We start from the raw sequence: 55,468 nt of genomic DNA on the forward strand, positions 1-55,468 counted from the left end.
CATCAGGCCAGACGCGGCATCCACCATTTCGGTGTTGCGCCCTCACGCTTCAGGTAGGCGTTCAGAATGGCCTCGTCGGTTTCGCCATTGACCGTGTATTCCGCCGCGTGAATGCCGCCGGAAATGTAGAGAAGATCCAGACCGTAGGAGAGCGCGCCCCTCACATCGGTTGGCATGCCATCGCCCACCGCAATCACTCTGGACAGATCCACCTCGCCCTTGATCTCGCGGGCAGCGGCAAGGGCCGCATCATAGATGGAGGTGTGCGGCTTTCCGGCAATGCGGGTCGATCCGCCGAGCTGCTCGTAATAGGCAGCCACGGCGCCGGAACAGGGAATCATGCGGTGGCCGCGCTCGACGATGAGGTCAGGATTGGCGCAGATCAGCGGCGCGCCCTTGGCTACGAAGCGCGTCAACATGTCATGATAATCTTCCGGAACCTCTTTCTCGTCATCGAAGAAGCCGGTGCATACGATGCCGTCTGCATCCTCCTCGCCGGTTACCTCGACATCGAGGCCGTCAAACAACGGCATATCGCGCTCCGGACCGATCAGGAAAACCTTGGCGGGGCCTTCGGCGATAAGCTTGCGCGTGACATCCCCGGAGGTGACAATGCGGTCATAGGTGCCTTCCGGCACGCCCATCTCACGCAACTGGCTGATAACGCCCGGTGCCGGACGGGGAGAATTGGTGATGAGAACAACCGCAAGCCCCGCCTGACGCGCAGCCGCCAATGCGGCGGCGGCGGCGGGAAACACGTCAACGCCGTTATGCAGAACCCCCCATACATCGGACAGGACAACGTCATAGCCTGTCGTGATTTCGCCAAGGGTAGTGATGCGCTTTGCCATAACAATCCGGTCTGTTCTGAATGCCTTGCCTGCTGACATGGCAAAGCTGAAGGCCAATGGCAAGGAGTTTCAACCTCAGTATCGTCTCAAGCGCACACCTCAGATGCCGCTATAGCGCCAGATCATGCCGAGACCCGCGCAGAGAAGAAGCACCTTCACCATGCCGATCTTCAAGCGCATCAACAGAAATGCCGACAGGGCAAACAGCCCAAGAGCACCGAGATTGACGGAGGCAAAATCCGGCCACCAGAGACCGGCCCCACTCTGCCAGCCCTGAGGAAACAGCGGATAGCGCGTGACCTGAGCAAAAATCACATGCAGGCCGAACCAGAGCGCGAGATTGCCAATGACACCCACCACGGCAGAGGTAATGGCAGACAGGGCTGCCGAAATACGCGCATTATCCTTCAGCCTTTCGATGAAAGGTGCCCCGGCAAAGATCCAGATAAAGCTTGGAACGAAGGTGGCCCAGGCCGTCAGCAATGCGCCGATAATGCCGCCGAGCACCGGATCGAGCCCCGGCACGCCGCGAAAGCCGACGAGATAGCCGACGAAGGAGAGCACCAGCACCAGCGGGCCAGGTGTGGTTTCCGCCAATGCCAGCCCATCCACCATCTCCCCCGGTTTCAGCCAGCCGTAGTTTTCCACCGCCACCTGAGCCACATAGGCCAGCACCGCATAGGCACCGCCGAAGGTGACGAGCGCCATCTTCGAAAAGAAGGCAAACATATCGGCCAGACCTTCTGCGCCGGACAGGAACCAGAGCACCAGAAGCGGCAATTGCCAGACCGCGACCCAGAAAAGCAGGGATACCAGCCCACGTCCGATGGAGGCGTGCCAGCCCGCCGCCTGCTGCGGCATGGAAGGCGGCATGGAGGCTGGAGCGCCTCCAGCACGGCTTTTCCAATAGCCAAGCAAGCCAGCGCCGAGAACCACCAGCGGGAACGGCAGGGCGAAGACGAAAAGCGCCAGAAAGGCGCAAACGGCGAGAATGACCTGAAAGCGCGTTTTCAGCGTTTTTCCCGCAAGCCGCACCATGGCCTGCACGACAATGGCAAGCACGGCCGCCTTCAGCCCGAAGAAAAGGCCGCCAAGCCACTGCGCATCCTGATAGAGCGCATAGGCTGTGGACAGTGCGATGATGACGGCAAGACCGGGCAGTACGAAGAGCAGGCCGGCGACGATGCCGCCGCGCACGCCATACATCATCCAGCCAATATAGGTGGCGAGCTGTTGCGCCTCCGGCCCCGGCAGCAGCATGCAATAGCTCAGCGCATGGAGAAACCGCTTCTCATCCACCCAGGCGCTCTCTTCCACCAGAGCCTTGTGCATCAGCGCGATCTGACCGGCAGGCCCGCCGAAGCTCAGAAAGCCTATTTTTGCGAAAACCCTGAAAAACTCGGCAAATTCGGGCTTTGGCGCAGCGGTGATCGCATCATCTGCCTGCCAGGAGGAGGCGCGAAAAGAATCCGACATTTTTTGCCCCTGCTAGTTCTTGACTCGTCGGCAGCTCGATCTTATCTCTGCGCCGCTAGCACTCGAAAGAGGTGAGTGCTAACAGCAGGGATGCGGGTCTCTTAAAACCCGTCAATGTCATTTGATCGAGGGAATAGACAATGGCAAGCACCAATTTCCGCCCGTTGCACGATCGTGTTGTCGTTCGTCGCGTCGAATCTGAAGAGAAGACCAAGGGTGGCATCATCATTCCTGACACCGCGAAGGAAAAGCCGCAGGAAGGCGAAATCGTCGCCGTCGGTTCCGGCGCTCGCGATGAGTCCGGCAAGGTTGTCGCGCTCGACGTCAAGGTTGGTGATCGTGTTCTGTTCGGCAAGTGGTCCGGTACGGAAGTCAAGCTCAACGGCGAAGACCTTCTGATCATGAAGGAAGCCGACATCATGGGCATCATCGGCTGATTTTCGCCGACTGGCGCATCGGCGCGAAAGTCAGGTTCGATTTTCGTAAAGCACGATGCCGAGGTTCATGAAGTTAGAGCGTCCTTTGTGCAGCCATATGGATGTACGGCGCTCTAAATCGTCCACCACAAGATTGAACGACAGTGAGCTTGCACAGCTCTGAGGAGTTTTAAAAATGGCAGCTAAAGAAGTAAAATTCGGCCGCACCGCACGCGAAAAGATGCTGCGCGGCGTCGACATTCTCGCTGATGCCGTCAAGGTAACGCTCGGCCCGAAGGGTCGTAACGTTGTTATCGACAAGTCCTTCGGCGCTCCGCGCATCACGAAGGACGGTGTATCGGTCGCCAAGGAAATCGAACTGGAAGACAAGTTCGAAAACATGGGCGCCCAGATGGTCCGCGAAGTTGCGTCGAAGACCAACGACATCGCAGGCGACGGCACCACCACTGCAACCGTTCTTGCCCAGGCTATCGTTCGCGAAGGCCAGAAGGCTGTTGCAGCCGGCATGAACCCGATGGATCTGAAGCGCGGTATCGATCTGGCCGTTGCTGAAGTCGTCAAGGACCTGCAGGCCAAGGCAAAGAAGATCAACACCTCTGAGGAAGTTGCTCAGGTCGGTACGATCTCCGCTAACGGCGACACGCAGGTTGGCCGCGACATCGCGGAAGCCATGCAGAAGGTTGGCAACGAAGGCGTTATCACCGTCGAAGAAGCCAAGACCGCTGAAACCGAGCTGGAAGTCGTCGAAGGCATGCAGTTCGACCGTGGCTACCTCTCGCCTTACTTCGTCACCAACCCTGAGAAGATGGTTGCTGACCTGGAAGACGCTTTCATTCTCCTCCACGAGAAGAAGGTTTCCAACCTGCAGGCTATGCTGCCGGTTCTCGAAGCCGTTGTTCAGACGGGCAAGCCGCTCCTCATCATCGCTGAAGATGTTGAAGGCGAAGCTCTTGCAACGCTGGTTGTCAACAAGCTGCGTGGCGGCCTGAAGATTGCTGCCGTCAAGGCTCCTGGCTTCGGCGATCGCCGCAAGGCCATGCTGGAAGACATCGCAATCCTGACCGGCGGTACCGTGATCTCCGAAGATCTCGGCATCAAGCTCGAGAACGTCACGCTCGACATGCTCGGCCGCGCCAAGAAGGTTTCGATCTCCAAGGAAAACACCACGATCGTTGACGGTGCTGGCCAGAAGGCTGACATCGAAGGCCGCGTCGCACAGATCAAGGCCCAGATCGAAGAAACCTCTTCCGACTACGACCGCGAAAAGCTGCAGGAGCGCCTTGCAAAGCTCGCTGGTGGCGTTGCCGTTATCCGCGTTGGCGGTGCAACGGAAGTGGAAGTGAAGGAGCGCAAGGATCGTATCGACGACGCTCTGAACGCGACCCGCGCTGCTGTTCAGGAAGGTATCGTACCGGGCGGTGGTACTGCTCTCTTGCGTTCTTCCACGAAGATCGCCGTCAAGGGTGCAAACGACGACCAGGAAGCTGGCATCAACATCGTTCGCCGCGCTCTGCAGGCTCTGGTTCGCCAGATCGCAGACAATGCTGGTGACGAAGCTTCTATCGTTGTTGGCAAGATCCTCGAAAAGAACGAAGACAACTTCGGCTACAACGCTCAGACCTCTGAGTATGGCGACATGATCGCCATGGGTATCGTTGACCCGGTCAAGGTTGTTCGCACCGCTCTGCAGAACGCAGCATCCGTTGCTTCGCTGCTGATCACGACGGAAGCCATGATCGCAGAACTGCCGAAGAAGGACGCTCCGGCAATGCCAGGCGGCATGGGCGGAATGGGCGGCATGGACATGATGTAAGACCTGCGGGTCTTTACATCTGAGCCATCCGGTTCAGTGATTGGAAGGGCGTCGGGAAACCGGCGCCCTTTTTGTGTTGTCCAAGCGCGGTCACAAAGCTGTTAGACGAGGCTTACGGAACTGTGCGCCTCACTCTGGAAAGCTCAATAATAGCCGTAACCATTATGGCTCTTGCGGTAGATGTTGCGAGAGGCGCGGTCCTGCATGCGCTCGATCTGGCGGCGCTCTTGCCGTGTCACATAGCCATCGCGTGCGGCACGAGCTTGTGCGCGATCAATGCGTTGCTGCTGGCGCATGAGCCTATGGGCTTCGCGTGGCGTCAACTCACCCTGGCGCAGAGCACGGTTGATGCGATGCTCCTGACGATATTCCCTCGCCTCCGAGCGATAGGTCTGCGCAAATACAGGCACCGAAGATACCATGACCAGAGCCAGTGCACTGATGATGAGCTTTTTCATGAGTCTCTCCTTCCAATCTTTATTTTATTAGAGACAGGATGAAGTAGCGCGGCTGAATGTGAGATGAAGTCGTCATTCATGAAGTTGTTCGATCACGACGGCTCACGCTGCGCTCACAGTCATGTTGTCAACTATTATCAAACAATCCGTCTTCGACTGTTCATCTTTCTTGCTGCGACGTTCTGGCGCATAGTCCGTCCATCAAGTTTCAACGCCGCCACGGCAAATCTGGAGACATCCTATGTCCACCACCAATAATGCGCTGATCCTCGTTGCGCGCATTCTGCTCTCCTACATGTTCATTACATCGGGCTTCGGCAAGCTGGCTGATCCGGCTGGTACGGCTGGCATGATTACCGGCGCTGGCCTTCCTGCGGCGACTGCTCTTGCCTACCTCGCCGGCGCATTTGAACTGGTTGCCGGTCTTGCCGTTCTGGTTGGCTTCCAGACCAAGATCGTTGGTTTCGCGCTTGCGGCCTTCTGCATCTTCACCGGCGCTGTCTTCCATTCCGGCACCATCGCTGTTCCTGGCTGGCCGGATGCGGCTCTCGGCTGGCTGAACACGCTGAACGGCATCATGATGATCAAGAACTTCACGCTGGCGGGCGCTTACATTCTGCTCGCCACTGTTGGCGCTGGTGCATTCTCCATCGATGCTCGCCGTGGCGCTGCCCCTGCCATCGCATAAATCAAGTCTGACCTCCCAGACATGAAGAACCCGCCGGAAGCAACTTCCGGCGGGTTTCTTTTTATTCAGCGAAGTGTTGTTTTTAAAGTGCTGCCTGAACGGCCTTCGTGATGCGGGCGACGGTTTCATTGCCCTCATGCTCCGGCTTTCTGGCGCGTACGAGACAGGCTTCCGAGCGCAGGATCACGCCATCGGAGAGAAGCTTCAGATGGTTCGCCTTCAGCGTGGAGCCGGTGGAGGTGATATCCACGATGATATCCGCCTGCCCTGCCGCTGGTGCGCCTTCCGTGGCACCAAGGCTCTCGACAATACGATAGAGCTGAATGCCGTGGCTGTGGGAAAAATGCTGCTGCGTGAGCCGCCAGTATTTGGTAGCAATCGCAAGGCGGCGACCATGGCGGGAGCGGAATTCCGCGGCCACATCGCCAAGGTCTGCCATGGTTTCCACATCGAGCCAGATATCCGGCACGGCCACCACCACATCCGCATGACCGAAGCCAAGACGTGCGGCAATTTCCACGCGCTTATCCGCTTCCGCCAGACCTTCGCGAATGAGGTCTTCGCCGGTCACGCCGAAATCGACCGTACCGTTTCCGATCTCGCGGGAAATTTCCGAGGCTGAGAGGAAGGCGATCTCGACATCGTCAAAGCCTTCAACACGACCGCGATAGGAGCGGTCATTGCCAACGGCGACGATCTTCATGCCCGCCCGTTCGAACACAGCAGAGGCATCGTCCTTCATTCGGCCCTTGGAGGGCAGACCGATGGTAATGGTCATCGAAGTTCTCCGCTCTTGCGCGTCGATTCCGCCCGAAAACCGGCATCCACTTTTCGGATCGACGCGCCCTCCAATGCTTTCTCAATCCGGTCCAGCCACATGGAAAAACCGACGGCTGGAATGTGATCTTTCGCGCCAAGCAGGGTCAGCATCCGGTCATAGCGACCGCCACCCACCAGCACATCATGGTCACCGCGCACGGTTATTTCGAACACGAGGCCAGTATAGTAATCGAGTGGACGACCGAAAGCGGCCCGCCAGGTGATATCCGCCAGCGAAGCGCCTGCCTTTGCCAAGGCCGCGACACGTGCGTCGAAGCCCGCAATCGCCTCATCCAGCGGCAGACCGGCAGAGCGGGCAAAATCCGCCAGAACGCCCGGCGCATAGCGCAGCGATACATTGATGGAGAGGAATTCCTTCAGCGCATCGAGCTTTGCAGTATCCAGCGACGCGCCAGCCAGCAGCCGCTTTTCCTTCAGGCGGCGCACGATTTCTTCCGGTGTACGGCTGGCATTGGTGAGATAGCCGGTGCGCTCCATCTCATCCTTCAGGTGCAGTGTAAGCCCCGCGTCATCGCCAGCTTCCAGCAGCATTTCCACTTCAGGCGACAAACCGGCGACAGGTTGCGGCTTGGCCAGACGCGCAATCATCGCTTCCAGCACATCGGTCTGGCCGAAGGCGCGCACCAGGCGACGCTGCCAGCCGGAAGGCAGGCCAAGAGCCGCGACAACCGCCTCGAAAACAGCCTGATCGCCAATGGTGACCGCAAAGGCGCGGCCCGGCAAAATCTGTTGCAGACAGGCCAGCGCGTCCGCCACGCTGCGGGCATCGGCAGTCGCTGCATCCTTTTCGCCGAGATCTTCAATACCCGCCTGATAGAACTCGTTTGCCCCTTCGCGGCGCTGGCGAAACACCTGCCCCAGATAGGAATAACGCTTTGGTGTGCCGGTTGCGGTTTCGATATGGCGCAGACAGACCGGAATGGTGAATTCCGGGCGCAGGCAGAGGCTGTCTCCCCGCTCACTCTCAGTCAGGAAAATCCGGCGGCGCAGATCCTCACCCGCCATATCCAGAAAGGGTTCGGCGGGCTGAATGACCGGCGTATCCACGCGCGAGGTGTTGCGGGCAGCAAACTCCGCCAGGATCGTTTCGGCAAAATCCGGCATATCGGTCAGGGGCATGGGCTCAGGCGCCCTTCGCCCGGCGACGATCTTCTGCCTGGGCTGCAAGAATTTCCTTCACCTTCGCCACCAGCTCCGCTTCCGGCACCATGACCTGCGCCACACGCGCCTCGCGCCATTCGGCATTATCGGTGATTTCGCCGGACAGGCGTTTGCCTTCGATCAGATCCTTGATCTGCACCACGCCCTCAGCGCGTTCATCGCCGCCCTGAATGATGGCAATCGGCGCGCCGCGACGGTCGGCATATTTCAGCTGGTTGCCGAACTTCTTCCAGTTGCCCTGATACATTTCGGCGCGAATGCCCTCATTACGCAGCGCCTGCGTGAAGCGCTGGTAGCGCCCCATGGCCTCCACATCGCCATCCATAACGGTGACGAGAACCGGCGCCAGAACCTCATCCTGCCCCAGCTTGCCGAGGTTCTTCAGCGCCGTCATCAGGCGCGAGACACCGATGGAAAAGCCCGTGGCCGGAACCGGCTGCCCCATGAAACGGGAGACGAGACCATCATACCGCCCGCCACCACCCACGGAACCGAAGACGACCTTTTCGCCCTTCTCATTGGTGACGTCGAAGGTGAGTTCGGCCTCATAGACCGGGCCGGTATAGTATTCGAGGCCGCGGACGACGGAGGGATCGATCTTGATGCGGGAGGCATCATAGCCTGCGCTGGTGACCAGTGCGCCAATGGTGTTGAGTTCCTCAACGCCTTCTGCGCCCTTGGAGGTTCCGGCAACCATTTCGGCCAGTTCAGCCGCACTTTCCGCATAGTTCTTGATGCCGACGAAGAAGAGTACCTTCTGGATCTGCTCCTCGTTCAGCCCTGCACCCTTGGTGAAGTCGCCGCTCTCGTCCTTGCGGCCTTCGCCGAGCAGCAGCCGCACCCCTTCCGGGCCGAACTTGTCGAGCTTATCGATGGCGCGCAGCACGTTCAGGCGACGCGCCGCATTTTCATCGCCGCCAAGGCCGATGGCTTCCATCACGCCATCCAGAACCTTGCGGTTGTTGACGCGGATCACGTAATCCCCGCGTTTGATGCCGAGTGCTTCCAGCGTATCGGCCATCATCATGCACATTTCTGCGTCCGCGTTCACGCCCGGTGCGCCAACGCTGTCGGCATCGAACTGCATGAACTGGCGGAAGCGGCCCGGGCCGGGCTTTTCGTTGCGAAATACATAGCCTGCGCGATAGGTGCGGTAAGGCAGCTGGATTTCGTTGAAGTTTTCCGCCACATGGCGGGCCAGCGGCGCCGTCAGGTCGTAGCGCAGCGACATCCACTGGTCGTCATCGTCGGTCAGCGAGAAGACGCCTTCGTTCGGGCGGTCGCTATCGGGCAGGAATTTGCCCAGCGCATCGGTATATTCGAACAACGGCGTCTCGATCGGGTCGAAGCCGTAACGCTCGTAGACTTCGCGGATTTTCGCAACCATTTCATTGGTGGCATGGATATCGGTGGCTGTCCGATCGACAAAACCGCGCGGCAGGCGGGCCTTCAGTTTCTGCTGTTTTTGCTTCTTGTCGCTCATGATCGTCTTCCATTGCCACGGCTCTTCGGAAAAGCCGAATTTTGAGCGGTTTCTTAGAGGATGGCGCTGCAAGCGGCAAGGGCGAAGGGTAGAACTACGGTGCCCTTGCGGATATAAATGCCCGCCAATTCGACGCTTTCTCTCCCTCAACCTTGCAAGGCCCATGATTCTAGAAGCCCTGAACTATGGTGCAAGCTGGCCGCTGACGCCTGCCACCTTTCGCCCGCATGTTTCTTCATCCGTGCGGCTGTGGGCGCGGGCGCGGCGCTGCGCAAAACATTGGGCCGCGCATGAGGCACAGTCGAAGGCGCATATGCTCGCCGCCCTCAAAGAGCTGAAGCAGCGCCGCACGGCGGTGGTTCTGGGCTCCGGTCTGTTGCGCGATGTGCCGATCCGGGAACTGATTGCGGCTTTCGATACGGTCGTCCTCGTCGATCTGGTGCATCTGGCCAGCATTCGCGCCTGGGCGGCCCTGAACGGAAAGAAGAAGCTGCGGCTGATCTCCCGCGATTTATCCGGTCTCGATGTGGCAAGAACGGGCCAGATGCCGGAACCGCTCTCTTTCCTGCGGCAGGTGCCTTATCTGGATTTCGTGGTCTCCGCCAATCTTCTCTCGCAGATCGGCGTTGGCGCGCGGCGCGTGCTGGAAGCCGAAAGACGCGATGCGGATGCCATTCTGCCGCTGATGATCCGCGCCCATCTGGAAGGGCTGGCCGCCCTGCCCTGCAAAAGCTGCATCGTGACCGATGTGGATTATGAAATGCGCAACCGGCAAGGCGATCTGCTGGAACAAGGCGATCTTTTGGCAGGGGTTGCGCCGCCAAAAGCAGTGTCCACCTGGGAATGGACGGTTGTTCCCTTCGGCGAGATGAGCCGCGACAGCATTGCCGTGCATCGCGTGATCGCCGCATAAGGCAATCACGCATGTGAACAGAAATTCACTTGCCAAGTGCGGCAGTATGTCTAACTCTCTTCGCATGCGCCGTTTTTCCGTGCTTGCAATGTTTATGAGCCTTTTGCTGCAGCTTGCCATGCCTGCCATGGCCATGCCTGTGCCGCAGGCCATGAGCCAGAGGGAGCACGGCGCGCATGATCATTCCGGCCATCATGACAAGACGGAGCTTAACAGGGCCGAGCGTGAGCAAACGCCGCAAGTGCCGCATTGCCCGCTGGCCGCTCCTGGCTGCACCATTGCCATGTGCATGGTCTGCACTGCTCTGCCGCCTCTGGTTCCCGTGGCCGATGCCCCAGGCGCTGTTGGCGGCGCACCGGCACCGGATCTGGTTCAACCTCTGGCGCAATCCACGCCGCGTCCGCTTCTGCCGCCGCCACGCGCCTGATTCTGTTTTTCTTAAACGAAGAGAATAGGTTCAATCGCTTACGGAGAAGATGACCATGAACATCTCAACCCTTTCCGCTGCCGTTCTGGCACTTGGCCTCCTTGCTTACCCTGCCCTTGCGCAGGACATGAAGGGACATGACGGACACGCCGCCATGGCTACGGATGGCTCTGCCTCTACCAAGGCTTTCGAAAAAGCCAATGCCGACATGCACAAGAACATGATGATCACGTTCAGCGGCAAGACGGATGTGGATTTCGTGCGGTCCATGATCCCGCACCATCAGGGTGCCATTGACATGGCCCGGATCGAACTTGAGCACGGAAAAGACCCGGAAATCCGCAAACTGGCCGAAGAGGTGATCCAGGCGCAGGAAGCGGAAATCAAGATGATGAAGGAATGGCTAGCCAAGAACGACAAGTAATCGCAATTCCATGCAATGGTCCGCATCGCGGGCCATTGCCTTGCCGGAGATGGCGGATACCTTAGGAGGCTGACTGTTCAGGGAGGTTTTGCCATGACATCGCGCCCGTTAACGGTGATCGGCTTCGATGCCGACGACACCTTGTGGCAGAACGAGCAGTTCTACAAACTGACGGAACAGAGCTTTCGCGAGCTTCTGGCAGACTATGCCGAAGGTGAGCTGGTCTCCGAGCGGCTCCTGGAGGCCGAACGGCGCAACCTTGCCCATTACGGTTTCGGCATCAAAGGCTTTACCCTCTCCATGATCGAGACCGCGCTGGAAGTCACCGATGGCAAGGTGCCCACCAAAGTGGTGGGCAATATTCTGGACATCGGGCGTGAATTGCTGAAACACCCGGTGGAATGCCTGGCGAATGCCCGCACGGCGCTGGAAGCCTTGCGCGGCCAGTATTTTCTCGTGTTGATCACCAAGGGCGACCTGTTCGATCAGGAGCGGAAGCTGGCGCAATCCGGGCTCGGCGATTTCTTCGATGCGGTGGAGATTGTCTCGGACAAGACCGCCACCACCTATCGTCGCATTTTCGGCAAGCATGGCGAAGGGCCGGAACGCGCCATGATGGTGGGCAATTCATTGAAATCGGATGTGGTTCCAGCCCTCGCCTCCGGCGCCTGGGGTGTGTTCGTGCCACATGAACTGACCTGGGTTCTGGAACACGTAGAAAAGCCGACGGAGGCACCGCGTTTCCGAGAAATACTCGACCTTGGCGAACTGCCGGCGCTGATCGACCAGCTCTGCTCAGGGGCGAATGAAGGACGCGCGTAAGGCTTCGATTTCCGGCTGCTTGTAGCAGCCATCCAGATGATCGTTCACCAGCCCCATGGCCTGCATGAAGGCATAGACGGTGGTGGGGCCAACGAAGGTCCAGCCTCGTTTCTTCAGATCCTTGGAAAGGCGCACCGACACCTCTGTCGTGGGGTTGGCGCGCAGCGTTTCCAGATCCATCACCGCCGGACGCTGCTCCTTCTTTGGTTCGTAAGACCAGAAGAACCGCGCCAGCGAGCCGAATTCCTCGCGCAGTTCGATGGCACGGCGGGCATTGTTGATGGTGGAATTGATCTTGCCGCGATGGCGGATGATGCCCGCATCGGCAACCAGACGCTCGACATCCCCTTCATCGAAACTTGCTACCTGATGAAAATCGAAGCCGGCAAAGGCCGCGCGAAAATTCTCCCGCTTGCGCAAAATCGTCAGCCAGGAAAGGCCGGACTGGAAGCCTTCAAGACAGATTTTCTCGAACAGCCGCACATCATCCGTCACCGGATGGCCCCATTCATCATCGTGGTAGCGTTGGTAATCCTCCAGATTCTGGTGCCAGAAGCAGCGGCAGCGGCCATCCATGCCCTCAATAATGCCCGGCTTCACCATTCAACACCTCATTTCCAGCACCCGCGATGCATTCGTTCAGCAGGCATCAACCATATTTGCGAACCAGCAATTAACCTTGCTGAAAGCTTTCGCGCAATCCGCGCATTCGAACCACCCGAAATTTACCATTCGCTTGGCTCTTCCGCGTCAGGGTCTCTGCCACATTGAATGCCACAGATGCAATTGCAGCAAGAGGATTGGAGCCGATGGCGAAGAAAGCCATGATGTTGATCAGTGCCGCGATGATCGGCCTCATCTCTGCAGAGGCTAAGGCCAATGATCGCTACCGGGAGCGCCCGCCGGTGGTTGTCAGCCCGGATCTCAGCGCCCCGTGGGTCATGCAGCTGGGTGGGCAACCGCGCCCACCGGCAGGTTATCGCGTTCAAGCCGTGCGGCCGCAGGTCAGAGACTATCGCGACCCCTCAACGCGCAATGCGGGCCAGCAGCGCTCCGTCTACCAGCAGCGCCAGCCGGCCTATGTGGTGCCGCAAACGCAATCCACACGGCTTCGCACCGACCGTAGCTTCGTGGATCGTCCAGCCCGCGCGCCCGTTCAGGCCGCTGCCATGCAGCGCGTACCTGTCATGAAGGGAAACATCGAGCCGCAATTCCTGCCACAAATGGTTTCCTACCAAACCCAACATGCACCGGGCACCATTGTCATCGATACCAACAACCGCTTCCTTTATCTCGTGATGGAAAACGGCCAGGCCAAGCGCTATGGCGTGGGCGTTGGCAAGCCGGGCTTCGAATGGGCAGGCACCCACAAGGTAACCCGCAAGGCGGAATGGCCGAGCTGGCACCCGCCGAAGGAAATGATCGCGCGTGAAGCGGCCAAGGGCCATTATCTGCCAGCCTCCATGCAGGGCGGGCCTGAAAATCCGCTGGGCGCGCGGGCGCTCTATCTCGGCTCCACGCTCTACCGCATCCACGGCACCAATGCGCCCTGGACCATTGGCAGCGCCGTCTCCTCCGGCTGCATTCGCATGCGCAATGAAGATGTGACCGACCTTTATGGTCGCGTTCCGGTGGGCACGAAGGTTATCGTGATGTAAATGCCGCAACCGGGGTGGAGAAATTGCCTTTTGCCAAGGCATTTTCACCCCGGATACTTGCTTTTAAAATGTATCCGGCAAATTCTCGGCTTGGTTGTTTTTAAGCAAACTGGGGATGGGGATGAAACTGACAAGAACGGGCATGGCCTTCATGCTTGCGGCTTCCACGCTGCTGGCCTTTACCGAGACGGCTGCGGCCTTCACGCGCGCGGTTGAACCGACACGTGGCGCCAGCAATGTGACACAGGTTGTTCAGCGCAAGCAGGTGGATGAAAAGTTCCAGCGCCGCGTGGTGAGACTGACCACCAATGAAGCCCCCGGCACCATCATCATCGATACCAACAACAAGTTCCTCTACTTCGTCGAGAGTAACAATCGCGCCACCCGTTACGGTGTGGGCGTTGGCCGCGAGGGCTTCGGCTGGTCCGGTGTCGTCACCATTGGCCGCAAGCAGGAATGGCCGGAATGGCGTCCGCCCAAGGAAATGATTGCCCGTGAGGCACGCAAGGGCCATATCCTGCCGACCGTGCAGAAGGGTGGCGAAGATAATCCTCTCGGCGCCCGCGCCATGTATCTCTACAAGGGCGGGCGTGACACGATCTTCCGCATTCACGGTACCAACCAGCCCTGGACGATTGGTCTCAACATGTCATCCGGCTGCATCCGCATGATGAACAAGGATGTGGAGCATCTTTATGCGCGTGCTCAGATCGGCGCGAAAGTCATCGTGATCGGCCCAGGCAACAAACAAGGCAATGTCGCCTTCGAAGATCGCGGCATCGATATTCTGCGCACGATTTTTGGTGGGTAGAGCATTTACCTGAGAAAAGTGTGTAGCGGTTTTCCGTCCGGAAATGCGTAAATACAAAGAGTTAGAGCGGTTCGGCGTTCTCGTAAAAGAATGACCCGCTCTAAGACAAACTGCGGCGGCGGAGCAATTCGCCGCCTGCTCAGTCAGCCGAGCTTTTCCGGCTTCGGCCCACCATAGGCCCAATCCAGCAATTCCACGGTGTGAAGAATGGGCATATCCGTGCCGCTGCCGATCTGCGTGATGCAGCCTATGTTGCCGGTTGCGATGACATCGGCCTTCGTTGCCTCGATATTCTTCACCTTGCGGGCCTTCAACTGGGCGGAGATCTCCGGCTGGAGAATATTGTAGGTTCCGGCAGAACCGCAGCAGAGATGGCCTTCCGCCGGATCGCGGACGGCAAAACCCGCCTGACGCAAAAGCGCCTTTGGTTGAAGGGTAATCTTCTGTCCATGCTGCATGGAACAGGCGGAATGATAGGCCACGGTCAGCCCACGGCTGTCCTGCTTCGGCAAATCCAGCGTCGCAAGGTATTCGGTTATATCCTTTGCGAGAGCTGAAACGCGCTGTGCCTTTTGCGCATAGGCAGGATCAAGCCGCAGCATGTGCCCGTAATCCTTGATGGTGGTGCCACAGCCGGAAGCGGTGATGATGATGGCATCCAGCCCGCCGGATTCGATCTCGCCAATCCAGGCATCGACATTCCTGCGGGCAAATTCCAGCGCCTGTTCCTCACGCCCCATGTGGTGAACCAGCGCGCCGCAACAGCCCTCCCCTTGCGGGCGGACGATCTCCACGCCGAAACGGGTCAGCAGCCGCTCCGCCGCCTCGTTGATACGCGGATCGAGCACCGGCTGGGCGCAGCCCGAAAGAATGGCCACGCGCCCCTTCACCTCGCCCGTCACCCTTGGGCGGGGTGCATCGGAAGCAGCGGCCAGGCTTTGCGGCGCAAGGTCCAGCATGGCGGAAAGCGGTTTGGCAGAGCGAAAACCGGCAAACACAAAGGCAAAGGGCCGCCCCAGCTGGGCTGCCTTCAACGCCAGACGAAACCGCTTCGGGTAGGGCAGAATGCCTGCCAGCAGCGCACGGATAAACCGATCCATCAGCGGTCTGCGATAGGTCTTTTCCACATGCACACGCGCATTGTCGATCAGGTGCATATAGTCCACGCCGGAGGGACAGGTGGTCGTGCAGGCAAGACAGGAAAGGCATCGATCCAGATGGGTCACGACCTGGCTATCGGCAGCGCGACCATTTTCCAGCATATCCTTGATGAGATAGATGCGCCCACGCGGGCTATCCAGCTCGTTGCCGAGCGTCACATAGGTGGGACAGGTGGCCGTGCAGAAGCCACAATGGACGCAGCGCCGAAGGATCGCCTCGGACTCGGCCACATGCGGATCGGCAAGCTGTTCGGCGGTAAAATTGGTCTGCATCGCTCAGTCCCTCGCCATCTTGCCGGGATTGAAAATTCCCTGCGGATCGAATTTTTCCTTTACCCGCCGCGACAGCAATGCCACGGCACTTGGCAAGGGCTCGAAGCTGTCGCACCAGGAGCGCATCTCCTCGCTCGCTCTCAACAGGTTGGCATGGCCGCCGCCAATCTGGTGCATGACATGGCGCACCAGTTCCGCCTCAGGCTCCGCTTCCATCCGCATCCACACCAGTCCGCCCTGCCAATCGTAAAAGGCGTCGATCCCTGCCTCCAGGCGCAGCGCCGCCACCATCTGGAAGCCGGAACTGGGGGCGACGGAGACACGCCACAAAGGCTTTTGCGTTCCATCGCAATAGGGGCGGACGTCGCGGATCTCCTGCCAGAGAAGGGTGCTTTCCTCCGCATCGAGACGAGAGACAGGCCCGAGCTGTCGCATCGCCTGTTCCAGCTTGTCTGCCCGAACGGTGACAGAAGCAGGCAAGCCCTCCAGCCGCAGAACCGTGGCGGCACCCTCCGGCAGCATCCCATTGACGAAACGGCTACGCACACTCTCCGGCAGATGGGCAGCACCGGACACTTCAACCGGAAGACCCATGGCAATTGCCATGGCGCGCGCCGCCTCGGCATCCTCCAACCCGCTCAACACAATCGTCTGCTGATCCTGTGGGCGTGGCAGAACACGGAATGTGACTTCGCTCAGGAATGCCAGCGTTCCAAACGAGCCCGCCAGCAGCTTGACCAAATCGAGCCCGGTGACGTTTTTCATGACACGGCCACCGGCACGCAACACCTCGCCCCGCCCGTTGATGAAGCGCAGACCGAGCAAGCTGTCACGCGCGGCACCGGCGACGAAGCGGCGCGGGCCAGAGGTATTGGTGGCAAAGACGCCGCCAATCGTCGGCTCACCTTGCGTCCCCATCATGCCGCGATGGTCGGCCGGTTCGAAAGCCAGCATCTGCCCATGCTCGGCCAGGGCATCCTCCACGTCCGTCAAGGGTGTGCCGGAGCGTACCGTCATGACCATTTCCGCCGGATCGTAAGCCACAATGCCGGAAAGTCCGGCAGAGCGCAGAACCGCATCGGCCTGAACGGCATTGCCGAAGCCGGAGCGCGTATTGCCTCCCGCTATGGAGAGCGTACGCTTTGCCTCGGCACAGGCGCGGATCATATCCGCCGCCTCATCTTCGCGTGTGGGAACAAGCAGATTGCTCATGCGGCAGGCCGTCCATCCAGCGGGAACACTTTGGAAGGGTTCAGCAGCCATTGCGCATCGAAGGCCGCGCGCACCGCCATCTGTTGATCCAGTTCCGCCTGGCTGTACTGGTGGCGCATCAGATCGCGCTTTTCGATGCCAACACCGTGTTCTCCGGTGAGGCAGCCGCCCGCATCCACGCAAAGCTTCAGGATTTCATTGCCCGCCGCTTCCGCCTTTGCCGCCTCCACCGGATCATTGGCGTTGAAGAGGATCAGCGGATGCATGTTGCCATCGCCGGCATGAAAGACATTGGCAACGCGCAGGCCAAAGCTCTGAACGATCTCTGCCGTGCGCTTGAGCACATGAGACAGCTGGCTGAGCGGTACGGTGCCATCCATGCAGATGTAATCGGCAATGCGGCCCGTAGCACCGAAGGCGGATTTTCGCCCCTTCCAGATGAGAGCCGCTTCCGTCGCCGACTGGCATTCGCGAACCGTCTTCACGCCATGGCGACGGGCGATTTCGACAATGCTTGCCAGCATGGCCTCCATTTCGGCTTCGGACCCCTCCACCTCGACAATCAGCAGCGCCTCGACATCCAGCGGATAGCCCGCCTTGGCAAAGGCTTCGCAGATTTCGATGGCGGGCTTGTCCATGAACTCGATGGCGACCGGGATGATGCCTGCGCCAATGACATCGGCCACGCAGGCACCGGCCTCTTCCGAACTGTTGAAACCGAAGAGAACCGGCCTTGCCCCTTCCGGCCGCGCCAGGATACGCACTGTCGCCTCGCTCACAATGCCGAGCTGTCCTTCGGACCCGCAGACCAGGCCGAGCAGATCGTAACCGGCGCTATCCAGATGCTTGCCGCCAAGATCGATCACCGTGCCATCCGTCAGCACCATTTTCACGCCGAGCAGATTATTTGTGGTGACACCATATTTGAGACAGTGCGCGCCGCCGGAATTCATGGCCACATTGCCGCCGATGGTGCAGGCAAGCTGCGAACTGGGGTCAGGCGCATAGAAAAATCCATCCGGCCCCACCGCATCCGAAATGGCAAGATTGGTCACACCGGCCTGCACCGTGGCCGTGCGGGCAAAGGTATCGACCTCCAGTATTCTGTTCATCCGCGAAAGGCCGATCACCACGGCATCTTCCTGGGGAATGGCGCCGCCACACAGAGATGTGCCCGCCCCGCGCGGCACGACCGGCACGCCATAGCGGTGGCAATATTTCAGAATGGCCGCAACCTGCGCCGTGGTGCGCGGCAAAGCGACCGCAAGCGGCAGGCGGCGATAGGCAATGAAGGCATCCGTCTCAAAGGGCACCAGCTCGCGCGCCTCATGCACCAGACAATCCGGCGGCAGAAGGTCTGCCAGATCCGAGATGATCGTAGCGCGGCGAGAGAGCACCGCCTCCCTTGGTTTCAGAAATGAAATGGCATCAGACAAAGCCGCCTCCCCCGTCCTCTTTCTCACATTCCTGTCATCTTTGGGCACTGCCAGCAACCGTGCCGATGCCGGTCATTGGCTTCATATGCATCAGTTACCATATAAAGCTGGGTAGCCGGTTAAGGCTGATGCAACTTATGTCACCTACAATCTGTTTGTGGAGGACGGTGCTGCAACCGCTAATAAAGCACAATTGCCATTGAACAGCTGTGCAAAGCATGATTCAAGTTAACCATGTCCTCTTTGAAAAGGAGCCACACGCCAAGTGAGCCTTTTAAGCCGAATAGCCCGTAATCTGATGCTGATGATGCGGCGTCCGCCGCGTCAGCAATATGCTGCGCTTTGCTATCGGGTCGATCCTATTCTGGGTCTTCAGGTTCTGCTCCTCACAAGCCGTGAAACGCGGCGGTGGGTTATCCCCAAGGGGTGGCCCATGAAGGGGAAGAAGGCGCATGTGGTGGCCGAAATCGAATCCTGGGAAGAGGCTGGCGTCAAGGGCAAGGCAGAAAAGCAGCCATTTGGCTATTATGCCTATCTCAAGAAGCTGAAAACCGGGCTGAAAGTGCCGGTGCGCGTTCAGGTCCACCCGCTCCAGGTGGAGAACGTGCTCGATGAGTTTCCCGAAATGGGAACGCGCGACCGCGTCTGGACCGATTGCCGCGATGCGGCGTCTCGCGTGCAGGAGCCGGAATTGCGCAATCTGATCCTTGCATTTGCCAATCGACCGGCTAACAGGGTACCGGCAAAGGTTAAGGCGGTTGGCCGCTGATTGCCTGAGCTTTTCTTGCCGCAACGGTCGATGAGCGCAGCCGTTCTGCGATCGTCTAACAAGCAGTCGGGAATGAATGCGTGGAGCGTGATGGAACAAAATCGCCTCTGGATGGACAGGGAACACACGCTTCCCCTGCCGCCACGCTTGGGCGTAAGCAGACACTGGACAAGGATCTGGAGAAGATCAATCTGGTGGAAGATGCTTCCCGTCATCTTGGGCGCCGCCTTGCGGCTCCCGGTGCAGCCCTGCTTTTCATTGTCGGCGTCGTGCTGGTGGCGCTTGCCACCCTCAGCGGTCATCCCAGCAGCCTGATCGCCGTGACGGCGGCGGTTCTGGCCGCCTATATGGCCATGAATATCGGCGCCAACGATGTGGCCAACAATATTGGCGCCGCCGTTGGCGCGCGCGCCCTCAGCCTTGGCATGGGCCTGGCCATCGCCGCCTTCTGCGAAATCGCTGGCGCCCTGATTGCGGGCAACAAGGTGGCAGGAACGATTGCAAACGGCATCATTCACACCGAAATGCTGGCCAGCCCGGAACATCTGGCCCTTGCCATGATGGCCGCCCTGCTGGCCGCCGCCGCCTGGATCAATATCGCAACCTGGATTGGCGCGCCGGTTTCCACCACCCATGCCATTGTGGGGGGCGTACTGGGGGCAGGCATTGCAGCGGCAGGTTTCAACGCCGTTCAATGGCAGGTCGTCGGGGCCATCGCGATCAGCTGGCTGCTCTCCCCGCTTCTGGGGGCCATGGTTGCCATTGCGGTGCTCGCCTTCATCAACAGTTTCATCATCTACGTACCGGACAAGCTGGCGGCGGCACGCCGCTGGGTGCCGGTGCTCATGGGCCTGATGTTCGGAGCCTTCACCACCTATATGGTGCTGGTTCTGCCCGATGATATCATCATGATGACCAGGCTGAACGCCTCGCTGGCCGGACTTGTCACGGGCATCGGCGTCTGGTTCGTCAGCAGACCCCTGATTGCCCGCAAATCGGCGGGCCTCGAAAACCGTGAGCGCTCGCTCCGCGTCCTGTTCCAGTTTCCGCTGGTCATCTCTGCCGCATTGCTGTCCTTCGCGCACGGCACCAATGATGTGGCGAATGCCATCGGGCCGCTGGCCGCTGTCGTCGCAGCCCTTCAGCAAGGCCCCGTGGTGGGGCAGAGCCACATACCGTTCTGGGAACTGGCCATCGGCGGCGCTGGCATTTCCATCGGCCTGCTTCTGTTTGGGCCAAGGCTGGTCAACCTCGTGGGCAAGGGCATCACCAAGCTTAACCCCATACGCGCCTACTGCGTGGCGCTTTCTGCCGCCATGACGGTAATCCTGGCCTCCAGCATCGGCGCACCAGTCAGCTCCACCCACATTGCCATCGGCGCCGTGTTTGGCGTCGGCCTGTTCCGCGAATGGTATAATCGCCATTCCAGCCGCAGGCAGCGCTATCTGGCCATGCGCGCCGAAGAGCAGGCCGTTTCAGCAAAGCCGCGCCCCAGGCACAAGGATGTCAATATCGATGAGGTGAAGCGCCGCTATCTGGTTCGGCGCTCGCATCTGCTGACCATCATTGCCGCGTGGACGGTCACCGTTCCGCTATCGGCGGCCCTTGCGGCTGGCGTAACGATGATTATGTTCCGGCTTTTCGCCTGAGGCATTTCCGGCAAATGCCGACCTTCAAGGATTGAGAGCAGGTTTACCCATGCGCGCCAATTTCCGCATGCAGCGGCTTTATCTTGCACAGCCGCTCCACCCCGGAGCCTTCATGGAGGCCTCCTCCGAACAGTTCAATTACCTGGTCAACGTTCTGCGCATGCAGGAGGGCGACGAGGTGCTTGTCTTTAACGGGCAGGATGGGGAATGGCGTGCCACGCTGTCCTTCCCCAGCCGCAAGAAGCTGATGCTGACGGCTGTGGAGCAGACGCGCCAGCAAACGCCGCTTCCCGACCTGCACTATCTCTTTGCGCCGCTCAAAGTGGGTCGACTAGATTATCTGGTACAAAAGGCGGTGGAGATGGGAGCCGGTTTGTTGCAACCCGTGATGACCCAGCACGTGCAAGGCAAGATCACCAATCTGGACCGGCTGCAGGCCAATGTGATCGAGGCGGCGGAACAATGCGGCATTTTGTCCGTGCCGGAGGTGAAGGCACCCGTGCGGTTGAAAGATCTGCTGGAGACCTGGGACGGCGCGCGCCGCATCATCTACTGCGATGAAGGGGAAGAAAGCCAGAACCCCCTGCCCGTTCTGAACAATGTGCGCGAAACCAGTCTTGCCCTTCTCGTGGGGCCGGAAGGCGGCTTTTCGGAGGAGGAGCGCAGCCTTCTCCGCGCGCTTCCCTTCGTGACGGCCATTCCCCTTGGCCCGCGCATCCTGCGGGCCGATACAGCCGCCGTTGCAGCACTTGCCGTGGTGCAGGCCGCTTTGGGCGATTGGCGGTGTTAGCACGCTGGCGCAGGACCGCTGATTAGTTTTAAAAGAAATTCACTTGCACCGTGCTTAGTTCCGGTACAAGCAGCCACATTCTGCGGAATGTCTCCAAACTTAATGACTGGACAAGGTCTCCCATGGCCCGTGATACGACCGATAATACGCCTCTCAGCTCGACCTCAGAACTTGCTGCCTATCTGGCGAAAGGCTGCAAGCCTGAAAGCGAATTCCGCATCGGCACGGAGCATGAGAAATTCGCGTTCTTCCGCGCGGATAACAGCCCCGTTCCCTATTTCGGCGATCGCAGCATTGCCGCCCTTCTGACGGGAATGCAGGAAAAGCTCGGCTGGGAGCCGATCATGGACGGCGACAATATCATTGGCCTTGGAGAGGCCCATGGCATGGGCGCGATCTCCATCGAGCCGGGTGGCCAGTTTGAACTTTCCGGCGCACCGTTGGAAACGCTGCATGAGACCTGTCGCGAATCCAACCAGCATCTCGCCGTCCTGCGCGAGATTGCCGAGCCCATGGGCATTCGCTTCCTCGGCATTGGCGGCAGCCCCAAATGGACGCTGGCGCAAACGCCACGCATGCCCAAATCACGCTACGAGATCATGACCCGCTACATGCCGAAGGTGGGCAGCCATGGCCTCGACATGATGTATCGCACCTGCACGATCCAGGTGAACCTCGACTTCTCGTCCGAAGCCGACATGGCGCGGAAAATGCGGCTTTCGCTGAAGCTGCAATCGCTGGCGACTGCCCTCTTTGCCTCCTCGCCCTTCACCGAAGGCAAGCCGAATGGCCTGCTTTCCTGGCGGGGCGAAATCTGGCGCGATACGGACAATGCCCGTTCCGGCCTGCTGCCGGCTGCGCTGGAAGACGGCTTCAGTTTCGAAGCCTATGTGGAATGGGCGCTGGATGTGCCGATGTACTTCATCGTGCGCGACGGTCGCTATCACGATTGCACGCATGTGACCTTCCGCCAGTTCATGAATGGTGCCTTGAAGGGCGAGGTCACGCAGTGGCAGCCTACGATGGGCGACTGGACCAACCATCTCTCGACGCTTTTCCCGGATGTGCGCCTGAAGCGCTATCTTGAAATGCGCGGTGCCGATGGCGGCCCCTGGCGTCGCATCTGTGCGCTGCCCGCCTTCTGGGTGGGCCTGCTCTACGACGAAGACGCCATGCAGGCCGCAGAGGATGTCACAAAGGACTGGTCGCTTGAGGATGTCAGCGCATTGCGCGATGCCGTTCCCGCCCAAGGGCTTTCCGCCACCATCAAGGGCCAGAGCCTGATGGACATTGCCCGCGAGATCGTCACCATTTCCGCCGATGGCTTGAAGCGCCGTCAGCGCCTCAATTCAGAAGGTCAGGACGAATCAATCTTCCTGCAACCGCTTGAGGAAATTCTGGCGAAGAAAAAGGTGCTGGCCGAAGAAATGCTCTCTCTCTTCAACGGTCGCTGGAACGGTTCTGTCGAGCCTGCCTTCGAGGAATACCAGTACTGACTCCCTCTCGATCATTTTCTTTTGGGCGATAATGCGTATCGCGGTTGAAAACCGCTGCACAGTTTTCGCGATGCGCTATAGTACGAAAGATAACAATGATCCGGAGAGGAGCCGACTGAATGCTGCCGCTGTTCGATATGATCATGAGGGCGCAGAATGGCGCTGCCATGGATGCCATGGCAAAGCAGTTCAACCTGGCGCAGGAACAGGCGGCTCAGGCCATGGCAGCGCTGCTGCCGGCCTTTTCTTCCGGCTTCAAGCGCTCCAGCGCAAACCCCTATGATATGAGCTCCCTGATGAACGCCATGTTCTCAGGCAATTATGCCAAGTATTTCGAAGATGTTGGCAAGGCTTTCACGCCGCAGGGCATGGCTGATGGAAATGCCGTTCTGGAGCGGCTTTTCGGCTCCAAGGACGTTTCGCGCGCTGTGGCGGAACAGGCCGCGCAGCTGACTGGCATTGGCCAGGAAGTCTTGAAAAAGATGATGCCCGCCATGGCCGACACGCTGATGGGCGGGCTTTTCAAGCAGATGAGCGGCCAGATGGCATCCGCCAACGCCTTTTCACCGGAAGCCATGGGCAAGATGACCGAGCAGTGGCTGCAGGCAATTGGCGTGCAACCCAAGCAGAAGCAGCAGATCGATCCCTTCTCCTTCGATAACCCGATGCTGCAGGCCATGCGCAGCTTCTGGGGCATGGACAAAGCGGAACAGCAGGCGCCGGGCGGCAACAATCCCTTCCTGGACAATCCCTTTGCCAAGGCATTTCAGGATATGATGAGCGGCAGTTTCCAGCCGCGCAGTGCTGCGCCGGACGCCGCCTCGCAACCGAAACCGGATCAGGCTCCGCCGGAAACCGATGCGTTCAAGGCCATGCTGAACAGCATGTTCGATAGCGGCGTGGAAGTGCAGAAGGCCTATCAGAAGAACCTTGAAGCCGTCATGGAAGGCTATCGCCGCGGCACAGCCTCGAAAACGGAAGCCTGATAAAAAAGGCCCGGCGGGTGGGGAACCGGCCGGGCAAATGAGCAGGGATATTGGCGTACCCTGCGGGGGAAAATGAATGGGCGTTCCGGTGCGACGGGAGGCTCTTCATCACGCCGGAACGATGCGGAGTGGAAGGGACACTCCGCAAGGCAATCAACGACTGCGTGCAGGCTTTCCGGTTTTGCGCCGACGCGCAATGCGCGGTAGGGCATCGAATGGATCGTCCAGCAGGTGCGTATTGTCCAGAGCCGCGGTCAGATCGTGCCGCGTCAAACCCAGATCGCGAAGACGATGATCATCCAGTTCCTGGAGCTGGCTGAGGGCCTTGCGATTTCTCAGGCCGCGCAAAACGGATTTCACACGCGCCGTGAAGGCAGCTGTAAAGCCCTCAACTGTGATGGCGGGCGATGAGTAAAGCATCCGTTCAGTCGTGCGCATGGGTCATTCCTTTCTGCAGGCACGAGGGGTCACATCCTCCCCGCGAAAGGGAAGAGTGGATCGATCATAGAGAGTCTGGAGAACCCAACTTCTGAGAGTAGGTCCGCATTTCTATGTTAGCCTTATCGCCGATTTTTTATTGATCAGTCCAACGAATGTTTCTAATGATTGATATCAGCTAACCTGATGGATCAACCATGTCCGCACCTCTCGATATTGATCAGTTGCATACCTTCGTTGCGATCGTGGACACCGGGAGCTTTACCAAAGCTGCCGACCGGGTGTTCAAAACCCAGAGCGCCGTATCCATGCAGATGCGCAGGCTGGAAGAGCGTGTCGGAAAACAGCTTTTTGCCAAGGATGGGCGCGGCAACCGCCTGACGGCAGAGGGCGAGAAACTGCTGAATTATGCGCGGCGAATCATTCGTCTGAACAATGAAGCCATTGCTGCATTTGATGATAATCGCCTGGAAGGCACGCTGCGCATCGGAACGCCGGATGATTATGCCGATCGTTACATGCCGGAGATTATCGGACGCTTCGCCAAGACGCACCCCAATGTGGAATTGTACATTGTGTGCGAACCATCCATCGACCTTGCGGAAAAGATGACGCGCGGCGAGCTGGATATTGCACTTGTGACCCATAATCCCCGTGCACGCCAATCGGATGTCGTGCGCACGGAGCCGCTGTGCTGGGTTGCCTCTGCCAACCATCCCCTGCGGGAAGACGCCCCGGTTCCGCTGGCCGTGGGACGGCGCGACTGCAACTGGCGGCAACTGGCCTGCTCCGCGCTGGATGCGGATGGGCGCGACTACCAGATTCTTTTCACCAGCTGGTCTTCCACCGTTGTGGCGGCAGCGGTTCTGGCGGGCATGGCGGTCTCGGTTCTGCCGGAATCGGCGCTGCGCCCCGGCATGCGGGTGCTCAGCCAGGCGGACGGTTTCCCGCCTTTACCGCCGGTACAGATTGGCCTGATGAAGCGCCCCGGCCTTTCCACCTCGCTGATGACGGCCATTACCGACCACATCACCGCCTGCCTCGATAATATTTCGCCTGCCGTGTCGCCCGATGACGGCGATGGCGCAGACATCAAGCCCTTTGGCCGAACCGGAACACGGCTGCGCAGCGTTCCCATGATGCCTGGCTGGTAGCAAAAATGGCCCGGAAAGGATTGCCGGGCCATTTGCGTTCAAAAGAGGTTTGTGGTCGCTCACGCCGCGAATTTGCGCCGATAGGCATCGGCCGGGGCGGCCGTGGCCTTGCCGGATAGCGTGAAGTGGTTGACGAGATCGGCGAGATCGTGAGAGCGATTGCGCATGTCGTTCACGGCTGCCGTCGATTGCTCGACCATGGCGGCGTTCTGCTGCGTTCCCTGATCCATCTGAGCAACAGCCTGATTGATGCCGCGCAGGCCATTGGCCTGATCTGCGGCGGAAGAGGCAATATCGGCGATCAGCTGATCGATTTCCGTTACCTTCTCGACAATGCCGCTTAGCGTATGGCTGGTGGTCTCAACCAGCGTAACACCGCGCTGAACCTGATCGGAGCTTGTGGCGATCAGGCCGCGGATTTCCTTTGCAGCATCGGCCGAACGCTGTGCCAGCGCACGCACTTCGGATGCGACAACGGCAAAGCCCTTGCCCGCATCGCCAGCCCGTGCCGCTTCCACGCCTGCATTCAGGGCGAGAAGATTGGTCTGGAAGGCGATTTCGTCGATCACAGAGACGATCTGCGTGATCTGGCCGGAGCTGGTGGCGATTTCCGCCATGGCCGCTTCCGCATCGCGCATGATCTGGCCGGAACGGGTGGCGTCCTGCTTGGCGCTGGATGCAACCTGCGTGGCCTTTGTCGCTCCGTCCGATGTACGCCGAACGGTGGCTGTGATCTGGTCAAGCGCCGCCGCAGTCTCCTCCAGAGAAGCAGCCTGCTGTTCGGTGCGGCGGGACAGATCATTGGTGGAATTGGCAATCTGTTCCATGCCGTTGCGAATGTCTTCCACCGTGGCGGAGATCTTCTGCATGGCAAGATCGAGCGCTTCCGTTGCCCGGTTCAAATCCTGCCGCGCACCATCGGTTTGATCCGGCAGACGCTCGTGCAGACGCAAGGCGAGATTGCCCTGTGCAAGCGCCGTCAGCGCCTCGCTCAGAACGGCCATGGCCTTGCTGTCTGCCTCGGCAGCAGCCAGTTGCTCGCGGTGGCGCTCTTCCTTCTCCCGCGCTGCCGCTTCATTAAGGTCGTTCATGACGTGATGGACGCCGATGGCCAGATCGGTCAGCACCACTTCCATCATGGTCTGGATCAGTTCATTGCGCTTGGCGCCAGAGAACCGGCTTTCCTCCAGCACAGCAATGATCCACTGCGTGGCATAGACGGATGTTGCCTGGTAGATGAACTTCGACAGGCCGAGATGTGCTGCCACATCCCGTATGATCTTGGCCTGCCCCTCAAAGAAGGCCTTGTCGAACTGGCCGGTAAAAAGCTTGCGAGCCTTTTCCGCCTCCCGGCGCAGAAGATCCGGAGGCAATTGCTTCAGGGACGGATCAACGGCCTGATAAGTGCGGGTCATCACCCGCTCCAAATGCTTTTCAACCCGGCGGAAGAGTTCTTCGCCGCGCGCTCTTTTCTCGCCCGACCAGGGCAAAAACTCGTCTTCAATCGTGCTCATTGCAACCTCGTTCACCGCAAGTGCACAACTTCTGCCAAGTAATCATTTAAATTTTTATAATAACTTTTCGCATATTCCGGCTTCACTGCTTTTATTCTGGATATTTCCAGTCAATATCCGCGCAGATCGCGGATATATTCATATTTTAGACTTAGCGCATACAAGGCTTGCCTGCACCTACAGCGTCAGATCGAGAACGATTCGCCCATCGATCTTCCCTTCTTCCATGCGGTGGAAGATGTCGTTGATGTTCTCCAGACGATCCCAGGAAAAATGCGAGGCCACCTTGCCTTCACCGGCAAAAACGAGGCTTTCCTCCAGATCCTGCCGTGTGCCGACGATGGAACCGCGCACCGTGATGCGCTTCAACACCGTATCGAAGACGGGCAGCGAAATGAAACCGGGCGGCAGGCCGACCAGCGACATGGTGCCCTTGGAGCGCAGGAAGCCATAGGCCTGTTCCATGGCCTTGGGTGAAACCGCCGTTACCAGCGCCCCGTGGACGCCACCCGTTGCCTTTTGCACCTGTTCGACTGCATCGGGCGCGCGGCCATTGACGGTGAGATCAGCCCCGAGTTTTTTGGCCAGGTCCAGTTTCTCATCGAAGATATCGGCAGCGACTACATGCATGCCCATGGCCTTGGCATATTGAACGGCAAGATGACCGAGGCCGCCCACACCGGAGATGACCACCCATTCGCCCGGGCGCACTTCCGTTTCCTTCAACCCCTTATAGACGGTGACGCCTGCGCACAGGATGGGCGCTGCGGGGCCGAAATCGAGATTATCCGGCAGACGTCCGCAAAAGTCCGGGTCGGCAAGGCCATATTGTGCGAACGTGCCATTGACGGAATAGCCGGTGTTCTGTTGTGAGGGGCAGAGCGTTTCCCAGCCAGTCCGGCAGGGTGTGCAGCAGCCGCAGGCGGTGTGCAGCCATGGCACGCCGACACGATCGCCTTCCTTGAGGTGCCTGACGCCGGCACCGAGCTTGGCGACATAGCCAACCCCTTCGTGGCCTGGAATGAAAGGCGAGTTCGGCTTGACCGGCCAGTCGCCGTTGGCGGCATGGAGATCGGTATGGCAAACGCCCGTCGCCAGATATTGCACCAGAATTTGCCCCGGGCCGGGCTCAGGTACTTTGACCTCTTCTATGACAAGAGGTTGCCCGAAGGCACGGACCACAGCGGCTTTCATTGTTTCAGCCATCATTCTCTCCATCTCGAACGAAAGGACTGGACGTTTTCGCCCAGTCCATTTGTAAAGGAGAATGAGGCTCAGCTTATTGATTTACCGCAAGATCGAGAAACTCGCTCAGGTCAGCACCATCCAGATTGCCAGCCAGATCCACATCAGCGCCAAAGCCGCGAATCCGAAAATGAAAAGCGGCCTGCGATGTCCAATGCGGTTGGTGGTGACGTGGATATAGCTGTGAAGGTAGCGGGAGGCCACGAACAGCCAAGCCAGGATGACCGTGCCGATATTGTCTGCATTGACAATGTAGATTGCGATGCAGCCGACATGGAAGAAGATCGGCAGTTCGAACTGGTTCTTCAGGTTGTTGTGCACGAAGAGACTGTCTTCCGGCTCCGTCAGGTTCTGGCGAAACTGCGAAACCGTGGCCCGGCCCGCCTTCACAGCTGCAACGCGCCGGCGCGACAAAAGTACATAAAGCACGAAGACCAGAACCACATGCGCGAACATGGGCCAAATCATCGATTGATCGGTAATCATTCAAGCCTGCCTTTTCCAAATCGTATCGCGATTTTTCAGCTTCGCCACATACGCTTCAAGTCTTTGTTCTACCGCATTGTCTAACCGCAAAACCGCTGCGCTCATTTGCGCAAACGAAGCATCTCTGTGCCGGAACCATCCTCACCGGATATGGTCCATATACCTTCCAGGAGGTCATCACCCTTTACCTCATAAATGACGAGGCCAATACTCTGGCCAAGGATGTAGGAGGCAGCAAAGGCATTGTCATAAAGCATGCAGATGCCGCTGGAAGAGGTATCGCCTGTTTTCCACTCGATTGAACAGGTCGTTTCGCTGGTCAGCTTGATACGGGCTGTACCCTCGTATTTGCTGCCGTCAAGGTTGGTTCCGGCGACATCATAGGTGCCAGCCTTCACCGTTTGCGCCTGGGCCGGAAGCGCAAGCCCCGCAACCAGAAGCCCGCATGCCATCCATATCTTCATGAAAATCCCCGTCTGGTTTTCCGACCCCTCGTCGGCAGACGCAGGATAACGGGGATGGTGTGGCTGGCAACTGTGCCAGCCACAACGGCGATTGAAAAAGACTCAGCCAGCGCCGCCCGGATAGTTCGGGCTCTCGCGGGTGATTGTCACGTCATGTGCATGGCTTTCGCGCAGGCCGGCACCGGAAATGCGTACGAAGGTCGCGCGCTCCTGGAAGTCCTTGATGGTCGCGCCACCCACATAGCCCATGGCAGCCTTGAGACCGCCTGCAAGCTGGTGCAGGACGCCGGAAACCGGCCCCTTGTAGGGAACCTGACCTTCGATGCCTTCCGGAACAAGCTTCAGCGTATCGCGCACTTCCGCCTGGAAGTAGCGATCGGCGGAGCCGCGGGCCATGGCGCCGACGGAGCCCATGCCGCGATAGGCTTTGAAGGAACGGCCCTGGTAGAGATAAACTTCGCCCGGGCTTTCATCGGTACCGGCCAGCAGAGAGCCGACCATGCAGGCTGAAGCGCCCGCGGCAATGGCCTTGGCCAGATCGCCAGAGAACTTGATGCCGCCATCGGCGATAACCGGAATGCCCTGCGCCTCTGCCGCTTCCACAGCTGCCATGATTGCCGCAAGCTGGGGAACGCCAACGCCTGCAACGATGCGCGTGGTGCAGATGGAGCCGGGGCCAATGCCGACCTTGACCGCATCGGCACCGGCATCGATGAGAGCACGCGTGCCATCTGCCGTGGCCACGTTACCGGCCATGACACGCACGGATTTGGACAGTTTCTTCACGCGGGCGACCGAATCCAGAACGCGCTGCGAATGGCCATGCGCCGTATCCACCACCAGCAGGTCCACACCGGCATCGATCAGACGCTCGGCACGTTCGAAACCGTCATCGCCGACGCTGATCGCCGCAGCGGCACGCAGGCGGCCCTGCGCATCCTTGGATGCATTCGGGTTCAGCTGCGACTTCTCGATATCCTTGACGGTGATGAGGCCAACGCAATGGCCCTGCGAATCAACCACCAGCAGCTTTTCGATACGGTGCTTGTGCAGAAGGCGCTTGGCCTCGCTCTGATCGACGCTTTCCTTCACCGTGATCAGGTTTTCGCGCGTCATCAGCTCATAGATCTTTTGCGTCGGATCGGACGCAAAGCGCACATCGCGATTGGTGAGAATACCGACCAGACGGCCCGTTTTCTGACCGCCACTGGCGCCGTTTTCAACCACCGGAATACCGGAAATGCCGTGCGCCTTCATCAAGGAGAGGGCTTCCGCAAGGCTGGCATCCGGGCCGATTGTGACCGGATTGACCACCATGCCGCTTTCAAACTTCTTGACCTGGCGAACTTCCTCGGCCTGTTCCACAGGCGTGAGGTTGCGGTGGATGACACCCAGACCACCAGCCTGCGCCATGGCAATGGCCAGGCGGCTTTCGGTGACCGTATCCATGGCGGACGACAGAATCGGGAGGTTAAGCTCGATATCCTGCGCGATGCGGGTGGAGATGTTCGTCTGTCCCGGCATGACTTCAGAATGACCCGGCTGTAACAGCACGTCGTCAAAGGTCAGCGCATCTGCGCCGGTTGCGGATTCAATGATTCGAGCCATGGCCAATTTCCTTCGATAAAAGGAAGCCCGTCCCGGCAGGAGGATGACCGGAAGCGTTCTTCAGGAATGGGAAGTTGGCGAGGGCTGGTAACACGGTTATGACGGGAAGGAAATAGCAAAAAGCCCGGGCGGTAAAACCCGGGCTTCAAGATTGAGCGATATCGCACCATGCGCTCAGAGATCGAACTGGTAACTCTTCGGCACAAACCGGTAGCCGGTCTCCTGCTTTTCAATGAAGCCAACCGCCGGGAAAGGCATGTGATAGCCAAGGAAGGCGATCTTGTCCGTCGCGATCATGTCAAACACCTTCTTGCGCGTGGCGGCAGCGGCAGCCTTGTCCATGTCGAAGCGCACTTCCCATTCGGGCCTTTGCAGCGACAGCACAAAGTGATTGGCCGTGTCGGCCGTCAGGATGAGACGCCGCCCCGCCGATTCGACAGCGTAGATCATATGGCCCGGTGAGTGCCCAAAGGCATTCATGCCCGTGATGCCGGAGGTCACGGAGGCATTGTCGCCGACGAAGGTGGTTTTTTCGGCGAGCGGCTTCACATTGGCCAGCACTGCCTTTTGCCCGTTTTCGGCAGGCGTGCCGACGCGCGCATCCGCCGTCCAGAAATCATATTCCGTCTGGCCCACGATGTATTTTGCATTGGCGAAGGCGGGCTTGCCGTCTTCCATGAGACCACCGATGTGGTCGCCATGCATGTGCGTCAGAACAACGATCGTCACGTCTTCCGGGCGATAGCCGACAGCGCTAAGCCCTTCCAGAAGACGACCGGCTCCTTGCGCACGCCCTGCCTTGCCCATGCCGGTATCGAACAGCACCACTTCGCTGCCGGTATCGATGAGGACAGGCGAGAAGGAATTGACGAACTGATCTCTGGGCAGAAAGTTCTTCTCCAGCAGGTCGCCAACCGTTTCCGCGCTTTGGTTGGTGCCGAAGGTTTCATTCGGCTTGCCGGATACGCGAGCACCGTCCTTGATGACGAAGACCTTGAATTCACCCAGCTTGAAGCTGTGCGTGTCGGGTGGCAGTTGTGTTGTCATGCTGCTATCCGTTGCGGGTTGCTGCGTTGCTGTTTGTGCAAAAGCGCGGCCTGAGAGAATTGCCGGAGCCGCCAGCACACCGATGCCCGCGCTGCCCAGCAACACGCGCCGTCCCATTTCGATCCTTGCCATTTCATCCTCCAGTTGCGGGCCTCCGTTTGCGAGCGCCCCCCGTTTTCGGTGGCCTGTTCAGGCGCTACAGAACATAATCACCCAACATCGCCTGAAAACACCCTTCACGCAGACGTGAGGGGTATCACTGGAACTATGGCTGACAGGTGCTTTCAATCCCATACCGGGAATTCACTGGTCAGACATTGCAAGCAGGCGTAGGAATGGGCCCTACCCGACGCAATTTGCAAGCCGTGCCGCAATGAATCGTATCATACCGCTGATCCTCGCCGTTGCTCTCTTCATGGAGCATATGGATTCCACCGTCATTTCCACCGCACTTCCCGCCATAGCCGTGGATCTCGGTGTCAGTCCGATTACACTGAAGCTGGCGCTGACCTCCTACATGGTTTCACTTGCGGTTTTCATTCCCGTCAGCGGCTGGATGGCGGACAAGTTTGGCGCCAAAAACATCTTCCGGCTGGCCATTGGCGTCTTTGTCATCGGTTCGATCCTGTGCGCGGTCTCTTCCTCGGTGCTGGCCTTCGTGCTGGCCCGCTTCCTGCAGGGCATGGGCGGGGCCATGATGACGCCGATCGGCCGCCTCGTCCTGTTACGGACCACGCAACGCAAGGACCTGGTTTCAGCCATGTCGCTGCTGACCATTCCAGCGCTTGTGGGGCCGCTCACCGGCCCGCCCATCGGCGGCTTCATCACCACCTATTTCAGCTGGCACTGGATTTTCCTGATCAATGTGCCCATTGGCTTGCTGGGCATCTGGCTTTCCACGCTTCACCTTCCCGAATTGCCGCCGCGGGGCGCGCCACCCCTCGATGTGACCGGCTTTTTCCTCACTGCCATTGCGGCATCGGGCATTGTGTTCGGGCTTTCGGTCATCAGCCTTCCGGCGCTGCCATCCTTTGTGGGCATTGGGGCAACCACGCTCGGCTTTATCTGCGGCGCGCTTTACGTGGTGCATGCGAGGCGTCACCCGAACCCGATCCTGACGCTCGGCCTGTTTCGCAACACCGCCTTCCGCGCCTCGGTCAGCTCCGGCACATTGTTTCGCATTGCCACGGGTGCAGTGCCCTTCCTCATGCCGCTGATGCTGCAATTGAGCTTCGGCATGACGCCATTTCAATCAGGCCTCACCACCTTTGCAGGCGCAGCTGGTGCCATGGCTGTGAAATTCATGGCAAAACGTGCCTTTGCCGCCATCGGCTTCCGCACGGCACTGCTCAGCGCCAGTGTCGCCGGCTCCGCCATGACCGCTATCAACGGCTTCTTCACCCCGACAACGCCGGTTCTGGTGATCACCTTTTTCCTCTTTGCGTCAGGCCTTGCGCGCTCGCTGTTCTTCACCGGGGCAAATGCTCTCGGCTATTCCGAAATCAGCGATGAGGAAGCAAGCCAGGCCACCTCGATCAGTTCGGTGATGCAGCAGGTCAGCCTGGCATTGGGCGTTGCCTTTGCGGCCCTGGTTCTGGAAACCTCGTCCTTTCTTTCCGGCACACATTTGCAGCTGGCAGATTTCCACATGGCCTTCTTCATCGTGTCAGCCATCTCGCTCTGCTCACTGCTGCCGATCATCAGACTTCATCCCCAGACCGGCGCTGCCGTTTCCGGCCATAGACGCTTCTCCAAGGAAGCCGCCGAAGCGCCAGGGGAATGATGTCAGAGGGTTTCCTCGTGCTCTTCAGCAGCCTCTTCCTGCATGACACGACGCCCCTTGAAGCCCTTGGCCAGAAGGAACATCTCGACCGATTCCGAACGTGAGGAAGCGGGCTTGATGTGCAGAACCTGCCGGAAATTCTGCTTCAGCATGTTCAGAAGATCGCGCTCGGTTCCGCCCTGGAAGGTCTTGGCCAGAAAGTGGCCGCCCTCTGCCAGAACTTCGACGGCGAAATAGGCAGCCACTTCGCACAAATGCATGGTACGCAGGTGATCCGTTTTTTGGTGGCCCGTGGTGGGGGCCGCCATATCCGAAATAACCAGATTAGGCGTGCCGCCCACCGCTTCGATCAGCTTTGCCGGCGCTTCCGGATCGAGAAAATCCATCTGCAGGATCTTGACCCCGGGAATGGGCACGACTTCCAGAAAATCGATTGCCGCAACGCGGATATCCTCTTCCGTCGAATTGGTTACCTTGGCAGCAATCTGCGACCAGCTGCCCGGCGCAGCACCCAGATCGATGATGCGCCGTGCACCCTTCAGGATCTGATGCTTCTCATCAATTTCCAGCAGCTTGAAGGCAGCACGCGCACGATAGCCTTCCAGCTTCGCGCGCTGCACATAAGGATCGTTGATGTGGCGTTCCAGCCAACGGCGCGAGGAAGCCTTGAGCTTGCCCTTCTTCACCTTCTGGCCGAGTTTGCGCCCGATGGGGGTCTTGGTCATCGATGCATCTCCGCGGCACCGCGTGCCGATTGTTCCGCGTGGCGGCGTCCGCGCGTGCGTCGCCACACACCGTCATCCGCCATCATATCCGTTAATAGCCCTTCGCGAAGCCCTCGATCGGCAACCCGCATGCGCCTGGCCGGCCAGCGCCTTCGGATCGCCTCCAGAATGGCACATCCTGCAAGAACCAGATCGGCGCGATCCGGACCAATGCATGGATTGGAGGCGCGTCCCTGGAAATCCCAGGAGAGGAGCTTGGCCTGCATTTCGCTGACTTCGGCATCGGAAAGCCAGAGGCCATCCACCTTGCGCCGGTCATACCGTGGCAGATCCAGATGGACACCAGCAAGCGTCGTCACCGTTCCGGAGGTGCCAATCAGGTAGAATTCCGGATCGGCATCCTGTTCGTCTGCGGATCCGAAGGCCGGGCAATCGAAACCCGCCAGCATGGCCTCCACCTCATCCACCATGGCGGAAAAGATGGCCGGCGTCACATCGCGCCCGCCATGACGCTCCGACAGCGTGACCACGCCAACCGGCAGAGATGTCCAATGGGTGATGTGGTTGGCCAGACGGCTGGAACGGTTTTCCTGAATGCGCAAAACCGCGATTTCCGAGGAACCGCCGCCGATATCGAAGAGGACAACCGAGCGTGCCTCGCGCCCAACCAGCGAAGAGCAGCCGGACACCGCAAGGCGGGCTTCGGTTTCCCGGTCGATGATCTCAAGTGTGAGCCCGGTTTCGCGGGTCACCCGTTCCAGAAACACCTCGCCATTGGCAGCGGCACGGCAAGCTTCCGTGGCGATCAATCGCATCTTGCGAATCTGGCGCGAAGCGAGCTTGGAGGCACACACCTTCAGCGCCTCGACCGCGCGATCCATCGCGTCGTCCGACAGACGGCCCGTGGCTGCGAGCCCCTCCCCCAAACGCACGATCCTTGAAAAGGCATCGACCACACGGAATTGTCCCGGCCGGGTTGGCTGGGCAATCAAGAGACGGCAATTGTTCGTGCCAAGATCGAGGGCCGCATAAAGATCGTCCGCATGGGGCCGCCGACGCGTCTCCAGCAGAACATCCGGCACTGCGGGCAGTTTCGACCGCTCGCCATGGGCATGGCCGTGACGCGCATGTCCAGCTTTCGCCGTTGCCGCAGTCCCATGCCCGTGTCTCGAACCGGCCTTTGAAGCGCCCGACGGTTTCGCGCCGCCCTGGCCAGCGGTCAATGGCCGACCCTGCAGACTGCGCCCCTCACGCGACTTCTTGCCTCTGCCCCGCCGGCGGCCTGGACCCTTGGCGGGCGCGACTTGTTCGGCAGCGCCATTTTGTACTGACGAAGCAGCAGCCTGCGCGGCAGCTTCAGCCTGATTGGCCTCACCATTCGCCGCATGGCCTGCCCGTGTTGCCGCCTGGCCTGCTCGCGCGCGGCGGCGCTTGCGCTTTCGCGGAGCGGACTGCTCCGAGGAACCGGGTCGTCCGGCATCCGTGGAAATCGCAGCATCAAGGCCACGCACGGGGGCTGTTGCGGCAGGCGGCTTGCCGCCCCGCTTCGCCCTGCGACGCCGACGGGATTTTCCGCCCGGTCGTCCTTCTGCCGACGCCCCGCCTACTGGCGGCTTGCCGCCGCTATCGGGGTTCATCACTGTCTTATCCATTGGCCGCGCCAGAGCTTTTCAGCACGCAGCGGCGTTCATTGTTTCGTTGAACATAGGATAACAGTCACAAGCCGTTTCGCCAATGCCCTTGTTCAGAAAGCTTGGCAAAGCTCGCCCACCCGAACGAAAGTGGCCAAGAGCGAACCGCCCACACCTGGCGCAGCACATGGCAAGGCTCTGGCGCCCATGCTCCAGCTCTGTGAAAAACTGCAATTCGGCTCTTGATCGCTCCCGGAAATCTGTTACAAGGCGCCCACAACGCAAGCGGTTGCGGCTTATAGCTCAACCAGATGCCCTTAAATCAGCTGCGTTCCAGTCTGACGACATAGTCAGAAGATTGGGGAATAGTTCAATGGTAGAACGGCGGACTCTGACTCCGTTAATCTTGGTTCGAATCCAGGTTCCCCAGCCAATTCTCCCTAAAATGCCTTAATTCCTTGATTTTCCAGTCGTGCCGGATAGTGTTTTGGCATCATTGGCGACCTGATGCCCAAAACTGGTGCCCAGAGGTGATGCCCACGCGAGATTTACGCGATGGACGAACCTCGGGGCAAAGACAGGGCATTTGCCATGGCCGTGCGCCACGAGGTCGAGAATCTGATCCGCCGCGGAAACATCTTCTATTGGCGGCCACGCGTCCCGGCCGCTCTCATCAACTGCGGTCCCGGTAGCCGCCTTTCACTCAGCCTTCGTTGTTCCGACCATAGAAGGGCTGAGATCATTGGCCGGAAGCTCAACACGCGACTGGCCGAATTGAAGTTGAACTCGAAGGAAATGATACCCAAGCAACAGCTTCAGAAACTGTTCGAGCATGAGCGCGACAAGGAAGTCGAACGACATCAACACGATCAAGGCGCAATGGCATCGCCATGAGGATCCCGATGGCCACCTTAACCGCGCGGCCATCGGCTTCTGTAGCGTTTCAAGCTGCTCGACCATCTTCAGAAGACCACCCTGTTCATCCAGGAAAGGAGCGGACGGAAAGATTGAGCTTGCGCATCGGGTTTCACAACTGCTCGATGAAGTCCAGGTCGAATTGCAGAGCACATCGCTGAGCGATTTAAGTGGTCCAGCCCTGGCTGCCGACCTCACCCCTTGTGTAGCTCAGCCGCCCGTTGCGCAAATTTGACTTTAAGGACTTCAACGAAACAGGTGGGCGCCGTAGGCTGGTTACAGACCCAGCGCCTGCAGTTGCGCATCAACCCGCTCGCGGGCCTTCTTGGGCAATTTCGCCGCCTTCACATCGGCAAGATTGGCGGGGTTGTCATCAACAATGACCACAGCGGCCATGCCCATTCCGAAATGCGGGGCGCATTTGATGACATAGGCGCCGGCAGTCGTGAAGGTCACCTTTACGGTTTCGTTCATTTTCCCTTTGAAGGGCTGCGCACCTGTCGGTAGCAGTTCATCGACAGTTTCAGCATTGTGGCTCTTGTCGGTCGGCAGGAAGGTCACCGTATCTCCCTTCGCCACCTTGACGGAAGCGGGCTCAAAGACCATTGCGCCGTCCTTGCCCTTGTTCAGCATGTGGATTTCGAAATCAGCAGCCAATGCTGCCGCGCCAAAACTCATTGCCATGATTGCTGCCGTGACTGCGGGGAGGATTTTGTTTTTCATGTCCTTGCTCCTTGACTAAAGCCGGATCGGCTTCCTTGTCAGGACCATACCAGAGCCCTCCCCAGGCTCTTTGCCTTGCAACAAACAACTGGACGATCAGCAGGTTCAGCGATCCTGACTGTCAGCCAATGTCTGAAGCCCGGCCACGTCGCGGACGAGCAATTTCTGTCTGCCGCCTTCCACAAGCCCCTTGGCTTCCCAGGCACTTAATATACGGGACACGGTATGAAGTGTCGTGCCAGTCATCTCAGCGATATCCTGGCGCGTGATCGGAAAGTCGATGCGGACACCTAGAGCTTCCGCCTTGCCTGCCTGTTGTGCCAAGCGTAGTACGGTATGCGCTACACGACGCTCCACCTCCTGGGTCGAAATTTCGCGGATGCGCGTATGGGCCTCCTCAAGGCGTTGTCCAATGGTGTTCAACGCGCTAACGGCGAGATGTGGGCTGCGGTCAATGAACTGCGGCCATAATTCCGTCGGCCAACAGATGGCAAGGCTTTCGATGACGGCAAGCGCCGACCCCGGATAATCGCTGCGACGCAAGGCTTTGGCAAAACCAAACAGATCGCCTGGATGAACCACGCGGACGATGATCTGTTGACCATCGGTCGTCACCTGCGTGACTTTGAGCCTGCCATTGAGAAGCATGAAAAAGTGGCTCGCGGGGCCGCCCTGTTCAAAAAAGGATTCGCCAGGTCCGATACGTTTCGCAACCGCCTGACCGAGCAGCGTCTCGACGTCGGCATCGGGCATCTTTTCAAACATCGGGAAGGATTTGACGACGCTTTTATCTATCTTCAAGCCAAGTCCCCGCCCTGTCCCGCCATTCGACGGGATTATTCTATCAGGAAGACCAGTGTCAACAAGCACTCAGGGAATGATCCCCCTGTCGCGCAGCCGGCTCAGTAATCCAGCGTACCAGCGATCATCGCGCACGAGCCGAAAACCGAGATTCGACGGCGGCGTTCCAACGGCACATCCACCGGATTTGGGGTCACGAACGAAGGAACTGATGGGCGCACGGTGCTGACCGACCGTGACATAGATCCCGCACGCGGTCGCCTCCTGGCTCCATCTTGGTCCAGCCAGATCGACCCGTCTGTGACACGTCGAGGTCCATTCCCAAACGTTACCTGCAAAATCTGCCAGCCCATGCTCGTTCTCGCCAAAGTGCCCCCGTCGCTTGGGAACAGGATTCGCATCGGCCTTTCTGCGCGTCTCCCGCTCGTAATCGGCAAGCCATCGCAAGGCAGGATTGCGACTATTGGGATCCACGCCAAGTGCATCGTCGGGAAATTTGCCACCAGCGGCAAAGGCCATCTGCTCGTGCGTCGGCAGCGTCCAGACCTCTCCCGTCTTGTCGCTCAGCCAGCGCGCATAGCTGACTGCATCATCGTAGCTGATACCCGTGGCGGGAAAATTCGCCCCGTGGACATGTGCCGCAACAATCGGGACACAGCGCCCATCCTGTACGCAACGCCCGTATTCGCCTTCGCTTACCTGATACTTCATCACCGTGAGCGCCCGCGTCAGGCGAGCATCTACCATGGGTCCGTCAACAGCAAAGCCGTTCTTGTAGAACTCACCATCGGCGCGATAGGTCAAGCTGCCCGCAGGAATCGTGACACTCTCGACGAGATCGCCGGCAGGCGTCCTGTTCGTCATTTCGAAATAACCCAGTTGGCCAGCAATGGTCACGGCACCACCGAGAAAGAGGGCCAGGGGAAGTCCGATGGACAGAAGCGACACGTCTTTGTGTTTTGCACGCTGAAAAGACATCGGGTTTGCGCCGTGATGAAAAAGCGGGGAGCAATGCGTCCACGCTGCGAAAGCGCGGACGCACGCGTTATCAATGATTGTTGGGAGTGAGGATTGCCGTCATAAGGTCGTTGTTCCACTCGCCTTCGACCTTGAAATGCGCCGCGGCCCCCTTCTCGAATGCTTCGATCAGATTGTGGTTGACGTAGGCGTAGATCCCCGGCTGATGGAACGTATAGAAGGCGGCACCGGCGGCTCCGCCCGGAATGAACCATGTCTCCTGGTCGAGTTCCGGCGGGTTGGCGAATTTGCCTGTCGCCCACACATAGTCGCCATGTCCGCCGATCAGATGCGGACGGGTGTCCCGGTTGGCCTGCGAATGCAGGATGAGCACCTTTTCGCCCACCTTGGCTTTCAGCGCATTGGCACCCGTCAGAGCGCCGACGGCACCGTTGAAGACGATATGGCTGGGCGTCAGGGTCCTCATCACCTCCAGCGTATCGGCATAGGCGTCGCCATGGCTGTCGTATTTCTTGTAATTTCCTTCGGCATCACGGGGCACGTAGAAATCCTGTTCTCCGACATAATAGACCCGGTCGTAGACGAGGTCATTTCCCTTGTGATCCTTGAGGCCGTCGCGCGGCAAGACCAGGATTGCGCCGTTCATGCCTGACGTCACGTGCCAGGGCACCATGCCGGGAGGGGCGCAGTGATAGACGAAAACACCGGCCTTGGTGGCCTTGAAGCGCATCACCGCTTTCTCACCGGGGTTGACCACGGTCAGCGCGCCACCACCAAGCGCACCGGTGGCTGAGTGGAAGTCGATATTGTGCTGCAGTTCGTTGGTGTCTGGATTGTCCAGCGTGATCTCGACATAATCGTCCTGGTGAACGACGATCATCGGACCAGGCACAGAACCGTTAAAGGTCATGGCATGCACTTCCGTGCCGGCGTCATCCAGGATGATCTTCTTCTCTTCGATGGTCAGCGTAACCTCATAGATCTTAGGTCCGCCAACAGCTTTCTGGGTGTGCGCGTGCACGAAGGGCGGCGCAACTGGTTGAAGCTTGACGCGTTCAAGGCCAACAATATCGGTTGTCGGCGGCTGCAGATTGCTGGGCTGCGGGGCCGCGCCGGTTGCTGAAGCGGCCACAAGCGGAGCCATGGCTCCGGCGAAGGCGGCGCCGGCAAGAATAGAACGTCTGGTTATTTCGAACTGGCTGCTCATGGAACCTCTCCTGGTTAGGAACGAACGTCTCTCGTCCCTTTCATCCAGAAGCTAATCCCGGTCGTTGCAGCAATCTTTGTTCTGGAACAACAATTGTCAGGTAAAACTTGCTCCAGATTTGTCATTGCGCAAAGATAGAGCGACTTTACCCAACCTATTGTCTCTTGAAAAAAGGAGACAAAATATGGGACATGCAAATCAAATCACTCCACCTGGTCGAGGTGGTGTACCGCGAGGGCTTTCGAGCACCGGACCCGTTCTTTTTTCTTATGGGTTCAGGCCATTCTTTTTGGGTGGAGCGGTATGGGCGTGCTGCGCAATGCTGCTCTGGATACTGACCCTGATGGGAACACTCGACATTGCGCAAGGATACGGTGCTTCCGCATGGCACGCGCATGAAATGCTGTTCGGATTTGGCAGTGCCGTCCTGGCAGGCTTTCTGCTGACGGCGGTTCCGAACTGGACTGGAAGGCTGCCCGTGTCAGGTGCCCCTCTGCTGGGGCTTTTTTCGCTCTGGCTGATCGGGCGCGTAGCACTGCTCATGCCGGACGTCACAGGCAATACCATCGCCGTAGCGCTCGATTCCCTCTTCTTGCCCGTGCTCCTGTTGATTTGCGCGCGCGAGGTCATCGCCGGGAGAAAGTGGAAGGACCTCAAGGTGGTGGCAGGGCTCGTCGTCCTGTCGGTTGCCAATATCTGCTTTCACATAGAAACCACGATGGAAGGTGCCCCCGATGTCAGCCCACGCCTCGCCATCGCGGCTTATATCGGGCTCGTCATCATTATCGGAGGACGCATCCTGCCGAGCTTTACCCGCAACTGGCTGGTAAAGGCCGGCGCAAAGCGGTTCCCCGCCTCGTACGACGGCTTCGACACAGGCACGATCATCGCGTCGGCCCTCGTTCTTCTGACCTGGGTTCTTCATCCGGAAGGAGCTGTCACCGCAGCCGCTGCCGCAGTGGTCGCCATCCTGCAGACCGTGCGGCTTTATCGCTGGCGCGGGTGGAAGACGTTTGCCGAACCTCTGGTGCTGATCCTGCACATCGCCTACCTGTTCGTGCCACTTGGCTTTGTTGCGATTGCGGTCTCTGCGGCGGGGCACATGGAAGCAAAAGCGGCCATGCATGTTCTCACCATCGGCACCGTTGCGACGATGATGCTGGCCGTCATGACCCGGGCGACCCGCGGCCATACGGGCCGCAACCTTGAAGCATCGATCATGACCAACCTCTCATATGCGGCCATCATCGTCTCCGCTTTTGTCCGCCCGCTGACATCGGTAATGCCGGACCAGTCAACCCTGATCCAGGCCATAGCGGGGATCTGCTGGATGCTGGCCTTCGCGCTTTATCTCTTGGAATATGCGCCCATGCTGACGCGCAAACGGCGCAAAGCGATCGCGTCCGGATCTTGACCGGCGCTTTCGGGTTTGGTCGCGGCGGGCCAAATTGCCGGTGTCGAGGCACGAACCCGTCGTGCCTCGACCACGTTCATGCGCGCATCATGTCCGGAGACCACGGCGGGTCATAGGTCAGTTCCACATCAATACGGGGGGCGAGTGCGAGCGAAACGACCCGCTCCCTGACGGCATCAACCAGAAAGCCGGAGAGCGGACAGCCGCGTGTCGTCGTCGTCATGCGGATCAGGATCTGATCGTCCGCAATCCTCTCGGCTGAATAGATCAAGCCGACATCAACAACGCTCATTCCGAGTTCCGGATCGATGACATCTGCAAGGGCCTGCGCAACCCGGTCGAACAGGAGGGCAGACGAAATCATTGCGTCACCTCACCGCGCCGGATCATGATGCGGAACGCGCTTCCGGTCTTGTCGTGATTGCCAACCCATTGATGTCCCCGCCTGACGAGCTCCGGGAAAAGCAACAATGGCTCACGCGCAAGGACCGCAAACAGCACATTGCCAGCAGGCAGCGCTTCCAGTGTCTCCAGAATCTCCATCATCGGCTGCGGCGGATCGAGATCCGTCAAATCCAGGTCGACGACAGGTTCGGGCCAGGTGGCCAGATCATCGACATTGTCGGATGCCAGAACTCCGGCATCCTTGGGGAAGAAACGCACTTCATAATCTCCCCCCGCCAGTTCAACGATCTCGTGGAGATAGCCTTTCCGCTCCATGACGGTAAACAGTGGTTGCGGCTTGAACGGTGCAAGCAGCCGAAGCCCTTCCGTCGGCCCGAGTTTATCGACTGCGGTCATAATGGCGATGAAGGGTTCGACCCCTGCCGCAAGCAGGGGTCGAACGTCGAGTTCCGTGTAGGTCAGGGGCATGGGCTCATTCCTTATGTTGTTGGCCTGGTCTGAATGGCCTTAGGGTGTGTGAGCATAGAGAAGGTATGGGCGGATCATGCCGACCGGGAACTTGATGTCCTCCGGCACGTAAGTCAGCCGCCGGGCATGAATGAATTCAAGGGCGAGCATGGAGACAGCGACAAGCTGCAGGCTGGCTGCGATGCGGAACATGATGAGAGCATCAGCCAGGAGAGCAATCAGGCCCACCACGACGCCCGCATGATAAAGGAGAAACCAGATACGGGCGCGACGGTCCCGGATCAGATCCTGGACACGCGGAACAGGCGCACGCCCCATCACGGGACCATAGGCTTCGAGCCAGGTGAGAAACGGCACAATCTTATAGAGCTGGGAGAGGCCGAGGCCGGAAAGCCATCCCATCGCCAGCACGTAGATCGCCGCTGCAGGCAAGGTCTGCGCATCGGGCACCATTGCCGCCCATGCGAGAAGAGCAAAACCGAGGGACAGGTATCCCAATGCGCCAAGGCCAAGGAGTGTGCTGAGTTCCAGCGCCTTGCGACGACGCGCCCGCACCATTCCTGCAATATCCGAGGAAAAGACCCATACACCGCAAGCAAGAAGCGCGAGAGCACCCCATTGCAATGATCCAGCCCCGGGAAGGCTGGAATTCTCGATGAGTGGGCCAAACCACAGGACACAGAGACCCGTGATGAGACTGGCCAGCATCGGGCGCGTTCGAAGGCCGGTCGCAGGCGCCACCAAGAACATGGAAAACAGCCGGTAGCTGACACCCGCGGCGGTGATGCTCATCCAGCCCAAGAGCCCCGACAGGGCGTGAACTGAAACGCCCGCTGTCAGCAATTCCGGCACGCTCTCGACGCCCGCCATGCCACTGAGAACACCGGTGAAGGATCCACCGAGCGTTATCGTGACAAGAAGCGAGATCAGCCCAATCAGCACCATCCAGCCGGAATGATCCACAGACTTTTGCGAGAGAATGGTCCAAGCAAAGGGCAGCGACAGGCAGACAAAACCTGCGGCCAGGCAAAGGGCCCCCGCTGGCATGATCAACAAATCAACATCCAGGCGCCCGCCAAGCGCCAGAAAGCCAATGAGCAAGGCCGACAGTCCGCTGATCAGCAGGATCAAGGCAGGTGCCGCCAGACATCCGAGGCGCGGCGTGGCGGCTGAGAGCACCGGCACGAACTGAAGCAGCGCGCCGCAGAACAGGAGCGCGAGCCAGCCGATCGTTATGAGATGGACAACAACGAGAGTGTCTGGTGCTCCCATACCGCCTGACGGGTATCCGAAGCCGGTGGCCATGGCCGTGAGGCCCAGCAGCAGGCAGGCGATCGACACCGCAAAATACGACATTGTAAAGCGCGATAGGGGCGCACCGGACATCGGAACCTCCTGGCTAGTGACCGCAACAGCACTCGCAGCCGCCCGCCTCAACGCGGGTGATCCGCACCTTCCACACCTCAGGGCCTTGAGAGAGATATTCCCAATCGAATTCGTCCGGATAGCGGCTCGAAATCTGGTGGTGGAGCGGCCGTGGATCGTGGTCGCTGGTGACATGCATAGCGGAACCCGGCGTCAGGCTCGCCAGCCTGCCAAAAATGGTAGGATGGCGCTGCGCTGGCGGGATGATCCGCACATCGATTTCGGGAATGGCACTCGGCATCATTCTCTCCGTGGTTTGATGACAGTCTGGACGATGCGTCCATGCCCCAAGCTACGGGCCATAGCGGTTGGAAACATTGTTCCCGAACAAACTCGATGCACTTTCCGCAGCCAGCTTGCGCAAGGGCAAAGAGGGTGAACGACGCGAAGGCTAAGCAGTTGGGCAATGTCTGGAGAGGACGAAGATGACCGACAGCATGATTGCAAAATATGGCGACGCGCGGTTGCCGCGCTACACGAGCTATCCCACAGCACCGCAATTTTCGAACGCTATCGGATCTGCCGAATACGGCAGCTGGATTGCAAAGATCGGCGCAGGCACGGTGTCGCTCTACCTGCACATTCCCTTCTGCCGTTCGATGTGCTGGTACTGCGGTTGTCACACCACGATCACGGAACGGGACGCGCCTATCGCCGATTATCTCGCGGTGTTGCGCTCGGAAATCGCAATGGTATCGAAACAATCGGACACCCGTTTGGACGTGCGCGAGATCCATTTCGGGGGCGGAACGCCAACCATCATCAGGCCGGACGAATTCCTTGCACTGATGGCGCTGATCCGCACGCGCTATGAGGTTCATCCTCGCGCCAATGTTTCCGTCGAGATCGATCCTCGCACCTTGACGGTGGAGATGGCCGAAGCGCTTGGCGCGGGCGGTGTCGCCAGGGCCAGTCTCGGCGTCCAGAGCTTCGATCCGGTCGTTCAGAAAGCCATCAATCGGATACAGTCGGAGGACACGACAGCCCGTTGCGTCGAAGCTCTGCGCCACAACGGCATCAACGGCATCAATTTCGACCTGATCTACGGTCTTCCGCACCAGACCGTCGCCTCCTGCAGACAGACGGCGCAGGCGGCGATTGCCATGCGCCCCGATCGGTTCGCAGTTTTTGGCTACGCCCATGTTCCGACATTCAAGAAGCATCAGCGCCTGATTGACGAGAGCGCGCTGCCCGATGCACAGGCGCGCCATGCGCAGGCGGAAGCGATCTCGGATGTCCTGACATCTGGCGGCTACATCCGCATAGGCCTCGACCACTTTGCCTTGCCAGAGGATGAACTCGCCCAATCAGCGTCCCTGGGCCGCCTGAGGCGGAATTTCCAAGGATACACGACAGACAACTGCGACGCGCTGCTTGGCTTTGGCGCCTCTGCCATCGGCCGGCTTCGCGACGGATACGTTCAGAACGAGGTTCCCCCGGGCCTTTATGCCCGTAAGGTGATGGCCGGGGAGTTGCCCATCGTCAAAGGATATTGCCTGACCGCAGAAGATCGGCTCCGGGCAGAGGTGATCGAGCGGCTGATGTGTGATTTTACCGTTGATCTCGCGGCGATCTCTGTCCGCCACGGTTTCCCCGCAGATGTCCTCATCCGCTCGAACGCCGGACTGCAGCAAATGGCAAGCGACGGATTCATCGCACTGGACGGTGAAAAAGTGCGTGTCGATAGTGCCTATCGCTTTCTGATCCGCACGGTTGCCGCGACATTCGACAGCTACCTGCATGAAAGCCGGCGCACCTTCAGCAAGGCGGCCTAAGAGCGGGTATTCCCAACAATGTGGGCTCGGAGACAGGGACCTGTCTCCGAGCCCATATTCGGATGCCAAGCCAGGGCTCAGCGTGTCAGGCCGCGGTAGATTGCCGGCAGCACCTGGGGCAATCGCCCGATATTGCCGACGATGGCAAAGCCGTTCCGCCCAAACATGGCCGGAAGGTAACTGCGGGCATCCTTATCGACCGTCACGGCAAAGACCGATGTGCCCTGCCGGCGCGCCTCGGCGACGGCCTTGCGGGAATCTTCCAGGGCAAACCGCCCCTCGTAATGATCGATATCGTTCGGCTTGCCGTCCGTCAGGATCAGAAGCAGGCGTCGGCGGTTTGGCTGTCTGCCGAGTTCAGCGGAGGCGTGACGGATGGCAGCGCCGATCCGGGTATAGTAACCCGGTTTGAGGCTGGCGATGCGCCGCTCCACCGCCGGGCTCATGGCCTCTCCAAAGGCCTTCACCGTTTCGACACGAACCCAGGAGCGGCGGCGCGACGTGAAGGTGAGGATAGAGTGGTTGGTGCCACAGGCACTCAAACCATGCGCCAGAACGGCAATTGCCTGCTTCTCGACATCGAGGACACGATGATCATCGAACCAGGCATCGGTCGACAAGGAAACGTCTGCGAGAATGGTCACAGCCAGATCGTGTCCCTGGGGACGGGAGAGAAGGTGGATCCGCTCGGACCCTTCTCCGCCGGCGGCAAGATCGCTACGCATACGGACAACGGCATCGAGATCGAGTTCCGCGCCATCAAGCTGGGCTTTCAGCGTCTCATTCTTGGGGCGCAGGATTTCGAACTGGCGGCGAACCTTCCGCACCAGTTGCGCCAAGTCAGCCGCCGGCTCGCAAACGGCCGTCTCTGACGCAGCAATCGCCGTCACCACCTTGCAATAGGATGGCATGTATTCGGCCTTGCGGTAGTCCCATTCGGGATAGGCAATCTCCGCTTCAAGCGGACCATGATCGACCCGCTCTGGCGGCAGATCCAAGTCAAACCGAAATCTGGACGACGGCCGCTCCAATCTCTTCCCGAGCGTGATTTCATCGAGATCGCGCGCCGCATCCTTGTCATTCTCCTCCTTGTCGTCCGTCGGGCGATCGATGTTGATCTTTTCCACCATCGCCAGGATCTTCTCGAAGCGGTTCAGGATGAACGGGCTTCGCTGCGTGGTTGGTCTGGCCGCGTCACGCTCCGCGCGGTATTGCCCATGGCCGGCTGCCGCGGCATTCGACCGATCCTCCCCCTCCTCATCGCTCAACGCACCACTCGCCTCCTCGCGAGGTTCAAAGCTCGGCCAGAGTGGAACTGCCATCATCCGTTGGTAACCGGCTGGGGCATGCTGCGGAAAGATCGCCGCTGGCAATGGGTTCGCAATCCCCGCAGCACCGCGCAGGATGCTGACGACCCTATTCTCCACAAGCTGTTCAACCGCTGGAAGATGCCCCCGCTTGCGTTCGAGAAGGACCGCCGCAGACAGGGCGGCATAGGTGCGGGAAAGCCCCGGAAAGCAGCGAATGACACGTCCGGCGGTCTCACCGGCCCGGTCAATCGCTTCCAGATCCGCCCGCATCGGGTCGGTCGATCGAAAGCGCGACAGCGCCATCTGCGCCATATAGGCGGCAAGCCAGATGTAGAGACTTCGGTTGAGTGACCGATCCGGGAAGAGGTCGATGGTCGGCGGCAACATTACGGTGCCTTTATCGCGCAGCGCCAGCGCCATCTTTTCTTCACCCAGCCCCACCAGTTGCCGCAGGCGCAATCTGTGAGAACTGGTGCGCGCATGGGCGGGACCGAGCTGCGCCGCCGCGTCCCCACCGAAGCCTCTGAAACAGGTGGCGAGGATGGGCTTCACCTCATCGAAATGGACCGCCATATCGGGGTAGCGCGGCATGCTTGAGGTTGTGCCGACCAGCCGGTGCCAGACCTTGCCGACGGTTTCTTCCATTTCCAGAAACTCGAACATGGTAACCTCAGGCAATCACGCCGCTTGCGACTTCAAGAAGGGCCACCTTGACGTCCGGGTCATCGGTCAGGGGCTCGATCATTGCAGCCTTGACCGCTTCGCGAACCGGCATTCCGCTGTCGACAAGCGCGGCACAATAGACGAGCAGCCGGGTCGAGACGCCTTCCTCGATGTCCTGATCCTTCAACTGGCGCAGACGACGGGCAAGTTCGACCAAGGGGGCGACCCGCGCCTCATCGAGTCCGCTTTCCGCCGAAACCACGGCGATCTCCTGCGCCTTGGGCAGGAAGCCGAATTCGATGGAGACGAACCGCTGCTTGGTGGATGGCTTCAACGCCTTCAGCAGGTTCTGGTATCCCGGATTGTAGGAGACGACGAGCATGAAGCCCGGCGGTGCCACAAGGTTTTCGCCGGTGCGCTCGAGCGGCAGAATGCGCCGGTCGTCGGTCAAGGGATGCAGCACGACCGCGACATCCTTACGAGCTTCGACGATTTCATCGAGATAGCAGATGCCGCCGTCACGCACCGACTTGGTCAGCGGACCATCGACCCAGACGGTGTCTCCGCCTTTGAGAAGATAGCGCCCGGTGAGATCGGCAGCAGCCAGATCATCATGGCAGGATACGGTCGAGAGCGGCAGGCCGAGACGTGCTGCCATGTGGCTAACGAAACGGGTCTTTCCGCAGCCGGTCGGCCCCTTGAGCAGCAAGGGAAGCTGGCGCGTCCAGGCCATCTCGAAGAGTGCGCATTCATTGCCGCCGGGAATATAGGGTGGAATTTCGACATGTGCCCGCTCCCGGGCCGAAGACAGTAGGTTCATGGATCTTTCTCCTGAGAAGGCGGTATCGGCCCCAGCCGGCTGGGTGGGGCCGGGTTCGGTTCATTCCGCTGCTTGCAAGGACGCAGCTACCGTCCGTTCCTTGCCAGGAACGAAGATCGCCCAGATGAACATGACTGCCGAGATGAGGACGAAGACGCCCGATCCCAGGCGGATCCAGTAGAAGAGAGCCAGCTGATCCTGCACATCCATGTAGCTTTCCCCCAGAACGCGCTGCAGGTGAACCTGAAGGACGCCTGCAAAAGTGAGGGCAAATGTCATGACCGACATGGCCGTGCACATGATCCAGAAGCTGACCATCGAGAGCATCTGGTTATAGGGGGCACGCCCGCGCAGTTCCGGAACGGCATAGGCCATGGCGGCAAGGTTCAGCATCACATAGGCGCCGAAGAAGGCCAGATGTCCGTGCGCCGCTGTGACCTGGGTGCCATGGGTATAGTAATTGACCGAGGACAGCGTATGCAGGAAGCCCCAGACGCCAGCCCCGAAGAAGGCCATGACCGAGCAGCCGATCGACCAGAGGATGGCCGCACGGTTCGGATGCTTGCGACCCGCCTTCCACGTCATCACGAAGGTAAAGATGACCATGGTGAAGAAGGGTGCGACCTCAAGAGTGGAGAAGATCGAGCCGATCCACTGCCAGTAGCCCGGCGCGCCGATCCAGTAGAAGTGATGGCCGGTGCCCAGAATGCCGGAGAAGAGTGCCAGTCCGACAATCACGTAGAGCCATTTCTCGACGACCTCGCGATCAATACCGTTCAGCTTGATCATCAGGAAGGCGAGGACCGAGGCCATGATCAGTTCCCAGACACCCTCGACCCACAGATGCACGACGTACCACCAGTACATCTTGTCGAGCGCGAGATTGGCCGGGTTGTAGAAGGCAAAGAGGAAGAAGATCGCCACACCCCACAGACCGAAGATCAGGATATTGGTCACGACTGTCTTGCGCCCCTTCAGCACCGTCAGTGTGACGTTGAAGAGGAAGATCAGGGCGACGATGACGATGCCGACCTTGATGATAAACGGCTGCTCAAGGAACTCGCGCCCTTCGTGGATGTGGAAGAGGTAGCCGACGACGGCAATCGCCGCGGCGATCAGGAAGAGCCAGAACTGCAGTACGGCAAGACGCGTGCTGTAAAGTTCCGTCTCCGCCTCTTCGGGCAGAAGGTAATAGGTTGTCCCCATGAAGCCCATCAGCAGCCACACGATCAGGGCGTTGGTGTGCACCATGCGCACGATGTTGAACGGCAGAAGCTCCGAAAGCGTGTTGGGCAGCACGTAGATTGTGCCAGCAAGCACCCCAAACAGCACCTGCGCAATGAACAGGCCGAGCGCGCCGTAAAAATACAGCATGGCGACCTTCTGGGTTTGATATTTCATCTTCGTGTTCCTTCCCTGGAGGTCAGCCAGCATCGTTCGGTGGCCATTTCTGGGTCTTGATCGTGCTGGTCCACCGAAGGAACTCGGCAAGATCGTTCAACTGCTGATCGGTCAGGTTGAACTGCGGCATCTGCCGGCGGCCTTCGATGCCGGTCGGCTGAGCCCGCATCCAGGCCTTGAGCGTTTCTCGAGTTCCTTCGACATCGTCGTCGCCCCCGAGGCGCGTCCAGACATTGCCGAGCTCGGGTGCGAAATAGGCACCTTCGCCGAGCAGCGTGTGGCAGTTGATGCAGGAATTCTGCTCCCAGACGTGCTTGCCGCGTGCAACCGCCTCGGTCAGCGTGCTTTCGTCAGTGGAGGTGGTGCGCATGTAGTAATGGCTGTGGGCCGTGAGCCCGAGGAAGATCGCGAAGAAGAAGGCCGACCCGCCGTAAAAGACGTTCCGCGCTCCTGTCTTGGTTAGATGTTCAGACATTCTTTGTCCCTCTCGCCCCTAGGGTCGGATTGGTGTGGCTGGTGCGGATGCCCGCCAAAAGCCGCCACCACAGCAGATGCGGGAAAACCCGCACGCCTTCTTTGTGCAAATGCAAACAAATCGCAGAGTGACGAAACCATGCGGTGAGACGGCTTTCGGGAGTGGCTGGAACAAGTGGCTGGAACAAGCGGCCTCGCCCCAGGTTGAGCGATGGGAGGAGGCCACCGCCGATGCCAACACTGATCCGCCTGATCGTCTCCAGCTACGTCAACGGCTTCCTGCTGGGGATGCTAACCCTGCTTGGCACCCTCATCGTACAACCATCCTCCGCTGCCGCGATGCTGCTTCAGGACAGCCCTTTGGGGCTTACACTCGCCCTCTTTGCCGCCGGCACCTCATTGGGGGCGGGGTCCCTGGCATCTGCACTCTGGTTCGAGGGACTGGACTAGCCGACAACCCCGAGCGCTGCCATGGCAGCCCGCATAGCGGCCGCCACGGCAAAGAAGACCGGCCATGCCAGAAGCGCAAGAGCCAGACGCGGGCGCGAGTTGCGGAAGCCCATGAAGTCGAAGATCACCCATCGCGACTTCACGAGCGTCAGAATGAGGATGAAAACGAAGATGATGAACGGAACCGCCTCGTGTTTCCACTGCGCGGCGGCGAGCCCCCCGATCATCGCAACAAACATGACGAGGGCCGCGCGGCCCATCAGCCAGATGTTCTTGTGCTGTTTCATGAAATCACCCCAGATACAAAACCGGAAAGATCGTCAGCCAGACGAGATCGATCACATGCCAGAGGGTCGCCACCATTCTGACGGCCGCGCCGTCCGCCCGTCTTGCGACGAAAAGCATCACAAGGCCGAGAAAGACGACGTGAGCCAGATGGAAGCCGGTGATCATGAAATAGAGCTCGAAGAAGGCGTGAAAGGTCGCGTCCCCGGCAAAGCGGATTTCGCCTGCATATTCGATGACCTTGATGCCGACGAATAGAAAGCCGAGGGCGGCAGCACCGAGCAGGGCCGCACGCCGGATACCGATAGACTGCGCGCGGTGCGCCTCTGCCGCAAGCCAGCCGCTGCCGATCAGAACCAGCGTGTTGAAGCTCGCCAAGCGACCATTCAGGTGAAGTTTCGCCATCGCGAAGCTTTCCGGCTGGAGCAAGGACAGGATCAGGAATGCGACAAGCAGGATGCCGAACGCAACTAACTCGCTCCAGACCAGAATCCAGAGGATCATGTCCTCGTCGGATCTTGAGCCGGAGTCTGCTTCAACAATGACCGTCATGCCGTGTCTCCCGTGTTACCCCAGCTGTAAAGACGGCTGCGTGCGGCTTCTTTGCGCCAGCGCAAGGACTTTACCTGCCGGGTGCGACACAAGGAGGCCAAGCAAGGAGTTCGGATCATGACAGACGCACAGGTAGGCCTCGTTGTGGCCACACCGATCATCATCGGCTTTTCGATCGCACTTCATCGTATGGGCGTGCTGCAGGCTTACAGTACGACCATCGCCGTCGCCGCATCCTGTCTCATCGCGGCAGTGCTCTTCCTGCAGCAATGAGGAGACGGCACCATGAACGGATTGCTCACAGCCTTCATCCTTTTCCTCGCCCTGCATTCCGTGCCTGCGTTTCCGCCCATACGCTCGCGTATTATCCTTCGCATTGGACGGCCCGCCTATTTCGTCGCCTACTCGATCACGTCCACCGCACTTCTGGCGTGGTTGTTCTATGAGGCACTGCAGACCGACTATGTGGAACTCTGGGGCACGCGCGCCTGGCAGGTCACCACGACACTTCTATTTGCGCCGCTCGGTCTCTGCTTCGTCGTTGCCGGCCTGATAAGCCCGAATCCGTTTTCGGTTACCTTGCGACAGTCAGACCACACACAGGGCGCAATCGTTACGTTTACCCGTCATCCCGTGCTGTGGGGCTTCGTGCTCTGGGCAGTCGGACACATCCTGCCCAACGGCGACCTCCGGTCCCTGCTCCTGTTCGGGGGACTTGCGGTGTTTTCGCTGGTGGGAATTTTTGTTGCGGAGCGCCGTTCCCGTGAACGGCTCGGCTCCCGCTGGCCGATCATGGCAGACGGATCTTCTATCATACCCTTCAAGGTGGTTCTGACGGGCAAGCGTCCGCTCTACATCGACGCGCCCATCGTCACCGGCGGCCTCGTTTCGACGCTGGTCTCAGCCTGGTTGCTTTCCGGCGGGCACGCGCATCTGTTTGGTGCCGATCCGCTCGCAAGCCTTGCAGCACTCCGATGAACTATGACCTGTGCATCAGCGTGAGGGAGAACATGTCGGGCCTCGTGCGCCTGACTTTCGGCGACCTTGCTGAACACTGCGCCGACGCCAATCAGAACAGGTTCGTCGACGCCAATTGTTCGCATTGCGTCTGGCAGGCTTGCCAATGGACCGGCCCAGTGACGCTCTTGCGGACGGCTGACTGAGGAGACAACGACGACGGGCGTTTCAGGCCTCATGCCGTTGTCCCTCAAGCGCTGCTCGATCTGTCCGGCCATGCGTCCACCCATGTAGAAGATCGAAGTCTGGTTCGGCCCAGCGAGGGAGACCCAGTCGACGGTGCCTGGCAGTTCATGATGGCGGGAATGGCCGGTGACGAAGCGAACCTGCTGGGCATGGTCGCGGTGAGTGAGTGAGGTCCTGAGGCCCGCAGCCATCGCCGACGCGGCGGTGATGCCCGGTACAATGTCCACGGCAATGCCCTCGCTCTCAAGCCGGGCAATTTCTTCACCCGCACGCCCGAAGATCACAGGATCACCCGATTTGAGCCGGACGACACGTTTGCCGGCCTTAGCGAAACGCACCATCATGTCATTGATGTCGTCCTGACGGCAGCTTTCCCGCCCCCCTCTCTTGCCAACGAGGAAGCGTTTCGCCTCGCGTCTGGCCAGTTCCAAAACCTCCTGCGACACGAGATCGTCGAACAGGATAACATCGGCCGCCTGCAGCGCCCGCATTGCCTTGAGGGTGAGCAAGCCGGGATCTCCGGGGCCTGCGCCAACCAGCGTTACCGAACCGGCACCCGGTGCAGATGCGATCTGTTCCGCCGTTGCCAGCAGATCATCCGCCATATCCTCCGTTGGCGGCTCGTCCGTCATGAGGCCACGGGCGACGAAACGCTCCCAGAAGAGCCGCCTCGCCGCACCGGGTGCCAGGCGCCGATTGACCGCTTCTCTCAACGACTGCGCAAGGCCCGCCCACTGCCTCAGGGACGCCGGGAGTAACGCCTCAATCCGTTGACGGATGGCCTGGGCGAGGATGGGTGCCGCCCCGTCGGTCGAGATCGACACGATCACCGGCGAGCGATTGACGATCGAGCCAAACTGGAACTGGCAATAGGCTGGCCTGTCGATGACATTGACGGGGACACCAGCGGCGCGCGCCGCACAGAAAAAGGCGCGCGCCTCATCATCGGTTTCGCAGTCGGCAAGCGCCAATGACGCTCCGGAGAAGATGCCGCAATGCCAGGAATGTCCGTGATGCCGCAGCGCTGTGCGTTCGATCACCGCCCTCATGGTTTCGCCGAGATCGCCGATCTCGCAATAGAGATCGACTATCGCACCACAGGCCTGCAGAAGCTCCGCCTTCCAGGCAGCACCGTCCGTTCCGCCTGCGATGATCACCCGCTTGCCTGCAAGGTTCCAGAAGACCGGAAGTTTGGCCAGGGCGGCGATCCGTTCATGTCCGTCACTCTGCGGCAAGGGTCTGCGTCGCATGGAGTATCCTCCTGATTTCGGGGCGGCACGAGCCGCAATTGGTTCCGGCATTCAAAGCTATCCCGATAGCCTCGACCGAGCGGCAGCCACCTCGGGCAGCGGTATCGATCTGGTTGACTCCGACCGAGAAGCACGAGCAGACGATCGCGCCCTTGTCTGCTGCGCCCGCCATTGGGCGGCCAGCAAAGAGACGGGATCGGGCCTGAAAGTCACCATGCCGGAGTGACAGCTGATCGACAGCCCATGGCCGCGACACGGAAACTGGTTTTGGCCCAACGAAGAGCGCTGCAAGCAGCCTTTCCCCTTGGAAAGCGAGCAGGCGATGGTCACTGCCTCGCGGGTCAGCGTATTCGGAAAATTGCTGAGTTTCCCCAAGCTGCAGGCTGCGCCGCAACCAGTTCTCCCAGCCATCTCCAGGCGGATCGCCCGCAAATTCCAGACGCCAGCCGCCTTCGGTCTTTGCAATCGCCCAGTAGGCAAAGGGGAGGTCAACCGGCCGACTTGCCGTGACCAGGAAACCATGACTGCGCGCCGCATGGCGGGTGACCGAAACGCGAGACATCTTCAGCGCTGGCTGGCCAGAGATGGGATCGGCGCGAGAGGAAACCAGCGTGTCGACCCGGGCGCTGGGTGCTGTCTCGCCCGTCCAATGCATGGGAACGAACACCGACCCCGGCATCTGGCGCTCGGTCAGCAAGGCCCGCACGATGATCGACCTGCCATTTGCCCCTTCGACATTCACCAAATCCGCATCACCAATACCGGCTTTGTCCGCGTCCGCCGGATGGATCTCGCAGAAGGGTTCGGCAATATGTGCGGAC

The 55,468-nt window shown here is 59.5% G+C and carries 56 protein-coding genes, 1 tRNA gene and 1 pseudogene (1 of these 58 only partly in view); 23 read left to right on the plus strand and 35 right to left on the minus strand.

What is annotated here, in order from left to right; genetic code table 11:
* Positions 1-2 precede the first annotated feature (2 nt).
* Positions 3-851 carry a TIGR01459 family HAD-type hydrolase gene (locus ACFSE1_RS10330; protein WP_377400795.1) on the minus strand — a complete coding sequence of 283 codons (849 nt, stop codon included), beginning with the start codon at positions 849-851 and terminating at the stop codon, positions 3-5.
* Positions 852-950: 99 nt separating this feature from the next.
* Positions 951-2,327 (minus strand): chromate efflux transporter, encoded by a 1,377-nt coding sequence (gene chrA / locus ACFSE1_RS10335; RefSeq protein WP_377400370.1) that lies wholly within the window; start codon positions 2,325-2,327, stop codon positions 951-953.
* A 140-nt stretch (positions 2,328-2,467) separates the two neighbouring features.
* Between chrA and groES the strand changes: the two genes are divergently transcribed.
* Together groES and groL are read left to right on the plus strand one after the other, a co-directional pair.
* Positions 2,468-2,764, plus strand: a complete 297-nt coding sequence (gene groES, locus ACFSE1_RS10340) for a co-chaperone GroES (RefSeq protein ID WP_004109735.1) — start codon at positions 2,468-2,470, stop codon at positions 2,762-2,764.
* Between the two features lie 175 nt (positions 2,765-2,939).
* Entirely contained in the window at positions 2,940-4,577 is a 1,638-nt protein-coding gene (groL, locus tag ACFSE1_RS10345) for a chaperonin GroEL (protein ID WP_377400373.1), read from the plus strand.
* A gap of 143 nt (positions 4,578-4,720) precedes the next feature.
* Here groL and ACFSE1_RS10350 read toward each other — a convergent pair whose 3' ends face one another.
* A complete protein-coding gene (locus ACFSE1_RS10350; protein ID WP_377400376.1) occupies positions 4,721-5,035 on the minus strand; it encodes a hypothetical protein in 315 nt (104 codons plus the stop codon).
* A 241-nt stretch (positions 5,036-5,276) separates the two neighbouring features.
* Here ACFSE1_RS10350 and ACFSE1_RS10355 point away from each other — a divergent pair, with 241 nt between their 5' ends.
* Positions 5,277-5,723, plus strand: a complete 447-nt coding sequence (locus ACFSE1_RS10355; protein ID WP_377400379.1) for a DoxX family protein — start codon at positions 5,277-5,279, stop codon at positions 5,721-5,723.
* An 82-nt stretch (positions 5,724-5,805) separates the two neighbouring features.
* Here ACFSE1_RS10355 and hisG read toward each other — a convergent pair whose 3' ends face one another.
* Genes hisG through hisS form a run of 3 tightly spaced genes read right to left on the minus strand, consistent with a single transcriptional unit; the run spans position 5,806 to position 9,207 of the window.
* Positions 5,806-6,501: an ATP phosphoribosyltransferase gene (gene hisG, locus ACFSE1_RS10360; RefSeq protein WP_377400382.1), complete on the minus strand. Its 696-nt coding sequence runs from the start codon at positions 6,499-6,501 to the stop codon at positions 5,806-5,808.
* The gene (locus tag ACFSE1_RS10365; protein WP_377400385.1) at positions 6,498-7,682 is read right to left on the minus strand and encodes an ATP phosphoribosyltransferase regulatory subunit; all 1,185 of its coding nucleotides are present in this window, start codon (positions 7,680-7,682) and stop codon (positions 6,498-6,500) included. The genes hisG and ACFSE1_RS10365 overlap by 4 nt, the downstream gene beginning before the upstream one ends.
* Positions 7,683-7,686: 4 nt before the next feature.
* Positions 7,687-9,207 (minus strand): histidine--tRNA ligase, encoded by a 1,521-nt coding sequence (gene hisS, locus ACFSE1_RS10370; RefSeq protein ID WP_377400388.1) that lies wholly within the window; start codon positions 9,205-9,207, stop codon positions 7,687-7,689.
* 163 nt (positions 9,208-9,370) lie between these two features.
* Here hisS and ACFSE1_RS10375 point away from each other — a divergent pair, with 163 nt between their 5' ends.
* The 4 genes from ACFSE1_RS10375 (at position 9,371) to ACFSE1_RS10390 (ending at position 11,793) form a co-directional block, all read left to right on the plus strand.
* Positions 9,371-10,120 (plus strand): hypothetical protein, encoded by a 750-nt coding sequence (locus ACFSE1_RS10375; protein ID WP_377400391.1) that lies wholly within the window; start codon positions 9,371-9,373, stop codon positions 10,118-10,120.
* A gap of 46 nt (positions 10,121-10,166) precedes the next feature.
* Complete coding sequence (locus ACFSE1_RS10380; RefSeq protein ID WP_377400394.1) at positions 10,167-10,547, plus strand: hypothetical protein; 381 nt, start codon at positions 10,167-10,169, stop codon at positions 10,545-10,547.
* Positions 10,548-10,602: 55 nt separating this feature from the next.
* A complete protein-coding gene (copM, locus tag ACFSE1_RS10385) occupies positions 10,603-10,971 on the plus strand; it encodes a CopM family metallochaperone (RefSeq protein WP_377400398.1) in 369 nt (122 codons plus the stop codon).
* 93 nt (positions 10,972-11,064) lie between these two features.
* The gene (locus tag ACFSE1_RS10390; protein WP_377400401.1) at positions 11,065-11,793 is read left to right on the plus strand and encodes an HAD family hydrolase; all 729 of its coding nucleotides are present in this window, start codon (positions 11,065-11,067) and stop codon (positions 11,791-11,793) included.
* On the opposite strand, the gene ACFSE1_RS10395 is transcribed toward ACFSE1_RS10390, so the two are convergent.
* Positions 11,767-12,396 carry a DNA-3-methyladenine glycosylase I gene (locus ACFSE1_RS10395; RefSeq protein WP_377400404.1) on the minus strand — a complete coding sequence of 210 codons (630 nt, stop codon included), beginning with the start codon at positions 12,394-12,396 and terminating at the stop codon, positions 11,767-11,769. The two genes, ACFSE1_RS10390 and ACFSE1_RS10395, sit on opposite strands and share 27 nt — an antisense overlap.
* 206 nt (positions 12,397-12,602) lie before the next feature.
* Here ACFSE1_RS10395 and ACFSE1_RS10400 point away from each other — a divergent pair, with 206 nt between their 5' ends.
* Positions 12,603-13,451 (plus strand): L,D-transpeptidase, encoded by an 849-nt coding sequence (locus ACFSE1_RS10400; RefSeq protein WP_377400407.1) that lies wholly within the window; start codon positions 12,603-12,605, stop codon positions 13,449-13,451.
* A 121-nt stretch (positions 13,452-13,572) separates the two neighbouring features.
* Positions 13,573-14,262 (plus strand): L,D-transpeptidase, encoded by a 690-nt coding sequence (locus ACFSE1_RS10405; RefSeq protein ID WP_377400410.1) that lies wholly within the window; start codon positions 13,573-13,575, stop codon positions 14,260-14,262.
* 143 nt (positions 14,263-14,405) lie between these two features.
* Here the strand turns inward: ACFSE1_RS10405 and glcF are convergent, their stop codons facing one another.
* From glcF to ACFSE1_RS10420, 3 genes are read right to left on the minus strand one after another with little or no spacing between them, the layout of a single operon-like run.
* The gene (glcF, locus tag ACFSE1_RS10410) at positions 14,406-15,695 is read right to left on the minus strand and encodes a glycolate oxidase subunit GlcF (RefSeq protein WP_377400413.1); all 1,290 of its coding nucleotides are present in this window, start codon (positions 15,693-15,695) and stop codon (positions 14,406-14,408) included.
* 3 nt (positions 15,696-15,698) lie between these two features.
* Positions 15,699-16,907 carry a glycolate oxidase subunit GlcE gene (gene glcE, locus ACFSE1_RS10415; protein ID WP_377400416.1) on the minus strand — a complete coding sequence of 403 codons (1,209 nt, stop codon included), beginning with the start codon at positions 16,905-16,907 and terminating at the stop codon, positions 15,699-15,701.
* Positions 16,904-18,343, minus strand: coding sequence for an FAD-linked oxidase C-terminal domain-containing protein (locus ACFSE1_RS10420; protein WP_377400419.1), 1,440 nt, complete (start codon positions 18,341-18,343; stop codon positions 16,904-16,906). Before ACFSE1_RS10420 ends, glcE begins: the two co-directional genes overlap by 4 nt.
* Before the next feature lie 265 nt (positions 18,344-18,608).
* Here ACFSE1_RS10420 and ACFSE1_RS10425 point away from each other — a divergent pair, with 265 nt between their 5' ends.
* The 5 genes from ACFSE1_RS10425 to ACFSE1_RS10445 all read left to right on the plus strand — a co-directional run bounded on the left by ACFSE1_RS10425 (position 18,609) and on the right by ACFSE1_RS10445 (position 24,033).
* Complete coding sequence (locus tag ACFSE1_RS10425; protein WP_377400422.1) at positions 18,609-19,112, plus strand: NUDIX hydrolase; 504 nt, start codon at positions 18,609-18,611, stop codon at positions 19,110-19,112.
* Between the two features lie 107 nt (positions 19,113-19,219).
* Positions 19,220-20,761: an inorganic phosphate transporter gene (locus tag ACFSE1_RS10430; protein ID WP_377400798.1), complete on the plus strand. Its 1,542-nt coding sequence runs from the start codon at positions 19,220-19,222 to the stop codon at positions 20,759-20,761.
* A 49-nt stretch (positions 20,762-20,810) separates the two neighbouring features.
* Positions 20,811-21,551 (plus strand): 16S rRNA (uracil(1498)-N(3))-methyltransferase, encoded by a 741-nt coding sequence (locus ACFSE1_RS10435; protein ID WP_377400425.1) that lies wholly within the window; start codon positions 20,811-20,813, stop codon positions 21,549-21,551.
* Positions 21,552-21,673: 122 nt separating this feature from the next.
* Positions 21,674-23,047 (plus strand): glutamate--cysteine ligase, encoded by a 1,374-nt coding sequence (locus ACFSE1_RS10440; protein ID WP_377400428.1) that lies wholly within the window; start codon positions 21,674-21,676, stop codon positions 23,045-23,047.
* Positions 23,048-23,166: 119 nt separating this feature from the next.
* Complete coding sequence (locus ACFSE1_RS10445) at positions 23,167-24,033, plus strand: DUF937 domain-containing protein (protein WP_377400431.1); 867 nt, start codon at positions 23,167-23,169, stop codon at positions 24,031-24,033.
* A gap of 153 nt (positions 24,034-24,186) precedes the next feature.
* On the opposite strand, the gene ACFSE1_RS10450 is transcribed toward ACFSE1_RS10445, so the two are convergent.
* On the minus strand, positions 24,187-24,471 hold the full coding sequence (locus ACFSE1_RS10450; RefSeq protein ID WP_377400434.1) for a YjiS-like domain-containing protein: 285 nt from the start codon (positions 24,469-24,471) through the stop codon (positions 24,187-24,189).
* Positions 24,472-24,668: 197 nt separating this feature from the next.
* Between ACFSE1_RS10450 and ACFSE1_RS10455 the strand changes: the two genes are divergently transcribed.
* Entirely contained in the window at positions 24,669-25,625 is a 957-nt protein-coding gene (locus ACFSE1_RS10455; protein WP_377400437.1) for a LysR substrate-binding domain-containing protein, read from the plus strand.
* Positions 25,626-25,684: 59 nt separating this feature from the next.
* Here ACFSE1_RS10455 and ACFSE1_RS10460 read toward each other — a convergent pair whose 3' ends face one another.
* From ACFSE1_RS10460 to ACFSE1_RS10485, 6 genes are all read right to left on the minus strand, one after another.
* Entirely contained in the window at positions 25,685-27,139 is a 1,455-nt protein-coding gene (locus ACFSE1_RS10460; RefSeq protein WP_377400440.1) for a methyl-accepting chemotaxis protein, read from the minus strand.
* Between the two features lie 177 nt (positions 27,140-27,316).
* Positions 27,317-28,345 (minus strand): alcohol dehydrogenase AdhP, encoded by a 1,029-nt coding sequence (adhP, locus tag ACFSE1_RS10465; RefSeq protein ID WP_377400443.1) that lies wholly within the window; start codon positions 28,343-28,345, stop codon positions 27,317-27,319.
* Positions 28,346-28,450: 105 nt separating this feature from the next.
* Entirely contained in the window at positions 28,451-28,867 is a 417-nt protein-coding gene (locus ACFSE1_RS10470; protein WP_377400801.1) for an MAPEG family protein, read from the minus strand.
* 104 nt (positions 28,868-28,971) lie between these two features.
* Positions 28,972-29,334, minus strand: a complete 363-nt coding sequence (locus tag ACFSE1_RS10475; RefSeq protein ID WP_377400446.1) for a hypothetical protein — start codon at positions 29,332-29,334, stop codon at positions 28,972-28,974.
* A gap of 102 nt (positions 29,335-29,436) precedes the next feature.
* Positions 29,437-30,942, minus strand: coding sequence for an IMP dehydrogenase (gene guaB / locus ACFSE1_RS10480; RefSeq protein ID WP_377400449.1), 1,506 nt, complete (start codon positions 30,940-30,942; stop codon positions 29,437-29,439).
* A 174-nt stretch (positions 30,943-31,116) separates the two neighbouring features.
* Positions 31,117-32,121, minus strand: coding sequence for an MBL fold metallo-hydrolase (locus tag ACFSE1_RS10485; protein ID WP_377400452.1), 1,005 nt, complete (start codon positions 32,119-32,121; stop codon positions 31,117-31,119).
* Positions 32,122-32,362: 241 nt separating this feature from the next.
* Here ACFSE1_RS10485 and ACFSE1_RS10490 point away from each other — a divergent pair, with 241 nt between their 5' ends.
* On the plus strand, positions 32,363-33,772 hold the full coding sequence (locus ACFSE1_RS10490) for an MFS transporter (protein WP_377400455.1): 1,410 nt from the start codon (positions 32,363-32,365) through the stop codon (positions 33,770-33,772).
* 2 nt (positions 33,773-33,774) lie between these two features.
* Here the strand turns inward: ACFSE1_RS10490 and ACFSE1_RS10495 are convergent, their stop codons facing one another.
* Both ACFSE1_RS10495 and ACFSE1_RS10500 read right to left on the minus strand, forming a co-directional pair.
* Positions 33,775-34,497, minus strand: coding sequence for an RlmE family RNA methyltransferase (locus tag ACFSE1_RS10495; protein WP_377400458.1), 723 nt, complete (start codon positions 34,495-34,497; stop codon positions 33,775-33,777).
* Entirely contained in the window at positions 34,494-36,137 is a 1,644-nt protein-coding gene (locus ACFSE1_RS10500) for a Ppx/GppA phosphatase family protein (RefSeq protein WP_377400804.1), read from the minus strand. Before ACFSE1_RS10500 ends, ACFSE1_RS10495 begins: the two co-directional genes overlap by 4 nt.
* 350 nt (positions 36,138-36,487) lie before the next feature.
* Here ACFSE1_RS10500 and ACFSE1_RS10505 point away from each other — a divergent pair.
* Positions 36,488-36,561 (plus strand) — tRNA-Gln (locus tag ACFSE1_RS10505).
* A 122-nt stretch (positions 36,562-36,683) separates the two neighbouring features.
* A complete protein-coding gene (locus ACFSE1_RS10510) occupies positions 36,684-37,022 on the plus strand; it encodes a DUF6538 domain-containing protein (protein WP_377400461.1) in 339 nt (112 codons plus the stop codon).
* Positions 37,023-37,319: 297 nt separating this feature from the next.
* Here ACFSE1_RS10510 and ACFSE1_RS10515 read toward each other — a convergent pair whose 3' ends face one another.
* From ACFSE1_RS10515 to nirK, 4 genes are all read right to left on the minus strand, one after another.
* Positions 37,320-37,766 carry a pseudoazurin gene (locus tag ACFSE1_RS10515; protein WP_377400464.1) on the minus strand — a complete coding sequence of 149 codons (447 nt, stop codon included), beginning with the start codon at positions 37,764-37,766 and terminating at the stop codon, positions 37,320-37,322.
* Between the two features lie 105 nt (positions 37,767-37,871).
* Entirely contained in the window at positions 37,872-38,567 is a 696-nt protein-coding gene (locus ACFSE1_RS10520) for a Crp/Fnr family transcriptional regulator (protein ID WP_377400467.1), read from the minus strand.
* Between the two features lie 69 nt (positions 38,568-38,636).
* Positions 38,637-39,545 (minus strand): SUMF1/EgtB/PvdO family nonheme iron enzyme, encoded by a 909-nt coding sequence (locus ACFSE1_RS10525; protein WP_377400470.1) that lies wholly within the window; start codon positions 39,543-39,545, stop codon positions 38,637-38,639.
* A 70-nt stretch (positions 39,546-39,615) separates the two neighbouring features.
* The gene (nirK, locus tag ACFSE1_RS10530; protein WP_377400473.1) at positions 39,616-40,752 is read right to left on the minus strand and encodes a copper-containing nitrite reductase; all 1,137 of its coding nucleotides are present in this window, start codon (positions 40,750-40,752) and stop codon (positions 39,616-39,618) included.
* Between the two features lie 184 nt (positions 40,753-40,936).
* Here nirK and ACFSE1_RS10535 point away from each other — a divergent pair, with 184 nt between their 5' ends.
* Complete coding sequence (locus ACFSE1_RS10535; RefSeq protein WP_377400807.1) at positions 40,937-42,166, plus strand: NnrS family protein; 1,230 nt, start codon at positions 40,937-40,939, stop codon at positions 42,164-42,166.
* 76 nt (positions 42,167-42,242) lie between these two features.
* Here the strand turns inward: ACFSE1_RS10535 and ACFSE1_RS10540 are convergent, their stop codons facing one another.
* The 4 genes from ACFSE1_RS10540 to ACFSE1_RS10555 are packed head-to-tail and all read right to left on the minus strand — an operon-like array spanning position 42,243 to position 44,705.
* Positions 42,243-42,530, minus strand: a complete 288-nt coding sequence (locus tag ACFSE1_RS10540; RefSeq protein ID WP_377400476.1) for a metal-sulfur cluster assembly factor — start codon at positions 42,528-42,530, stop codon at positions 42,243-42,245.
* On the minus strand, positions 42,527-43,039 hold the full coding sequence (locus ACFSE1_RS10545; protein WP_377400479.1) for a DUF2249 domain-containing protein: 513 nt from the start codon (positions 43,037-43,039) through the stop codon (positions 42,527-42,529). The genes ACFSE1_RS10540 and ACFSE1_RS10545 overlap by 4 nt, the downstream gene beginning before the upstream one ends.
* Positions 43,040-43,078: 39 nt before the next feature.
* The gene (locus ACFSE1_RS10550) at positions 43,079-44,425 is read right to left on the minus strand and encodes a hypothetical protein (protein WP_377400482.1); all 1,347 of its coding nucleotides are present in this window, start codon (positions 44,423-44,425) and stop codon (positions 43,079-43,081) included.
* A 13-nt stretch (positions 44,426-44,438) separates the two neighbouring features.
* Positions 44,439-44,705, minus strand: coding sequence for a DUF2249 domain-containing protein (locus tag ACFSE1_RS10555; RefSeq protein ID WP_377400485.1), 267 nt, complete (start codon positions 44,703-44,705; stop codon positions 44,439-44,441).
* A 184-nt stretch (positions 44,706-44,889) separates the two neighbouring features.
* Here ACFSE1_RS10555 and hemN point away from each other — a divergent pair, with 184 nt between their 5' ends.
* Positions 44,890-46,239, plus strand: coding sequence for an oxygen-independent coproporphyrinogen III oxidase (hemN, locus tag ACFSE1_RS10560; protein ID WP_377400488.1), 1,350 nt, complete (start codon positions 44,890-44,892; stop codon positions 46,237-46,239).
* Positions 46,240-46,316: 77 nt separating this feature from the next.
* On the opposite strand, the gene ACFSE1_RS10565 is transcribed toward hemN, so the two are convergent.
* The 4 genes from ACFSE1_RS10565 to ACFSE1_RS10580 are packed head-to-tail and all read right to left on the minus strand — an operon-like array spanning position 46,317 to position 50,908.
* On the minus strand, positions 46,317-48,212 hold the full coding sequence (locus tag ACFSE1_RS10565) for a nitric oxide reductase activation protein NorD (protein WP_377400491.1): 1,896 nt from the start codon (positions 48,210-48,212) through the stop codon (positions 46,317-46,319).
* A gap of 7 nt (positions 48,213-48,219) precedes the next feature.
* Positions 48,220-49,032, minus strand: coding sequence for a CbbQ/NirQ/NorQ/GpvN family protein (locus ACFSE1_RS10570; RefSeq protein ID WP_377400494.1), 813 nt, complete (start codon positions 49,030-49,032; stop codon positions 48,220-48,222).
* Positions 49,033-49,092: 60 nt separating this feature from the next.
* The gene (locus ACFSE1_RS10575; protein ID WP_377400497.1) at positions 49,093-50,433 is read right to left on the minus strand and encodes a cbb3-type cytochrome c oxidase subunit I; all 1,341 of its coding nucleotides are present in this window, start codon (positions 50,431-50,433) and stop codon (positions 49,093-49,095) included.
* Positions 50,434-50,455: 22 nt separating this feature from the next.
* Complete coding sequence (locus ACFSE1_RS10580; protein WP_377400501.1) at positions 50,456-50,908, minus strand: c-type cytochrome; 453 nt, start codon at positions 50,906-50,908, stop codon at positions 50,456-50,458.
* A 230-nt stretch (positions 50,909-51,138) separates the two neighbouring features.
* Between ACFSE1_RS10580 and ACFSE1_RS10585 the strand changes: the two genes are divergently transcribed.
* Complete coding sequence (locus ACFSE1_RS10585; protein WP_377400504.1) at positions 51,139-51,357, plus strand: hypothetical protein; 219 nt, start codon at positions 51,139-51,141, stop codon at positions 51,355-51,357.
* Here the strand turns inward: ACFSE1_RS10585 and ACFSE1_RS10590 are convergent.
* Together ACFSE1_RS10590 and ACFSE1_RS10595 are read right to left on the minus strand one after the other, a co-directional pair.
* The gene (locus tag ACFSE1_RS10590; RefSeq protein ID WP_377400507.1) at positions 51,354-51,644 is read right to left on the minus strand and encodes a cytochrome C oxidase subunit IV family protein; all 291 of its coding nucleotides are present in this window, start codon (positions 51,642-51,644) and stop codon (positions 51,354-51,356) included. The two genes, ACFSE1_RS10585 and ACFSE1_RS10590, sit on opposite strands and share 4 nt — an antisense overlap.
* Before the next feature lie 4 nt (positions 51,645-51,648).
* Positions 51,649-52,194, minus strand: a complete 546-nt coding sequence (locus ACFSE1_RS10595) for a cytochrome c oxidase subunit 3 family protein (RefSeq protein WP_377400510.1) — start codon at positions 52,192-52,194, stop codon at positions 51,649-51,651.
* 117 nt (positions 52,195-52,311) lie between these two features.
* Here ACFSE1_RS10595 and ACFSE1_RS10600 point away from each other — a divergent pair, with 117 nt between their 5' ends.
* Positions 52,312-52,467 carry a hypothetical protein gene (locus tag ACFSE1_RS10600; protein WP_377400513.1) on the plus strand — a complete coding sequence of 52 codons (156 nt, stop codon included), beginning with the start codon at positions 52,312-52,314 and terminating at the stop codon, positions 52,465-52,467.
* A 12-nt stretch (positions 52,468-52,479) separates the two neighbouring features.
* A complete protein-coding gene (locus tag ACFSE1_RS10605) occupies positions 52,480-53,172 on the plus strand; it encodes an NnrU family protein (RefSeq protein WP_377400516.1) in 693 nt (230 codons plus the stop codon).
* A 41-nt stretch (positions 53,173-53,213) separates the two neighbouring features.
* Here ACFSE1_RS10605 and cysG read toward each other — a convergent pair.
* Together cysG and ACFSE1_RS10615 are read right to left on the minus strand one after the other, a co-directional pair.
* Positions 53,214-54,647: pseudogene (gene cysG / locus ACFSE1_RS10610) on the minus strand (siroheme synthase CysG); the annotation flags it as partial.
* Positions 54,619-55,468, minus strand: partial view of a nitrate reductase gene (locus ACFSE1_RS10615; RefSeq protein WP_377400520.1) — the final stretch only. The gene runs 1,826 nt beyond the window's last position; only the last 850 of its 2,676 coding nucleotides appear in the window; its start codon lies beyond the right edge, outside the window; the stop codon is at positions 54,619-54,621. The pseudogene cysG and the gene ACFSE1_RS10615, both read right to left, overlap by 29 nt.

It is taken from the genome of Affinirhizobium helianthi (assembly GCF_042680945.1).
Lineage (GTDB): Bacteria > Pseudomonadota > Alphaproteobacteria > Rhizobiales > Rhizobiaceae > Neorhizobium > Neorhizobium helianthi.

Coding starts and splice junctions, on each gene's coding strand:
- ACFSE1_RS10395 (WP_377400404.1), bottom strand. CDS start 12,396: ATGGTGAAGCCGGGCATTATTGAGGGCATGGATGGCCGCTGCCGCTGC.
- ACFSE1_RS10440 (WP_377400428.1), top strand. CDS start 21,674: ATGGCCCGTGATACGACCGATAATACGCCTCTCAGCTCGACCTCAGAA.
- ACFSE1_RS10540 (WP_377400476.1), bottom strand. CDS start 42,530: ATGATTTCGTCTGCCCTCCTGTTCGACCGGGTTGCGCAGGCCCTTGCA.
- ACFSE1_RS10365 (WP_377400385.1), bottom strand. CDS start 7,682: ATGCCCCTGACCGATATGCCGGATTTTGCCGAAACGATCCTGGCGGAG.
- ACFSE1_RS10595 (WP_377400510.1), bottom strand. CDS start 52,194: ATGACGGTCATTGTTGAAGCAGACTCCGGCTCAAGATCCGACGAGGAC.
- ACFSE1_RS10495 (WP_377400458.1), bottom strand. CDS start 34,497: ATGACCAAGACCCCCATCGGGCGCAAACTCGGCCAGAAGGTGAAGAAG.
- chrA (WP_377400370.1), bottom strand. CDS start 2,327: ATGTCGGATTCTTTTCGCGCCTCCTCCTGGCAGGCAGATGATGCGATC.
- groL (WP_377400373.1), top strand. CDS start 2,940: ATGGCAGCTAAAGAAGTAAAATTCGGCCGCACCGCACGCGAAAAGATG.
- ACFSE1_RS10535 (WP_377400807.1), top strand. CDS start 40,937: ATGGGACATGCAAATCAAATCACTCCACCTGGTCGAGGTGGTGTACCG.
- ACFSE1_RS10330 (WP_377400795.1), bottom strand. CDS start 851: ATGGCAAAGCGCATCACTACCCTTGGCGAAATCACGACAGGCTATGAC.
- ACFSE1_RS10550 (WP_377400482.1), bottom strand. CDS start 44,425: ATGTCCGGTGCGCCCCTATCGCGCTTTACAATGTCGTATTTTGCGGTG.
- ACFSE1_RS10515 (WP_377400464.1), bottom strand. CDS start 37,766: ATGAAAAACAAAATCCTCCCCGCAGTCACGGCAGCAATCATGGCAATG.
- ACFSE1_RS10565 (WP_377400491.1), bottom strand. CDS start 48,212: ATGTTCGAGTTTCTGGAAATGGAAGAAACCGTCGGCAAGGTCTGGCAC.
- adhP (WP_377400443.1), bottom strand. CDS start 28,345: ATGGCTGAAACAATGAAAGCCGCTGTGGTCCGTGCCTTCGGGCAACCT.
- ACFSE1_RS10405 (WP_377400410.1), top strand. CDS start 13,573: ATGAAACTGACAAGAACGGGCATGGCCTTCATGCTTGCGGCTTCCACG.
- ACFSE1_RS10460 (WP_377400440.1), bottom strand. CDS start 27,139: ATGAGCACGATTGAAGACGAGTTTTTGCCCTGGTCGGGCGAGAAAAGA.
- ACFSE1_RS10490 (WP_377400455.1), top strand. CDS start 32,363: ATGAATCGTATCATACCGCTGATCCTCGCCGTTGCTCTCTTCATGGAG.
- ACFSE1_RS10570 (WP_377400494.1), bottom strand. CDS start 49,032: ATGAACCTACTGTCTTCGGCCCGGGAGCGGGCACATGTCGAAATTCCA.
- ACFSE1_RS10400 (WP_377400407.1), top strand. CDS start 12,603: ATGGCGAAGAAAGCCATGATGTTGATCAGTGCCGCGATGATCGGCCTC.
- ACFSE1_RS10350 (WP_377400376.1), bottom strand. CDS start 5,035: ATGAAAAAGCTCATCATCAGTGCACTGGCTCTGGTCATGGTATCTTCG.
- guaB (WP_377400449.1), bottom strand. CDS start 30,942: ATGGCTCGAATCATTGAATCCGCAACCGGCGCAGATGCGCTGACCTTT.
- ACFSE1_RS10510 (WP_377400461.1), top strand. CDS start 36,684: ATGGACGAACCTCGGGGCAAAGACAGGGCATTTGCCATGGCCGTGCGC.
- ACFSE1_RS10545 (WP_377400479.1), bottom strand. CDS start 43,039: ATGCCCCTGACCTACACGGAACTCGACGTTCGACCCCTGCTTGCGGCA.
- groES (WP_004109735.1), top strand. CDS start 2,468: ATGGCAAGCACCAATTTCCGCCCGTTGCACGATCGTGTTGTCGTTCGT.
- glcF (WP_377400413.1), bottom strand. CDS start 15,695: ATGCAGACCAATTTTACCGCCGAACAGCTTGCCGATCCGCATGTGGCC.
- ACFSE1_RS10605 (WP_377400516.1), top strand. CDS start 52,480: ATGAACGGATTGCTCACAGCCTTCATCCTTTTCCTCGCCCTGCATTCC.
- ACFSE1_RS10580 (WP_377400501.1), bottom strand. CDS start 50,908: ATGTCTGAACATCTAACCAAGACAGGAGCGCGGAACGTCTTTTACGGC.
- hisG (WP_377400382.1), bottom strand. CDS start 6,501: ATGACCATTACCATCGGTCTGCCCTCCAAGGGCCGAATGAAGGACGAT.
- ACFSE1_RS10445 (WP_377400431.1), top strand. CDS start 23,167: ATGCTGCCGCTGTTCGATATGATCATGAGGGCGCAGAATGGCGCTGCC.
- ACFSE1_RS10600 (WP_377400513.1), top strand. CDS start 52,312: ATGACAGACGCACAGGTAGGCCTCGTTGTGGCCACACCGATCATCATC.
- hisS (WP_377400388.1), bottom strand. CDS start 9,207: ATGAGCGACAAGAAGCAAAAACAGCAGAAACTGAAGGCCCGCCTGCCG.
- ACFSE1_RS10375 (WP_377400391.1), top strand. CDS start 9,371: ATGATTCTAGAAGCCCTGAACTATGGTGCAAGCTGGCCGCTGACGCCT.
- ACFSE1_RS10575 (WP_377400497.1), bottom strand. CDS start 50,433: ATGAAATATCAAACCCAGAAGGTCGCCATGCTGTATTTTTACGGCGCG.
- ACFSE1_RS10475 (WP_377400446.1), bottom strand. CDS start 29,334: ATGAAGATATGGATGGCATGCGGGCTTCTGGTTGCGGGGCTTGCGCTT.
- ACFSE1_RS10380 (WP_377400394.1), top strand. CDS start 10,167: ATGTCTAACTCTCTTCGCATGCGCCGTTTTTCCGTGCTTGCAATGTTT.
- copM (WP_377400398.1), top strand. CDS start 10,603: ATGAACATCTCAACCCTTTCCGCTGCCGTTCTGGCACTTGGCCTCCTT.
- ACFSE1_RS10390 (WP_377400401.1), top strand. CDS start 11,065: ATGACATCGCGCCCGTTAACGGTGATCGGCTTCGATGCCGACGACACC.
- ACFSE1_RS10485 (WP_377400452.1), bottom strand. CDS start 32,121: ATGGCAAGGATCGAAATGGGACGGCGCGTGTTGCTGGGCAGCGCGGGC.
- ACFSE1_RS10455 (WP_377400437.1), top strand. CDS start 24,669: ATGTCCGCACCTCTCGATATTGATCAGTTGCATACCTTCGTTGCGATC.
- ACFSE1_RS10585 (WP_377400504.1), top strand. CDS start 51,139: ATGCCAACACTGATCCGCCTGATCGTCTCCAGCTACGTCAACGGCTTC.
- ACFSE1_RS10590 (WP_377400507.1), bottom strand. CDS start 51,644: ATGAAACAGCACAAGAACATCTGGCTGATGGGCCGCGCGGCCCTCGTC.
- ACFSE1_RS10450 (WP_377400434.1), bottom strand. CDS start 24,471: ATGCGCACGACTGAACGGATGCTTTACTCATCGCCCGCCATCACAGTT.
- nirK (WP_377400473.1), bottom strand. CDS start 40,752: ATGAGCAGCCAGTTCGAAATAACCAGACGTTCTATTCTTGCCGGCGCC.
- glcE (WP_377400416.1), bottom strand. CDS start 16,907: ATGAGCAATCTGCTTGTTCCCACACGCGAAGATGAGGCGGCGGATATG.
- hemN (WP_377400488.1), top strand. CDS start 44,890: ATGACCGACAGCATGATTGCAAAATATGGCGACGCGCGGTTGCCGCGC.
- ACFSE1_RS10435 (WP_377400425.1), top strand. CDS start 20,811: ATGCGCGCCAATTTCCGCATGCAGCGGCTTTATCTTGCACAGCCGCTC.
- ACFSE1_RS10355 (WP_377400379.1), top strand. CDS start 5,277: ATGTCCACCACCAATAATGCGCTGATCCTCGTTGCGCGCATTCTGCTC.
- ACFSE1_RS10525 (WP_377400470.1), bottom strand. CDS start 39,545: ATGTCTTTTCAGCGTGCAAAACACAAAGACGTGTCGCTTCTGTCCATC.
- ACFSE1_RS10555 (WP_377400485.1), bottom strand. CDS start 44,705: ATGCCGAGTGCCATTCCCGAAATCGATGTGCGGATCATCCCGCCAGCG.